Origin of the sequence: Flavobacterium sp. WG21, from assembly GCF_000335775.1 — a bacterium.
Classification (GTDB): domain Bacteria; phylum Bacteroidota; class Bacteroidia; order Flavobacteriales; family Flavobacteriaceae; genus Flavobacterium; species Flavobacterium tructae.
On sequence record NZ_AMYW01000037.1, the window covers coordinates 1 to 44,325 of the forward strand.

36 protein-coding genes are annotated in these 44,325 nt (G+C 35.5%); 22 read left to right on the forward strand and 14 right to left on the reverse strand.

The window, feature by feature from the left end:
• Positions 1–288: 288 nt before the first annotated feature.
• Positions 289–1,755 carry a M28 family metallopeptidase gene (locus C245_RS0119755; RefSeq protein ID WP_017498348.1) on the reverse strand — a complete coding sequence of 489 codons (1,467 nt, stop codon included), beginning with the start codon at positions 1,753–1,755 and terminating at the stop codon, positions 289–291.
• A 179-nt stretch (positions 1,756–1,934) separates the two neighbouring features.
• On the opposite strand from C245_RS0119755, the gene C245_RS0119760 reads away from it, so the two are divergent.
• The gene (locus C245_RS0119760; protein ID WP_017498349.1) at positions 1,935–3,701 is read left to right on the forward strand and encodes a DUF4153 domain-containing protein; all 1,767 of its coding nucleotides are present in this window, start codon (positions 1,935–1,937) and stop codon (positions 3,699–3,701) included.
• A 62-nt stretch (positions 3,702–3,763) separates the two neighbouring features.
• On the opposite strand, the gene C245_RS0119765 is transcribed toward C245_RS0119760, so the two are convergent.
• From C245_RS0119765 to C245_RS0119775, 3 genes are all read right to left on the reverse strand, one after another.
• A complete protein-coding gene (locus C245_RS0119765; protein WP_026110178.1) occupies positions 3,764–6,004 on the reverse strand; it encodes a hypothetical protein in 2,241 nt (746 codons plus the stop codon).
• A 91-nt stretch (positions 6,005–6,095) separates the two neighbouring features.
• The gene (locus tag C245_RS0119770; protein WP_051041453.1) at positions 6,096–8,783 is read right to left on the reverse strand and encodes a carboxypeptidase-like regulatory domain-containing protein; all 2,688 of its coding nucleotides are present in this window, start codon (positions 8,781–8,783) and stop codon (positions 6,096–6,098) included.
• 31 nt (positions 8,784–8,814) lie between these two features.
• A complete protein-coding gene (locus C245_RS0119775) occupies positions 8,815–9,714 on the reverse strand; it encodes a GLPGLI family protein (RefSeq protein ID WP_017498352.1) in 900 nt (299 codons plus the stop codon).
• A gap of 223 nt (positions 9,715–9,937) precedes the next feature.
• On the opposite strand from C245_RS0119775, the gene C245_RS0119780 reads away from it, so the two are divergent.
• Both C245_RS0119780 and C245_RS0119785 read left to right on the forward strand, forming a co-directional pair.
• A complete protein-coding gene (locus tag C245_RS0119780; protein ID WP_017498353.1) occupies positions 9,938–10,756 on the forward strand; it encodes a hypothetical protein in 819 nt (272 codons plus the stop codon).
• The gene (locus C245_RS0119785) at positions 10,756–11,370 is read left to right on the forward strand and encodes a deoxynucleoside kinase (protein ID WP_017498354.1); all 615 of its coding nucleotides are present in this window, start codon (positions 10,756–10,758) and stop codon (positions 11,368–11,370) included. The genes C245_RS0119780 and C245_RS0119785 overlap by 1 nt, the downstream gene beginning before the upstream one ends.
• A gap of 108 nt (positions 11,371–11,478) precedes the next feature.
• Here the strand turns inward: C245_RS0119785 and C245_RS0119790 are convergent, their stop codons facing one another.
• From C245_RS0119790 to C245_RS0119815, 6 genes are all read right to left on the reverse strand, one after another.
• Positions 11,479–14,031, reverse strand: coding sequence for a sodium-translocating pyrophosphatase (locus C245_RS0119790; RefSeq protein ID WP_017498355.1), 2,553 nt, complete (start codon positions 14,029–14,031; stop codon positions 11,479–11,481).
• A 122-nt stretch (positions 14,032–14,153) separates the two neighbouring features.
• Entirely contained in the window at positions 14,154–14,684 is a 531-nt protein-coding gene (locus tag C245_RS0119795; protein ID WP_017498356.1) for an inorganic diphosphatase, read from the reverse strand.
• Positions 14,685–14,794: 110 nt separating this feature from the next.
• Positions 14,795–15,394 carry a DNA-3-methyladenine glycosylase gene (locus C245_RS0119800; RefSeq protein ID WP_017498357.1) on the reverse strand — a complete coding sequence of 200 codons (600 nt, stop codon included), beginning with the start codon at positions 15,392–15,394 and terminating at the stop codon, positions 14,795–14,797.
• Positions 15,395–15,441: 47 nt separating this feature from the next.
• The gene (locus C245_RS0119805) at positions 15,442–16,494 is read right to left on the reverse strand and encodes an acyltransferase (protein WP_017498358.1); all 1,053 of its coding nucleotides are present in this window, start codon (positions 16,492–16,494) and stop codon (positions 15,442–15,444) included.
• A 34-nt stretch (positions 16,495–16,528) separates the two neighbouring features.
• Entirely contained in the window at positions 16,529–19,030 is a 2,502-nt protein-coding gene (locus tag C245_RS0119810; RefSeq protein ID WP_017498359.1) for a DUF5686 and carboxypeptidase-like regulatory domain-containing protein, read from the reverse strand.
• 67 nt (positions 19,031–19,097) lie between these two features.
• Positions 19,098–20,075 (reverse strand): pyruvate dehydrogenase complex E1 component subunit beta, encoded by a 978-nt coding sequence (locus C245_RS0119815; protein ID WP_017498360.1) that lies wholly within the window; start codon positions 20,073–20,075, stop codon positions 19,098–19,100.
• Between the two features lie 493 nt (positions 20,076–20,568).
• On the opposite strand from C245_RS0119815, the gene C245_RS0119820 reads away from it, so the two are divergent.
• The 4 genes from C245_RS0119820 to C245_RS0119835 all read left to right on the forward strand — a co-directional run bounded on the left by C245_RS0119820 (position 20,569) and on the right by C245_RS0119835 (position 24,114).
• Positions 20,569–21,315 (forward strand): electron transfer flavoprotein subunit beta/FixA family protein, encoded by a 747-nt coding sequence (locus C245_RS0119820; RefSeq protein WP_017498361.1) that lies wholly within the window; start codon positions 20,569–20,571, stop codon positions 21,313–21,315.
• A 75-nt stretch (positions 21,316–21,390) separates the two neighbouring features.
• Positions 21,391–22,359 (forward strand): electron transfer flavoprotein subunit alpha/FixB family protein, encoded by a 969-nt coding sequence (locus C245_RS0119825; protein WP_017498362.1) that lies wholly within the window; start codon positions 21,391–21,393, stop codon positions 22,357–22,359.
• A gap of 165 nt (positions 22,360–22,524) precedes the next feature.
• A complete protein-coding gene (locus C245_RS0119830; RefSeq protein ID WP_017498363.1) occupies positions 22,525–23,148 on the forward strand; it encodes a bifunctional nuclease family protein in 624 nt (207 codons plus the stop codon).
• Positions 23,149–23,262: 114 nt separating this feature from the next.
• On the forward strand, positions 23,263–24,114 hold the full coding sequence (locus C245_RS0119835; RefSeq protein WP_017498364.1) for a thymidylate synthase: 852 nt from the start codon (positions 23,263–23,265) through the stop codon (positions 24,112–24,114).
• Between the two features lie 37 nt (positions 24,115–24,151).
• On the opposite strand, the gene C245_RS0119840 is transcribed toward C245_RS0119835, so the two are convergent.
• Entirely contained in the window at positions 24,152–24,448 is a 297-nt protein-coding gene (locus tag C245_RS0119840) for an isoamylase early set domain-containing protein (RefSeq protein ID WP_017498365.1), read from the reverse strand.
• 236 nt (positions 24,449–24,684) lie between these two features.
• Here C245_RS0119840 and C245_RS0119845 point away from each other — a divergent pair, with 236 nt between their 5' ends.
• The 4 genes from C245_RS0119845 (at position 24,685) to C245_RS0119860 (ending at position 27,537) form a co-directional block, all read left to right on the forward strand.
• A complete protein-coding gene (locus C245_RS0119845; RefSeq protein ID WP_017498366.1) occupies positions 24,685–25,029 on the forward strand; it encodes a 2TM domain-containing protein in 345 nt (114 codons plus the stop codon).
• 11 nt (positions 25,030–25,040) lie between these two features.
• The gene (locus C245_RS0119850) at positions 25,041–25,523 is read left to right on the forward strand and encodes a dihydrofolate reductase (protein ID WP_026110180.1); all 483 of its coding nucleotides are present in this window, start codon (positions 25,041–25,043) and stop codon (positions 25,521–25,523) included.
• A 570-nt stretch (positions 25,524–26,093) separates the two neighbouring features.
• Positions 26,094–26,825, forward strand: a complete 732-nt coding sequence (gene ubiE / locus C245_RS0119855) for a bifunctional demethylmenaquinone methyltransferase/2-methoxy-6-polyprenyl-1,4-benzoquinol methylase UbiE (RefSeq protein ID WP_017498368.1) — start codon at positions 26,094–26,096, stop codon at positions 26,823–26,825.
• A gap of 1 nt (position 26,826) precedes the next feature.
• Positions 26,827–27,537, forward strand: a complete 711-nt coding sequence (locus tag C245_RS0119860) for a porin family protein (protein ID WP_026110181.1) — start codon at positions 26,827–26,829, stop codon at positions 27,535–27,537.
• 9 nt (positions 27,538–27,546) lie between these two features.
• On the opposite strand, the gene C245_RS0119865 is transcribed toward C245_RS0119860, so the two are convergent.
• Positions 27,547–28,275, reverse strand: a complete 729-nt coding sequence (locus C245_RS0119865) for an RNA methyltransferase (protein WP_017498370.1) — start codon at positions 28,273–28,275, stop codon at positions 27,547–27,549.
• Between the two features lie 37 nt (positions 28,276–28,312).
• Here C245_RS0119865 and C245_RS0119870 point away from each other — a divergent pair, with 37 nt between their 5' ends.
• The 5 genes from C245_RS0119870 (at position 28,313) to C245_RS0119890 (ending at position 34,181) form a co-directional block, all read left to right on the forward strand.
• The gene (locus C245_RS0119870; protein ID WP_017498371.1) at positions 28,313–30,874 is read left to right on the forward strand and encodes a BamA/TamA family outer membrane protein; all 2,562 of its coding nucleotides are present in this window, start codon (positions 28,313–28,315) and stop codon (positions 30,872–30,874) included.
• A 58-nt stretch (positions 30,875–30,932) separates the two neighbouring features.
• Positions 30,933–32,000 (forward strand): class II fructose-bisphosphate aldolase, encoded by a 1,068-nt coding sequence (fbaA, locus tag C245_RS0119875; protein ID WP_017498372.1) that lies wholly within the window; start codon positions 30,933–30,935, stop codon positions 31,998–32,000.
• 82 nt (positions 32,001–32,082) lie between these two features.
• The gene (accD, locus tag C245_RS0119880) at positions 32,083–32,937 is read left to right on the forward strand and encodes an acetyl-CoA carboxylase, carboxyltransferase subunit beta (protein WP_017498373.1); all 855 of its coding nucleotides are present in this window, start codon (positions 32,083–32,085) and stop codon (positions 32,935–32,937) included.
• A gap of 419 nt (positions 32,938–33,356) precedes the next feature.
• Positions 33,357–33,758 (forward strand): helix-turn-helix domain-containing protein, encoded by a 402-nt coding sequence (locus tag C245_RS0119885; RefSeq protein ID WP_017498374.1) that lies wholly within the window; start codon positions 33,357–33,359, stop codon positions 33,756–33,758.
• Between the two features lie 54 nt (positions 33,759–33,812).
• A complete protein-coding gene (locus C245_RS0119890) occupies positions 33,813–34,181 on the forward strand; it encodes a DUF5004 domain-containing protein (RefSeq protein ID WP_017498375.1) in 369 nt (122 codons plus the stop codon).
• Positions 34,182–34,350: 169 nt separating this feature from the next.
• Here C245_RS0119890 and C245_RS0119895 read toward each other — a convergent pair whose 3' ends face one another.
• Both C245_RS0119895 and C245_RS0119900 read right to left on the reverse strand, forming a co-directional pair.
• The gene (locus C245_RS0119895; RefSeq protein ID WP_017498376.1) at positions 34,351–35,397 is read right to left on the reverse strand and encodes an NAD(P)-dependent alcohol dehydrogenase; all 1,047 of its coding nucleotides are present in this window, start codon (positions 35,395–35,397) and stop codon (positions 34,351–34,353) included.
• Positions 35,398–35,493: 96 nt separating this feature from the next.
• Entirely contained in the window at positions 35,494–36,741 is a 1,248-nt protein-coding gene (locus tag C245_RS0119900; protein ID WP_017498377.1) for an ABC transporter permease, read from the reverse strand.
• A 166-nt stretch (positions 36,742–36,907) separates the two neighbouring features.
• Between C245_RS0119900 and purH the strand changes: the two genes are divergently transcribed.
• The 6 genes from purH (at position 36,908) to rodA (ending at position 44,160) form a co-directional block, all read left to right on the forward strand.
• Positions 36,908–38,434, forward strand: coding sequence for a bifunctional phosphoribosylaminoimidazolecarboxamide formyltransferase/IMP cyclohydrolase (purH, locus tag C245_RS0119905; protein WP_017498378.1), 1,527 nt, complete (start codon positions 36,908–36,910; stop codon positions 38,432–38,434).
• A 54-nt stretch (positions 38,435–38,488) separates the two neighbouring features.
• A complete protein-coding gene (locus C245_RS0119910; RefSeq protein ID WP_017498379.1) occupies positions 38,489–39,517 on the forward strand; it encodes a rod shape-determining protein in 1,029 nt (342 codons plus the stop codon).
• 107 nt (positions 39,518–39,624) lie between these two features.
• Positions 39,625–40,449, forward strand: a complete 825-nt coding sequence (mreC, locus tag C245_RS0119920; RefSeq protein ID WP_017498380.1) for a rod shape-determining protein MreC — start codon at positions 39,625–39,627, stop codon at positions 40,447–40,449.
• Positions 40,442–40,948, forward strand: a complete 507-nt coding sequence (locus tag C245_RS0119925) for a hypothetical protein (protein WP_026110182.1) — start codon at positions 40,442–40,444, stop codon at positions 40,946–40,948. Before mreC ends, C245_RS0119925 begins: the two co-directional genes overlap by 8 nt.
• Entirely contained in the window at positions 40,945–42,909 is a 1,965-nt protein-coding gene (gene mrdA, locus C245_RS0119930) for a penicillin-binding protein 2 (RefSeq protein WP_017498382.1), read from the forward strand. The genes C245_RS0119925 and mrdA overlap by 4 nt, the downstream gene beginning before the upstream one ends.
• A 15-nt stretch (positions 42,910–42,924) precedes the next feature.
• Positions 42,925–44,160, forward strand: coding sequence for a rod shape-determining protein RodA (gene rodA, locus C245_RS0119935; protein WP_017498383.1), 1,236 nt, complete (start codon positions 42,925–42,927; stop codon positions 44,158–44,160).
• Positions 44,161–44,325 lie beyond the last annotated feature (165 nt).

The window sequence follows — 44,325 nt, forward strand, 5'->3', positions numbered from 1 at the left end:
GTTTTTTATGTTTTAATAGCTGACAACCTGTATCATTCGACAAAATCAACATTTCATCTCAACACAGATGACGCAGATTTACTTCGTAAAAAACGCGGATAAAAACGGATTTAATATTTGAAAACTATCGAATTAGTTGATAATAAAAAAAGGCTTTCTGAAATTTCAGAAAGCCTTTTTTAAGTTCTTTTCTAGTTAAAAATCAAGAAAAAATCCGTTTTTATCCGCGTTTTCGCGATAGCGAATCTGCGTCATCCGCGTCTAAAATTCAACGCAAACCACTATTTCCTATCGTTCTAATTGTACGTTAGGTAATGTTTTCGGACGACCTGCATCATTCGATAAAATCCAGCCTGTACGATACATCCATTCGGTCATTTTGTGCAATTTTACAAAGTCAATGTTTTCAGACTCATCCATTGGTGTATGATATTGACTGTGCAAAACACTGGTATAAAAAACAGACGGAATTCCTCTTCTTGCATAAGGCAAATGGTCGGAACGGAAATAAAAATACTCCGGATGTTCCGGTCTGTCCCAAAGTTTATCCAGATCAAATTTAGGGCCTTCATCGTTTGCTTTTTTGGCAATTGCAACCAGGTCAGATGAGTTTTCATGAGGAGAACTGGAGCCCAAAAGCGCCGCCTGATTGACGTTGTTTCTTCCAATCATATCTCCGTTTAATACGGCAACAATATCTTTTTCAGGAACTGTAGTGTGCGAAGCATACCATCTTGAACCTAATAATCCTCTTTCTTCTGAACCATGAAACACAAATAAAGAAGTTCTTTTACCCGGTTGCTTTTTATAAGCTCTTGCAATGGCCAGCATAGCCACACAAGTACTGGCATTATCATCGGCTCCGTTGTAAATAGAGTCCTGTCCGTATTTTTGTCTTACCCCGTCGTGATCCTGATGTCCGCTAAAAAGAACATATTCGTTTTTCAGTTTAGGATCTGTTCCTTCAATTTTACCTACAACATTCACCGAAGGATATTTATAAGTTTCTGAAATCACTTCAGTTGATAAAAGATCTTTAGTGTTTTTTAGGTATTCTAACTGATCGTTGTGAACCCAAAAAACTGGCATTGTAGCACCAATTTTATCCCGAAAACCTTCAATTCCATAAATTCCTCTTGTCATTTGCGGTTCCACCTGAGACCAGCCCTGTTCTGCTAACTCATCAGCAACCATAATCAGAGCTGTTGCGCCCTTTTTTACCACAAGATCATAATATTTGTTTCGAACCAAACCCGGGTAACGTCTGTCGAATAACGAAATATCATCTGCTATTCCTTCTTTGGAAGCCAGTAATACAACTGCCTTTCCTTTGATATCGGCTTTTTCAATTGCTTCTTTTGTGGCTGCACCTAAATAAACCAATGGAGCATCTACTTTAATGTTGGTCGTTTCTGCTACCAGAACATCCTTCCACAGTTTATATTCTTTTTGACCAATTTTAAATTTTGTATTGGGTGTTACCTGATGCCTGTACAAATCAAAAAACTGAAAATAAGTTCCATCATCACCTGCCGGAGTCATTCCGGCTTCTTTAGCTTTATTGGCGAGCCACATCGATACTTTTAATTCATCTAAAGTTCCAGCTTCACGACCGTTAAAATGATCTCCTGCCATCTGGTACATATCGGTTTTTAAATCTTTATCTGTAATTGCTGAAACTAAAGGTTTCTTAACTGCCTGCGAAAAAACTACTCCTCCGTAAGCAATCAAAACGAGCATCATTTTATTTTTCATACGTTTAAATTTAGTATTCCAAACTTAGTGATTTAAAGAGAATAAAAAGCGGCTCAGGCTCTTAAACATTACCGAAATGCAAAATCGGCAAAATGGTAGTATTCTTTTTTTAGCATTACTATTTTTATTTGTTTATCTCTTACATTTTACCTTCCTTAGTACAAAATAACTGATAAAAAATGAGTAAACTCCCATCGTTACAGAACGTCCTGAACGCAACACTGAAAACCGTTATTCGGTTTCCTTTAGAAATACTAACCGCCATTCTAGGAACTGTCTTTGCTATAATTCTTAGCGAAGGAAATTACAACAGTCCCAACAAAGAATTCTATGAAAAAGCTTTAATGAGTTGCTCTTTGAGTCTCGTTTTATTTCTCTCTGTCAGTTTGTTTTTTTTGGCTTCGAAAAAAAGTAATCTCCTGCGTTTTGCCATTAGTATTGGCTTAGGAAGTCTTGTTTTTCTCTTTGTCAATACTTTTCACAAGTACACTACAGATGTCGAAATACAGCAGTTTATGGTTCTGAATATTGTATTTCATTTATTGGTTTCGTTTGCAGGGTTCCTGCCAAGAGCTTACAATCAGGATGAGTTTTGGGAATTCAACAAACAGCTTTTCCTGAGAATTTTAACGGCAGGTTTGTACAGTATTGTGCTTTATTCCGGTCTGGCATTGGCTATTTTAGCGATTGACAAGCTTTTTAATATTGACTTTTACGACCGCATTTACATGCATGTCTTTTTTGTGATTGCCGGGGTTTTTAATACCACTTTCTTTTTAAGCGGCGTTCCGGATACTAACAATAATCAGACGCCTCTGGTTCTGAATTACCCGAAAGGACTTAAAAACTTCACTCAATTTGTGTTGCTGCCCTTAATCAGTCTTTATTTGGTGATTTTAATCTGTTATGAAGCAAAAATTCTGCTGACACTTTCACTGCCCGTTGGCTGGGTTTCCTATCTCGTTTTAGTGTTTGCTATTTTCGGAATCCTGTCTTTTTTATTGGTTCACCCTATTGCTTCCGAAACGGGAAATCTTTGGATGCGAACTTTTAACCGATGGTTTTATTTTTTATTAATTCCATTATTAGTATTGCTTTTTTGGGCCATTTTATACCGAATCAATCTGTATGGTTTTACACATGAACGCTATTATGTACTGTTAATGTCGGTATGGTTATCCCTTGTTGTGGGATATTTTCTCATTCAAAAGCATCCTAAAATAAAGTTCATTCCGATAAGTTTATGTCTCGCAGGCTTGTTTTCTATAGCCGGACCACAAAGCGCCAATTCGATTTCGAAATACAGTCAGCTGGCCCGTTTTGAAAGTTATATGCAAAATAAAACCACTAAAAAACTGAGTTTTGACCAACAACAAGACCTTAGCAGTATTGTTTCTTTTTTAGAGCGCAATTATGGGGTTGAAATTATGGTTCCGTATGCCAAAACCAAGCTGGAAGCACTGCTTAAAAAAGAGAAAGATCCAAGCGATTATGAAATCATGGAAGCTTTAGGCTATGAATACCAGTCAGCATACGCCCGGGAAGAAAAAGTCAATGATTCGTTTTACTTTTATTACCAACAAAACGAGGTACTGAACATTCACGGATATGACTTTTCGGTTGACCTTTCCAGTGACAATCCTTATGAATGTCATGATTGTGTAAAAATTGAGAATAAAAGCTATTCTCTTACCTCTACGGTAGAAGATTACGGATTAAATTTAGAGATTAACAAGGAAAGCATTCCATTAAAAATTACTGATTTTATTAATGCAAGTCCTGATTTCAGACGAGATCACGATTATGATAAAAAAATAACTCAGGAGGTGCAAACTTCAAAATATAAAATTCTGATTACGTACCTCAGCGCCAATGGCAAAATTAAAGACAATAAAAAAACCGTAAATCGTTATATGATAAATGTACTTATACAAATTAAAAAATAAAAAAATACCCCCGACAGTTCCTGAAAACTGTCGGGGGTATTACTTTACGAAACACTTCTATTTTAATATGTTCCGTTTTGCATTTTTGTTAATGTCTCTCTGATTTCAGCTGCTGTCTGCTCTTCAACCTCACTGTTCAGATATTTAGCAGCCAAAATTTGCGTCTCAATTGCTTTGTTTTTTTGTCCGTCTTTATAATACAACTGCGCCAGGGTATCCAAATAATAAGGATTGTTCTTTGTAACGGCAAGGCTATACTCAGACCATCCTATTGCTGATTTTAAAAAATCGGTATTTCCTGGTTTTGATACTACTGTCCACGCTGCTGAATTACACAGGTTAGAATGGTATTCTTTAAACCAGTTCCAACCATTAAAACCATATTCAGAATCAGTTCCTAATGAACCAAACATCTGATCCAATCTTTCGATTACATTTCCTTTATCTCCCAGATTTGTATTAAAATAAGCATTGAATTCCTTCAAATAAGCTCCATTAGAGCCATCGTTTTCAGCTGTTTCTGCTAAATAAGCTAAATAATTCTGATAGGTCTCAAAGTTTCCTTTTCCGGCCGCAATTAGTTTTTTGTAGATCGAGATTGTTTTGTCTTGGTTACCTGCAGCGGAAGCTTCATTTGCCGTGATATTCTTGTTTTGCTGTAAAGCGCTCGAAATTTCCTGGTTTAGACTTCCTATACTGTGTTTCTCTCCTTCTTTTTCATTGTATACTAAACGCTCCGCATCAATAGCATCATAATGTTTGATTAAATAATCGATCGAAAGAAAATCAGTATCGTTTAAAACTTTATCTACTTTTGAAATTTGTCTCGAGAATCCCTGATTTTTGATTTCTTTCAAAATTGTCTCTACCAAATACAGATTAGGTTTTGTATCTTTTTGATGCAGTTCAATTAATTTTTTCCACGCTTGTGTTGCCTCTTTTATGTCCAGCTTGGTACTGGCATACTTAAAATCTCCCTCATTAGGCTCATTGGTTTGAGCATACGTTACATCATAACCCCCAAAATCATAAGACACTACTGATTTTCGGAATGCGGAAATTAAATCTCCATCCGTTGCCTTTTTATTTTTTAACGCTTTACCAAGTGAAGAGAAAGTATCCACGCTTCTTAATTCTCTCGCAAAATCCGAATAAACATCAAAAAGTGCTTCTTTTTCCGACAATGTAGATTTTGCACTTGCTAAAACGTCCCCATTCTCATTTAAGACAATCAAACTTTTATCATCTGTAATTTTAATTGACTTCAGCCATTTTTTATCATTGGCATTGGCCATATAAAAATTAAAAGAATCATTTTCTGCGTCATAAGCAGTAGCCATATGAACGCCCAAAAGGGATTCCTGTTTTTGAATAAAAGTATCAAAATCCTTTTTTGCAGAAGGGTTTTTAGTCTCAACTGCCACAACCAGGAATTTAGTTTTATCGGCTGCAGTTGCCGCAAGAGCACTTTTAAGATTGTCCTGAATTTTGAATTTAAAATCATAAATTTCGGGAACATATGCAGAATCAACAACTGCAGTAGCGGCAGAATCAACTGTCATTTCAAAATCTGCGTCCACCACAGGATCTTTCCCCGGATAAGTCCAGTTAGGAATGTTCAGACTCTCCATAGGGGTAACTTTTACTTCTTTGGCTTCCGGCTTCTGTTCTTTTTCATTTACAAAAGTTAGCGGGTTCTTTCCTCCCTTATCTGAAATTCGGAGTTGATTGCTCTTCTTATCCCAAAGACCGGAAATTTTTAAATCACCCTCAGTAAGCGAATTGTATTTAATGGTTACTTCGGCAACATCCTTTGGCAGAGCATACTTGTAAAGTTTGGTTTCGGTATCATAACCTTCTAAAGCTAAATATAAAAAATCACATCTATCAATATCAAATGCTGTATCTGCATCCTTCCATTCCGGATCTGTTTCAATCTTGATATCAGAAAGTTTTTTATACTGAATTGCTTCACTTCCTTTTTGTGTTCCTACATAAAAGGGATAAAAAGAAGGATCTACAAACTTTATTTTAATTTTTTTTGCCTTTTTATCCGTTATAAAGGAAAGATCAAAACCTTCTTCAACACTTTTATTTTGAGAGAATAGTAATGAATCTCCCTTTACACTGTAATCACCGAAATACAATATAAATTCGTACTTACCATTCTCTAATAAATTTAATTTGACTTTTTGCCCTCGGTTCGTCGAAAAATAAGTTCCTTTTTCAACAGTTTTTGTTTGAGAAAAAGAAGAAAAAACGAAACAAAAAAACATTAAGAAACTACATGTAAAATTGCGCATGTCTAAAATTTTGGTTGTTAATATCGCGCGCAAAGATACCGTATTGTAATTGAAATCGAGTACTAAAAATATAACATTTGTACTTAAAATACTATAAATTATATTTCATTGAAAAGATGATGTAACGAGGCTGTACCGTGTATTGTGAAACCCGGGTAGAGAACTGTGAGAAGCTGTCATCATTAAGATACTTTGTGTTTAAGAGGTTCGTCGCTGCGATTTTATACTCCCATTTGCTGTCCTTTTTTTGATAAATTAAGCTCGCACTCAAGAAATCATATTCGTTGTCCACTGTTTTGTCAGCGTTGTAATAATGGTAAAATTCATATTCCGAAACAAACGAGAAACTTTTCAGGAAGTAATAATCCAATCGGGCAAAAGGCTTATCGGTATAAAACGTTGAACCGCTGTATTTATTAATTAATGCATTGTATCCAAATTCAATGTTTGGAAAGTTTTTATAATTTGTTGAAGCTCTAACAGTATAACTTTGACTAAAACTCTCCGTTGTTGCCAGAATATTGTTCTGAATATTATTGAATTTTGACCAATTGAAAGTTGCATTGGCAGAAGCTTTATAATTTTTCAGGAAAGAACGTCCGTAATTCCCCATTCCGGTAAAAGTTTCATCGGCCAGGTTCGAGTTATAAGGCGATGAAGACTGGTTTATTCCTTCAAAATTTGCTTTTGTTTTGATCGCATCTACTTTTTTAGTGTAGGTTGCATTGGCAAAAATATTCTCGAAATTGAACATATTGTATTTGAAATAACGCAAAGAGTGTACCTGCGATGTTGCATTCTCCAAATAACGGTTTCCTCTGAACAAACTGCTGTAATCGGACAAAACGTAGCCCGAAGCCAACTGATTGATATCGGTGAAATCGTTAGATAACGAGAAATTATAGGTGAGCGTTTCTGATTTTTTAATTTGATACAAGGCAAAAAAATCAGGCAATACTTTCATAAAGTTTTGCGAATAATTGGTTCCTGATTGTGTGTTTTTCATGTTGTAAGTATGCACACTGACTCCAGGGGTCAATGTAAATTTACCTGCCAGGATTTTATAGTGAAATCCCACAAATGCATCATTAAAATTGTACTGTACCTGATTGTTATTCGTGGGATCATTCAGATCATTTTTAGTTCCATTGTCCAAAATCTGAAAAATATGAGAATTAAAATCCTGATACGAAAATGTATTTCCGAGCGTAATATTGATGTTGCTTTTTGGCGTGACCATATAATAGTAATCCAGTTTAGCATCGACTTTATTGGTTTTTACAAACCGCTCCTGGTTCAGATCGTTTCTGTTTTGTCCGGAAGTATAACCGGCCAGATCAAAGGGCTGCGTGCGTAAATTGGCATTGTAAAACGGATTTTCATCCTGATACAAATGCTGCATTTCGAAAGCAAAGATGTTTTTGTCGCTCTGAGTGTAATACAAACTCAAATCCTGATTTACCGAAGTTGGATCTTGTCTTTTATTGGTCAAAATAGTTTCCAAAGCCGAAATATTACTCACAACCGATTCACGCAGCAAATTACCATCTTCATTTTGTTTGGATAATTTGGTTAAGATATCGTAATCAAACTGGAATTTTTCGTTGGGTTTATAACTCGAACTGAGCTTAAAAAGTCCCAAATTATTTTTTTGATGCGTTAATTCGTCCCTTTTTTGTTCGTTTCCGGAATCTAAAATAGTTGTTTTCGATTTGGTTTCGAGATCAGTTTTCGAAGTAGATAATATCCCAAAACCGCTGATGTTCCACTTTTTTGTAATGGTATAAGCAAAGTTTGTTGCCCCAAATTTCGTTTCAATTTCTTTAGCGCGATTGTTTCTCAAAATCGAAATTCCCAAATCATTAGACGAAACATTAAAGTTGCTTCCTCCTTTTTTCATCATGTTTTTAAATCCTCCTGTGAACTTAAAATAATCCTGTGCCGTAAGTGGCAACTCCCCAATATTATTAAAATTGGTAATCAGATTAATGCTGTATTCCGGACTGTAATAAAACAATTTCGGGTTGATGATATAACGGCTGTCAAGTTCTGCAACGCCAATTCCGGCGGTCACATCGCCAAACCAAAAGTTCTTTTTACCTTCCTTAAGTTTGATATTCATCGCCACATTGTCCTGATCGTTTTCCAGACCTTTTAGTGCTTTGACTTCATTATAATTTCTCAGAACCTGAATTTTATCAATAGCATCCGCTGGAATATTTTTAACCCCAAGTTTCGTGTCCCCATCAAAAAAGTCTTTTCCTTCGACCATTAATTTACTGACTTTTTTGCCTTCGACTTCAATCTCTCCATCGGCATTTACCTCAACACCCGGCAATTTTTTCAATACATCTTCCAGCTTTTTTTCGGTTCCGGATTTAAAAGAATCGGCATTGTAAACGATCGTATCACCTTTAATCGACACCGGCATTTCACGAACAATCTCAACACCTTCTAATTCAATTCCGACATCGTCCATAACAATATTCTGTGCGATGTTAGCCGTTTGAGTTGAAATCGCAATTTCTTTTGATTTCATCCCGAGGTAACTTATTTTGATGGAATAGGAAGTGTTAGGCTTCAATGTCAGCTGAAACTTCCCTTTGTCATTGGTAATTCCGTACGAATCCATAGCTTTTGTAGCTGTGTTAACCGCCATCACATTGGCCATTTCCAATGGATTCTTTTTTCCGTCCTGAATAAAACCATCAAAACGTACGGTTTGGGCAACACAAAGAGACGTCATTAATAAAATAACGAAGACAAGTATATTTTTCATTGGAAAAAAACTAAAGGTGATGTGCTATAAATTAACGTCTTATCAATACAGGGCCGCCGCCAGGACCGCCTTCGCGACCACGGTTCATTTCTCTCAATTCTTCCATTTTCTTAATGACCGTTTCGTCATAGTCCTTCTGCGAAATCACTTTCCCTTTTTTGGAAGGTTTGATTTCAATTTTATCTTTTGCATTCAATACAATTTTAGAACATAGAATAGTAGTTCTTCCATCATTTACTTCAAGAATTAAACCCGGTAATCCCCAATAATTCTCAGGTCCCTGATTTACCGGAATCTCCGGCGAATACCAGGCAGTTATAATAATCTCTTTGGGCATTTCGAAATTATCTGCAAAATTGGTCTTCGTTTCTCCGGAAGCCTTCCCGCTATCGTCTTTTTTCTCTTCTTTGTTTTTAGGTCTGAGATTCCTAAAATCTGTTTTGCTGGCTTCTTTTACTGCTGTGGCTTTGTAGCAAGTGTACCCTCCAATTTGTTTCGTTTCAGATTCCATTTTCCAGTTTAGCTTCGGCAGGGAATCTATTACCAGAAATTCTTTACCCATAAATTCCTTATCTACCGTATAGGTTTTGGCTTTGACATCTTTGTAAAAAATTCCGCCGCCACCCATAAACGAATTTACCATCACGCGCATTCCTCCTCCTTGTTGCCCTGGAGTTTCGAGCTTTTCTTCTTCCTTATAAATAGAAGCCGATTTATCAAAATTCAGAACAAATGTTTTCTCGAGCATTTTCTTCATTCGTTCTTCCATGTTCTTTTGCATTTCGGGTGTAATTTCACGATTCGCACGTATTTCTCCCATTTTTGGAGCCTGTGTTTTCGATTCGTAAACGGCCATTCCCTGAAAATCTTTCTGAGCCTGCATCTGTGTGATTACAAGCATCAACGACATATAATAGAGTGCTTTTTTCATTGTGTTAGCTTTTAAAGTGAATTTGGTCTAATAAACTTATACTCAAATGTATTGTTTATTTTAAAATACAGAAAATTAAATAGATCAACTCCCTTAAGATATAGACAAAATCAATTATTTATCAGACCATTACAATTTCGAAAGTGGTAAAATCTAAATATCAGCGTTTTGCGCCATTTCTACTGTAGTTTTTTGTAATTTGGCTCTTAGAAACGTAAACATTATGAACAGAGCGACACATCCTTTTCTTTTATCCTTTCTTTTTGTGATCTGTTCTTTCCCTACTGTGTTTTCGCAAAGCCTAAAAATAAAAGCGGTCCAAGTCTCTCAGTTTGCTAATAAAGTTGACCAATTTTTAGGGTATGATTCGTTTGGATATTACTATCAAATTAAAAATAATGTCTTCTCCAAAATCAAAGAAAAAGAGGTTTTCGAATATAAAAATGTTTCTCTCGGAACGATCACGAAAGTCGATTTACAGAATCCGCTTAAAATAGTTTTGTTTTACGAAGACTTCAATACGGTGGTTTTACTCGACAATCAGCTGAATAAAATTACTGAAATTAATTTTTCTTTGAGCAACACCCCAATTATCGTTTCGGCAATTGGAATGTCAGCGCAAAATCAATTGTGGATTTACAATTCTTTAAATCAGCAAATTGGTCTTTTTGATTATCTGAATAATGAATATAAAACGGTTTCTACACCATTAACAGAACCTATAAAATATTACCTGACCGATTTCAATACTTTTTATTGGATTGACAAAAAAAACAATTGGTTCTCGTGTACCATTTTCGGAAAAATAAAGGCTTTGGGCAAAATCCCCGATTATGACGCTGTCGAAATTATGAACCATCATCAATATCTTTTCAGCAAGGCTAATTTGTTGTATTTTAAAGACATTACAAGTCCGGACTCCAATGCATTTTCTGAAATTGAGATTTTAGAAAAATCCTTCGACAAATTCTATTACAAAGACCAAATTTTATCTATTTTTACAGCTAAAGAAATCACAAATTATAAAATCGTAACACCGTAATGCACATAGCGATAGCAGGAAATATAGGAGCCGGAAAAACTACTTTAACTAAATTGTTGGCGAAACATTTTAAATGGGAGCCTCATTACGAAGATGTAGTTGACAATCCGTATTTAGATGATTTTTACCATCAAATGGAGCGTTGGTCGTTCAATCTTCAGATTTACTTTCTAAACAGTCGTTTCCGTCAGATATTACAAATTCGCGAAAGCGGAAAGAAAATTATTCAGGACAGAACCATTTATGAAGATGCTCATATTTTTGCTCCCAACCTATATTCTATGGGATTGATGACAAGTCGTGACTTCGAAAATTACACTTCTCTTTTTGAATTAATGGAGTCATTAGTAAAAGCTCCTGATTTGTTAATTTATCTGAGAAGTTCTATACCAAATCTGGTAGGACAGATTCACAAACGCGGACGTGATTACGAAAATTCTATTTCAATTGACTATTTAAGCCGTCTGAACGAAAGATACGAAGCATGGATTCAAACCTATACTAAAGGGAAATTATTGATTATTGATGTTGACAATATTAATTTTGTAGATAATCCGGAAGACTTAGGAAACATCATTAACAGAATTGATGCTGAATTAAACGGACTGTTCTAGATACACGAATTTCACAAATTTACACCAATGAAAATGCCTCTAAATGTTTAGAGGCATTTTTTGTTATTTTCCTAACAGGTTTTGAAAACCTGCCGACAAATTACTAAACTATTTCACAGCTTCAATTTTGGCTTTTACTTCGGCTTCTGTTCCTTCAAAAACTTCTGTAGTGGTTTTACCATTTTCGGTTTTGGTTACAGTTCCCACTGTGACCCCATTAACTGTAGACAGGTTTACTTCTACTCTTTTTTTACTGTATTTGGTAGTATCAAAACAATCTGTTTTTTGATGAACGTATTTTCCGTTAGCATCATAATGCGCCAGACATTTTGCTGTTTCTTCGGCAGAACATCCTTTTTCTTTGCACATTTTGGCACATTCTTCTTTAGTCATTTTCGAAAAATCTCCACATTTAGAATCTCCTCCAAGGTGGATTTCCATTTTTTTACAACAGGAACCTTTTTCCATCATTCCTGAAGACGAATGTCCTTCTCCTAAAATAGGTGCAATTACCAAACCAATCAAACAAGTTAGTTTAATCAGGATATTCATAGAAGGCCCTGAAGTATCTTTAAACGGATCTCCAACGGTATCTCCGGTTACTGCTGCTTTGTGTGCGTCAGAACCTTTATAAGTCATTTCACCGTTGATTAAAACTCCGGCTTCAAATGATTTTTTCGCATTGTCCCAGGCACCACCGGCATTATTTTGAAAAACTGCCCAAAGTACTCCGGAAACCGTTACTCCTGCCATATATCCTCCTAACATCTCAGCAATTAACTGATTGTTGTCTGCATAAACCAGTTTACCTAAAAGCACGATTGCAATTGGAAAACCAATCGTTAAAATCCCCGGCAGCATCATTTCGCGTAAAGCGGCTTTCGTTGAGATTTCAACGCATTTACCATATTCAGGTTTTCCGGTTCCTTCCATAATTCCCGGAATCTCTTTAAACTGTCGACGTACTTCATATACCATATCCATAGCTGCTTTTCCAACAGAATTCATCGCCAATGCTGAGAAAACAACAGGAATCATTCCCCCCACAAACAACATGGCTAAAACCGGTGCTTTAAAAATATTGATTCCGTCAATTCCGGTAAAAGTCACATAAGCTGCAAATAATGCCAAAGACGTTAAAGCCGCTGAGGCAATAGCAAATCCTTTTCCGGTTGCAGCAGTTGTATTTCCTACTGAATCTAAAATATCGGTTCTGGTTCGTACTTCTTTTGGTAATTCACTCATTTCGGCAATTCCTCCGGCATTATCTGAAATTGGCCCGAAAGCATCGATCGCCAATTGCATCGCTGTTGTAGCCATCATTGCAGAAGCCGCTAAAGCAACTCCGTAAAATCCTGCCAAAGCATAAGAAATCCAAATGGCTACTGCAAACAATAAAACGGTTGGAAAAGTCGAAATCATTCCGGTTGCCAAACCTGCAATTACATTTGTTCCGGCGCCTGTTGATGATTTTTGTACAATGGCTAAAACCGGTTTTGTACCTAATCCTGTATAATATTCCGTAACAGATGAAATTGCTCCACCCACTACTAAACCTACCAAAGTGGCATAGAAAACTCGCATAGAAGATATCTGCTGCGATCCTTCTCCGAAGAATTCCATTGTCATTACTTCCGGTAACATGTGCTGCACTAAAAAGAAACAGGCAATAGCTGTAAGAACAATAGAAACCCAGTTTCCTATATTTAATGCTTTTTGCACCTGCGCTTCTTTGGCATTATCATCTGTTATTTTTACCAGTGTAGTTCCTATAATCGAGAATAAAATTCCGAAACCGGCAATTGCCATTGGAAGCAAAATTGGTCCGATTCCGCCAAAAGCATCCTGAATATTGCCTCCCATGTCTTTAATCACGTAGTTTCCTAAAACCATTGCGGCCAGAACTGTCGCTACATACGAACCAAACAAATCGGCTCCCATACCGGCAACGTCTCCTACATTATCCCCAACATTATCAGCAATTGTAGCCGGATTACGAGGGTCATCTTCCGGAATTCCGGCTTCTACTTTACCTACTAAATCGGCACCAACATCGGCAGCTTTGGTGTAAATTCCACCACCTACTCTGGCAAATAAAGCAATAGATTCGGCACCAAGTGAAAACCCTGCCAGTGTTTCCAGAACAACCGTCATTGTTTCGGTATCTTTCCATACGCCTCCTGATAAAATATTAAAGAAGATAATAAAGAACCCTGTAAGTCCTAACACTGCCAAACCTGCAACACCAAGCCCCATTACGGTCCCTCCTCCAAACGAAACTTTCAAAGCCTGCGGTAAACTCGTACGGGCAGCCTGCGTGGTTCTAACATTCGTTTTTGTTGCTATTTTCATCCCGATATTACCGGCATAAGCTGAAAATAAGGCTCCAAATATAAAAGCAACTACTATTAATAAATGCGTTTTAACTCCCGGAATAAAAGTAATTCCGGCCAATGCAATACTGGCAATAATTACAAAAATGGTCAATAATTTATATTCTGCTTTTAAAAAGGCGAGGGCTCCCTCGTAAATGTGTTCTGAAATCTCTTTCATCTTTCCGTCGCCCGCATCTTGTTTTAAAACCCAAGCCCTTTTTATTCCCATGAAAAGTAATCCTAAAATTGCCATAACGATTGGCAAATAAATCATAAATGCATTCATAATCTAGTAATGGTTTTTTGGTTAATAGTTAAAAGTCAATAAACTAACTCAAACGAATTTAAACAAAAAAGCAATACTCCTGACGGTAGTATTGCTTTTTTTATAATTGGGCGGTTTATAAATTATTTAATGCTAAATAATCCTTCCGGTTTGTTTTCAATATCATCAAAACGTTTTGTACACTCTGCAATAATAGCATAAGCTTCGTTTACGTCTCCCCATCCTTCTACGTCTACTTTTTTGTTTTCAAGATCTTTGTATACCTGGAAGAAGTGCTCGATTTCTTTTACTAAGTGTCCGTTGATATCAGAAAGATCATTTAATGAATTCCAGATTGGGTCAGAAACTGGTACACAAATAATTTTTTCGTCTGGTCCTTTATCATCTGCCATGTGGAAAACACCAATTGGTTTTACTTCCATAACACATCCAGGGAAAGTTGGTTCGTTTACTAAAACCAATACATCAAGAGGGTCACCATCAAGAGCTAAAGTTTCCGGAATAAATCCGTAATCAGCCGGGTACATCATTGAAGAGAATAACATTCTGTCGAAACGCATTCTTTTAATTTCAAAATCGTACTCGTATTTATTTCTGCTTCCTCTTGGTATTTCGATCAACACATCGAAAGTTGTTAGTTTGTCTGCGGTCATTTTTGTTTTTTATTGTTTCTATAATTTCGACTGCAAAAGTAACTAAAGAATCCCTTTTTACAATAAAAAACTGCATTTATCTATGTACTTTTCTTTTAAAAAACAGGGAGTTAATACGTAATCTTTCTATTTCTTTTGTTTAGATAATAATGCCAAAGTAAATAGGTGGCATAAGACCGATACGGACTCCATTGTTCCGCGTGAATTTCCATTTCCTTTTTGTCGTGAATATCCAATAATTCTTTAATGGTGTTGACAACTGCAATATCTCCCAACGGAATCAAATCGGGTTCCTGAAGACAGAACATCAGATAAATATCAATCGTCCAGTTTCCAATTCCTTTCAGCTTAATAAGCTCTTCCCGAACTTCTTTTGCCGATTTTGTAGCCAGACTTTCGATGTCCAGTTCTTTACTCAAAACGGCTTCTGACAATATCTTAATGTATTTCGTCTTTTGACGGCTCACTCCCAAATTTCGAAACTCTTCATCCGATAACTCCACCATATTTTCAGGACTACAGGTCGTATAGGCTTTTATCTTTAAAAACGTTGCTTTCGCCGAATCTATCGAAACTTGCTGCTCTAAAATAAGCAATACCAAAGTCGCAAAACCTTGCGGGCGTTTTGGAATCGGCGGCAATCCGTATTTGTCTATAATATCCAGAAAAACAGGGTTTCTGGCAGATAGGAAATCAATGGCATCCTGCATAACTTTGTTTTAAGAATACTCAAAATTAAACAAAATTACTGCAATAATTATCCCGAAATGTATTGTCCATAAGGAAGTTTATTCACCGCATAAATAATAAAAGAAGAAAGAAACAAACACAATAGCGTTGTAATAGGAATAGCCAAAACCGGATTTATAAAATCATAATCGATTCCTGAAGACACCAGAAACCGTAAAACCAGAATATGAACCAGATAAATACCGTAGCTGTATTTATTGATGAAATTAATAATCCGAATGAGGGTTGGATTTGAAATTTTTGAATTTTTGAAGAAAATAAACAATCCAATAGAAACCAGCATCACATTAAAAGTCAGGTAACCATAAAAATATTCATTAAAACGATCTTCTGATATCGATAAAAAATAAGTTCCGAAAATTGTAATAATAGCTCCAAAAGAAAGCAAGAGTACAGAAATTCGTTTCAATCTTCGGGCATCATATTGAAATGACTTGACCGACAAATAATAACCTAAAACCAGATATCCTAAAAAGCCTGTAAAGTAGGTCAGATCAACATTGATTCTGAACTTAGAAAAAATGGGCTGATTGATCATTAAAGCAAAAATCCAAATGGCCAGAAAATACAATATCTCCTTTTCATTGGCATTCTGAATCCACTTGCTGAGAATCGGGATAAAAAGATAAATCCCAATTACCATATAAATGTACCATAAATGAAAGGAACTCCCTCCGATAATAAGTGTAATGGCACGCTTAAAAATATCGACAAATGCTTTTTCAGATTCTAACAAAAATTCGCTTCTAACGGTTAGCAGAACATAAAAAAGACTCCAGAATAAGAAAGGTAAAATAATTCTCGAGAACTTTTTTCTCAAAAAATCATTCAGTTCGTATTTTTTGTTCAGCATTAATGCTCCGGTAAGCATCAAAAAAATAGGTACACAAAAACGGACAAGACCGTCGTAAACATTACCCGTCCACCAGGTAAAATTGGATATATGACCGTACTGATACAGAATATCACAGGCTACATGCACTACGATTACGCTGATGGTGGCTAAAACTCTGAGATTATTTGTCCAATTTAGATTCTTACTTTCTATAGTTATACTCATAGAAACTAAATTAAGAAAAAATCTGACAATTTATCTAAAAATAAAAACCAAATGAACCTTTTATCGCAAATTTGCTTGCATCCGGCATATTGAGGTAATTCCCTCTCCATGAGAAGTCAAGACGGAATACTTTGAATATATTTCCAATTCCGGCATTGTATTCCCAATATACATTTTCGGGTGCATTATAAGGTAAGCCCGAAGCATTAATGGCACGATTAGCATCCGAAATAGTTCCGTGTACTGCTCTGATTCCTACAAATTCTCTCCAGTTTAATTTTCTCATGAAAGGAATCCTTGCAAACAGCCTTCCTCCAAAATCATGATTCCATTGTAAAGTGGTATACTGATCGGTCACAAACTCATAGAAATTTAAATTACTGAAGGTATTCTCGATAGTAAAATAGGTTTGGTTTCCAGGGATTACACTCATTAACCCCAGCGGAATTGTACCAAAGGTTTTTCCGGTTTCAATGATAATATTGGATCTTCCTAACGGGCCAATAATAATAGGTTGTTTATAAAACAATTGGACTTTTTGATAAGCAAAATCACTGTTTAAAACCCCTTTTAAACCATAGCTAAAGTTTACAAAGAAATGACTGAACGGACTGTCAACAATATTACGCTCTACTCCAAAACCGATAGTTTTACGATTCGGCATAAACTCAAACTGAATGTTCGCCTCTGACTGTGTTACTTTATTGGCTATTACACCAGCCGGATTCGCAGCAGTTGGTAAAGTAGTATAATAGTCTAAACTAAAAGTAGGGGAAGCCGATTCTAAAGTTCTATAGGAAACTCCGGCCTGAACAACAAAATTCTTAAGAGGCTCCATTTCAAGGGAAACATTGCTCAGATTTATGTTCGTCAGTTTTCCATTACTTCCGGTGGTAAATAAGGCGGAAGAAGCAAAACTTCGTCCTAAAATATCGTTCGTAGTCGTTAAACTAGCACCAATTTGTTCGATATCGCGCCTGTTTCCTCCGGAGATAATGACACGGTTTTTCTTGTCCACCATCCATTTTCCGGAAACTCCGTATTTGAATTTATTATCGTCAAAACCATATGCCGTATAGGCTTGTATACGCCAAGGGTCATTCGGACCAAAATAAGTCCTTCCTCCTGCACGCAATCGCAATCCTTCAACTTCATTATAGCCGAATGTTGAAAAGATAGGTCCAAAATCGAAATTCTTAAACTCGACATAACCACTTCCCAGAATAGAAACTAAACTATAGAGTTGCTTGAATCTTTTAACAGTTTGCAGCGTGTCGAGCATTTTATAAATACCCGCTTCATCTTTATTGAGTTTTTCAAAACGGTTTTCATTCCAAAACTCATCCGATTTCGTATAGACAGAATTATCAATAAAATTAACTTCCTGCTTATAAAAACTTTCCGGTTTCTGAAGATTGAATTTATGATCTTTATACAATGTGGTTCGCTTTCCGTAAACCCCTTTTGATTTTTCCTTTTTGTTCAAAGCAAAATCAGACATCATATAATCACGGGTCAGAAGAAATACAGAATCATTCTCTACCTCAAATTCCTGTTCGATATAAATGTCTTTTACCCAGTTAATATTGGCACTTTTAGTAACGGCCATATTAATTTTTTTAATCGCAAAAGTGGTATCGTTTACCCAAAAATCCCCTTTAAAAGTCAGTTCATTTTTACGTCTTGGATAAAAAACAATATTATAACACCATTTTTTGTCAACATAAGCACTGTCTTTTAAAACATAATTGTAGACGTCAATTCCGGTTCTGGAAAGCGGACTTGTAAAGCTCTTATCGAAAAATTTAAGGTGATTGTCGTAAATATTATAATCAGAGTACAGGTCTTTTACAAAAGACAAAATCTGCTGATTACCATTGAACCCTGAAGTTTTATTTCCGGTCAGATTCTCCTTTGTTTTCTTTAATTTATTATCTCCGTATACATCATAAAGAGATTCACTAATAAAAATCGGCAGATACGTTTTTCCGGTAACTTCGGATGTGTCAACATGCTGGAACACAAACTCCATTCCTTTGAAGAGTTTATTCTTCATAAAAGCACTATCAATCGTGTTCATGTCAAACTCGACTTTTTCATACTTCTGCATTTGATACTGACTGAATTGGTACAGTCCGTTCTTGCGTTTACGTTCCCAGATTTTTCTCAGAATATCCAGTGCAGGATTGTTTTTCTTAGAGGTTTTTCCGGTAAAGATAACCACTTCATTCAGTGCTTCAGCTTCACTTAAAACTATTTTGAAATCATAGTTTACCGCTTTTTCCAACGTAACTTCCCGATCAGAGAATCCCGCTGAACTCACCACTAAGGTAGTATACGTATTAGGCGATTCGAGATAAAAACGTCCGTCTTCATTCGAAACGATTCCCGTATTCGACCCTTTAAAAACAACATTTGCAAACGGAATCGGCTGATTCGATTTGTCTAAAACAATTCCACTCACTTTAGTTTGTGCAGCAACGCCACCCACTAGTGCGAGTACAAAAAATAAGCTGAGTAAAATTATTCTTTTCATAATCCTGCAAAAAAAAACTTCATCAATTAACATGACTGATGAAGTTTTATAAGTATCGTTTAATTTACTATTTGTACATTACTTTCTTTACTGCTTTTACTACATCACCTGCATTAGGCAACCAATCTTTTAGTAAAACAGGAGAGTATGGTGCAGGTGCATCGGCAGTCGTAATACGCTGAATTGGCGCATCAAGAAAATCGAATGCTTGTTCCTGAACGATATAAGTAATCTCAGATGAAATACTTGCAAATGGCCAAGCTTCTTCTAAAACTACTAAACGGTTTGTTTTTCTTACAGAAGCAAGAATAGTTTCTTTATCCATTGGACGAACTGTTCTTAAATCGATAATCTCACAAGAGATTCCTTCTTTAGCCAATTCATCAGCAGCGATAAAAGCTTCTTTGATAATTTTACCAAAAGAAACAATTGTAACATCTTTTCCTTCACGTTTAACATCGGCAACTCCTAATGGAATTGTATATTCTCCGTCCGGCACCTCACCTTTGTCACCATACATTTGCTCAGATTCCATAAAAATCACCGGATCATTATCACGAATAGCAGATTTCAAAAGTCCCTTTGCATCATAAGGAGTTGAAGGTACAACCACTTTAAGTCCCGGAGTATTAGCAAACCAGTTTTCTAAAGCTTGAGAGTGAGTTGCTCCTAATTGACCTGCAGAAGCAGTTGGTCCACGAAAAACGATAGGCACATTAAATTGTCCACCTGTCATTTGACGCATTTTAGCAGCATTATTTATAATTTGATCAATACCTACTAAACAAAAGTTGAAAGTCATATACTCAACAATAGGACGACAGCCATTCATTGCTGATCCTACTGCAATTCCTGTAAAACCAAGCTCAGCAATTGGAGTATCGATTACTCTTTTTTCACCAAACTCAGCAAGCATTCCTTTTGAAGCTTTGTAAGCTCCGTTGTATTCTGCAACTTCTTCGCCCATTAAATATATGGATTCATCGTGACGCATTTCTTCGCTCATCGCTTCACAAATGGCCTCTCTAAATTGTATTGTTCTCATATTTATATTGTATGTTGAATTTTCTGAAGAGCAAAAATAAATATTTTAAATCACTTAAAAGCAAAAATTGAATTTAAAATCACACGAACTTCCGACTCTCCTGCGCTTTTAACTTTTTAAAATTTGTTATGATAATTACGAAATCGATGTAATTAACGCTTTATCACTTAAAAACTTTTTTTCAGCCCAACTTCCCGCTTTAAAATTAGGCTTCACTTCAGTAAAATTCTTACTAACTAACGTAACAATCGAAATTATAGTATAAGTCGACAACAAATTTAACAGTGCGAGCAATCTCTGTTTTGCAAAATCCCTAAGAATCAGGAAACATCAATGCATTATCAATATCCAATAACGATTAACGGCTTTCCTTATTCCATAATCTGCGAAAACGTAATAGTTTTTAAAAAATATTATGCACGCATAGTATATTATTTCAATTTTAATTTCTAAATTTGTGGAAGCGTTTTATAATTTATCAAAATATATACTTATGAAAATATTAGTTTGCATCAGCCATGTGCCTGATACTACTTCAAAAATTAACTTCTCCAATGGTGACTCAGAATTCGATACCAATGGTGTTCAATATGTAATTAATCCTAATGATGAGTTTGGTCTTACACGTGCAATCTGGTTTCAGGAGCAACAAGGTGCAACAGTAACTGTTGTAAATGTTGGAGGACCTGATACTGAGCCTACTTTACGTAAAGCTTTGGCAATTGGTGCAAACGAAGCAATTCGTGTAAATGCTAACCCAACTGATGGTTTTTTTGTTGCAAAACAATTGGCTGAAGTAATTAAAAATGGTGGTTATGATCTGGTAATTGCCGGAAAAGAATCTTTAGATTATAATGGTGGAATGGTTCCTGGAATGATTGCAGGAATTTTAGGTTCTAACTTTTTAAATTCTTGTACTTCGATCACTGTTGAAGGCAGTAATGTAAAAGCAGTCCGTGAAATTGATGGTGGAAAAGAAACTGTAAGCACTACTTTACCTTTAATCATTGGTGGTCAAAAAGGTCTTGTTGAAGAAAAAGACTTACGTATTCCGAACATGAGAGGAATCATGACAGCAAGAACAAAAGCTTTAACTATTCTGGAACCAGTTGATGCTCCGGTAAATACAAAAGCGGTAAAATTTGAAAAACCAGCTCCTAAATCAGCAGTAAAACTAGTTTCTCCTGATAATTTAGATGAATTAATCAATTTATTACACAACGAGGCTAAAGTAATCTAGTAATCAGTATTCAGTTGCAGTTTTCATTTTACATCAACTTGAAACCTGAAACTTTAAACTTCTAAACAAAAAATTATGTCAATATTAATATATGCAGAATCTGCAGAAGGAAAATTTAAAAAAGTTGCTTTCGAACTAGCTTCTTACGCTAAAAAAGTAGCTGAAACTTTAGGAACAACTGTTACCGCTTTAACCGTAAACATTAGTGATGTTAGCGAATTATCAAAATACGGAGTTGATAAAGTATTAAAAATAAACAACGATAAATTAGCTGGTTTTACTGCTAAGGCTTATGCCGATGTGATCAAACAAGCCGCTGAAAAAGAAGCTACAAAAGTAGTTTTACTTTCTTCTACAACAGATAGTATTTACCTTTCTTCATTAGTAGCTGTAGCTTTAAACGCTGGTTTCGCTTCAAATGTAGTTGGATTACCAGTTAGCACTTCTCCTTTTCAGGTAAAAAGAAATGCTTTCTCTAACAAAGCTTTCAATATTACTGAAATCACTACAGATGTAAAAGTTCTTGGTCTTGCTAAAAACTCTTACGGAATTTTCGAAAGTGCTGGATCTGCAACTGAAGAAGATTTCAACCCAACAATTGGAGACAACGATTTTGGAGTAAAAGTAGAATCTGTAGAAAAAGTAACCGGAAAAGTTTCTATCGCTGATGCTGATATCGTAGTTTCAGGCGGACGCGGATTAAAAGGCCCTGAAAATTGGGGATTAGTTGAAGATCTTGCTTCTGTATTAGGCGCAGCAACAGCTTGTTCTAAACCAGTTTCAGACTTAGGATGGAGACCTCACAGCGAGCACGTTGGACAAACCGGAAAACCGGTTGCCACTAATTTATACATTGCAATAGGAATTTCAGGTGCTATTCAGCACATTGCAGGTATCAACTCATCAAAAGTAAAAGTTGTAATCAACAACGACCCTGAGGCTCCTTTCTTTAAAGTAGCTGATTACGGAGTAGTTGGAGATGCTTTTGAAATTGTTCCGCAATTAATTGAGAAATTAAAAGCTTTTAAAGCACAGCATTCTTAATTTAAAAATTCTCTTTAAAAATATAGCTACCTAAAAACAAGATAATCGTATCTTTGTTTTAGGTAGCTTTTTTGTTCCATATTTTTTGATTAAAATTGCACCTTTATTTTTCAATCAAAAAAAGTATCAAAATGAGGCAATAATTGCCCTTTTTTATCCATATATATGAGTCTAGTAAAATTATCCATAAAAGGAATTTCATACAGTCAAACTCAAAATGGCGCTTATGCCTTAATTTTGAATGAAGTTGATGGCGAAAGAAAATTGCCTATCGTTATTGGTGCTTTTGAAGCACAATCGATTGCTATTGCTCTGGAAAAAGAAATTAAACCTCCGCGTCCGTTAACGCACGATTTGTTCAGAAACTTTGCTGAGCGATTTGATATAGTCGTAAAACAAGTAATTATTCACAAACTTGTGGATGGTGTTTTTTATTCCAGTTTAATCTGCGAAAGAGACAAAATTGAAGAAATTATAGACGCCAGAACTTCTGATGCCATTGCATTGGCTTTGCGATTTAATGCTCCGATTTTTACTTACAAAAACATTCTGGACAAAGCGGGAATTTACTTAAAATCGAATACCGCAGAAACCGATCAGGGATCTCAGGAAATTGATGATGTACTTTCGAATCCCGAAACTTTTGGACGTGAAGAGGAAAGCAATCAATCCGGAGATGTTTATTCAAAACATAGTTTACAGGAACTAAACGAACTTTTAGACCAGGCTGTTTCTCAGGAAGATTACGAAAAAGCAGCTAAAATTCGAGACGAAATTTCGAAAAGATAACTTAAGAGCTGTAAGCCATAGGCTATAAGCAATAAGCTTAACTCAAAAACATAAAAAAAAGCTTTAAGCATTAGGAAAAAACCTAAAGCTTAGAGCCTAAAGCTTAAAGCAATTATGAAACAATACTTAGATTTGGTACGACACGTTTTAGACAACGGCTGCCAAAAAGGAGACAGAACAGGAACGGGAACCAAAAGTGTTTTTGGCTACCAAATGAGATTTGATTTAAGTGAAGGTTTCCCGATGGTTACCACCAAAAAGCTACACCTAAAATCAATTATATATGAATTGCTTTGGTTCTTAAAAGGAGACACCAACGTAAAATACCTTCAGGAAAACGGTGTAAAAATTTGGGATGCTTGGGCAGACTCTAATGGCGATTTAGGCCCTGTTTACGGACATCAATGGCGTAATTGGAACAGCGAAGAAATTGATCAAATCTCTGAATTAATTACTGAGCTAAAAACAAATCCAAACAGTCGAAGAATGCTGGTTTCAGCATGGAATCCTTCAGTTTTGCCGGATACTAAAAAATCATTTGAAGAGAATGTAGCCAACAACAAAGCAGCTTTACCTCCTTGCCACGCTTTCTTTCAATTTTATGTCACAAGTCCTGACACCGAAAAAGGAGAAACAAAAGGAAAACTTTCCTGCCAACTGTACCAGCGAAGTGCCGATATATTTTTAGGAGTTCCTTTTAACATCGCTTCTTACGCTTTATTAACCCTGATGATTGCACAGGTTTGCGACTTGGAACCGGGAGAATTCATTCACACATTTGGAGACGCACACATTTACAACAATCATTTTGAGCAATTAGAACTACAACTTACACGTGAACCAAAACCACTACCTAAGATGGTTTTAAATCCGGAGATTAAAAACATTTTCGACTTTGATTACAATGACTTCACGCTTTTAGATTATGAACCGCATGCCGGTATAAAAGGAAGTGTTGCTGTATAAAACATAAAAAATCCGCTTAAAATTTAAGCGGATTTTTTTATACTACCAGAACGCTGTTTTCGCTTCCAGCATAATCATTCCACTTATACGAATCCGCCTCAGGATCGTTTTCATACACTCCGTCGACTACATATTTAAATTCGTAAATCGCGTCTTTCACCAAATCATAAGTAGCTTTAAAAGTTCCATTTTTCAATTTACTTAAAATTCCTTCCTCGGGATTCCAATTGTTAAAATCCCCAACAACTGCCGCCGAATTTGCATCTTTTGCATCTATCGTAAAGGTGACTTTACACACCGGCCTTGTTTTTACAAACTGTTTCTTCAAAGACATAACTATTTAATTTTTAGATTCATAGACTAAATTACATAAATTCATTTGAACTCCCTGTACCCCTACAATCGTTTTGTGATTATATCAAAAACACTTAGTATTTTTTTTACTTTCCGTAAATAAAACCATGTAAAATTTTGAATTTCAAAGCATTAAATCACTTTAAGAGAAATATTCCCCGATCTAAATGGGTCATTACAAAATAAATTCTAACTTTATGACCTCATTTATATCTTATGGAAAAGGAAGTACACGAACAATACGAGTATGCCAGAAGAAGAATCAGACAAAAGAAGGTCCTTTATTTTCATTTTGTACTTTTTATTCTAGGAAGTTTATTTTTATTTATCGCCAATCGATTCTTTGGTCTCGGAGCCACCAGCGGACAAGATTGGTGTATTTGGGCCATAACAATCTGGCTTTTTATCTTTATTCTGCATTTTATAAAAGTATACATCACAGATCGGTTCATGAACAAAAAATGGGAAAGAGAACAAATTGATCGGCTTGTTGCTTTGCAACAAAAGAGAATTAGTCAGTTAGAATCGAAAGTAAGTGAAGATTCTGAAAATAAAATTTAGTTTAGAATGCCATGATTATAATGATAGCGGCTGTTGCCGAAAATAACGCACTGGGAAAGAACAATGATTTAGTTTGGCATTTACCAAATGATTTTAAAAGATTTAAATCGCTTACTACCAACCATCATATTATTATGGGAAGAAAAACCTTTGAAAGCTTCCCTAAACCTTTACCAAACAGAGTACACGTTGTAATAACACGTCAAAATGATTATCAACCGGAAGGCTGTATTGTTGTTGATTCTATCGAAAAAGCGATAGCCGTATGTCCTGAAAACGAAGACTCCTATATTATTGGAGGTGGTGAAATCTACAATCTTGGTTTGCCATATACCGATATTATTGAAGTTACCAAAGTACATCATACTTTTGAAGCAGATACTTTCTTTCCTGTAATCAATGAAACAGAATGGCAGCTTGTAGAATCAGAAGAAAACTTTAAAGACGAAAAACATCTTTACGATTATACTTACGAAACGTATATCAGAAAATAAAAAAACATCCTCTTTTGGAGGATGTTTTTCAAAAATGATTGATCTTCTAAATGGACTCACTCAGGAAATAGTTTTGATAAAATAACAAATATTAAGAATAACATTTGAAATAATTAAATAACACTGTTTGTTGAGATATAATCTCAAGGGACGCCTTTAACAACAAATACCACTAAGATATTAAAGGCAAATTTCCAAAAACAAATTTTAATCCTAAGAACGTATTTCACACTTTTAAAAAATAGAGTATTGACCCCAAAACAATACTTCTTTAACTTCTTTCCTGACAAACTTAAGCACAAGTGCAAAAATAATACTCAGTTACTTTAAGCCATTTGTAACGATCAATCTTTTAAACTTCATCATTATTACTATGACAAAAGTGCATATAAATCCATCGTTCCACAATACCCACTTTTAGTGATTTTTTCAAAGTAACCATTTTTGGTGATGCTAAAAAATTTGACATTCAACATCAATTAAACCCTTACTTTTAAAACATTTAAAGCACAAAATAAAAAACCCAATACAGTTAAGACAGATTGTATTATATTTGCGTAAATTAAAATAATGTCTGAAAAAATAACTCCATATAAAGACTCTTCTTTAGGTAAAAAAGAGCAAGTTGCCCAAATGTTTGACAACATCTCCGGTAACTATGATAATTTAAATCGTGTGATCTCATTTGGAATTGACACCAAGTGGCGAAAAAAAGTACTCAAAATTGTTTCGGATACAAAACCAAAAATCATTCTTGATATTGCAACCGGAACCGGTGATCTTGCCATATTAATGTCGCAGACCAATGCTGAAAAAATTATCGGTTTAGATATTTCGGCTGGTATGCTTGAAGTGGGAAAGAAAAAAGTTCAGGCAAAAGGATTATCCAATACTATAGATTTAGTTTTGGGAGATTCTGAGAAAATTCCTTTTGAAGACAATTATTTCGATGCTATAACGGTTGGATTTGGCGTTCGAAATTTCGAAAACCTGGAAAAAGGATTTGCGGAAATTCTAAGGGTTTTAAAACCAAATGGAGTTTTTGTAATTCTGGAAACCTCTGTTCCTGACAAAACACCATACAAACAAGGCTATAAATTTTACAGCAAAAATATCCTTCCCATTATTGGAAAACTCTTTTCTAAAGACAATTCAGCCTATGGTTATTTATCTGAATCTGCTGCAGTTTTTCCTTACGGAGAAGCTCTGAACAATATTTTAAGAAAAATTGGGTTTATAGATGTTGTAGCAATGCCTCAAACTTTTGGTGTTGCAACCATTTATTCTGCCTCTAAAAAATAGTATGAAAAAAATTGTAGTCTTACTTCTATTAGTCTTATCGACGCAAGGATATTCGCAATTTGCTAAAAGCATGTTCAGCAAAGATCCTATCATTAATCTTGAAAACTGGCAAAAACAACGCCTGTATTTCGGTTATTACCTTGGGTTTAACAGTTTTGACTTTAAGTTTGACTACAAATCTCCTGGTCCTGATGTTCAGACAAAAAAGACTACCGGTTTTAATGTTGGTGTTGTAGCCGATTTAAGATTACAGGAATACATTAATCTTCGTTTTGAACCGGGATTGTACTATACCAAACGTGACTTGTATTACCCCAATTTGCCTTTGCAAAAAGACTATCTTAGAGAAGTAAACAGTACGTATATCCACTTTCCTTTACTCTTAAAATTCTCGGCATTGCGTACCGGAAACATTCGTCCTTATTTAGTTGGCGGAATGTCTTCGACACTTAACCTATCCAGCAATGCTAAATCAAAAGACGATAACTTCGAAGGAAAATTCAGAGTAAAACAATGGACTGCCGCTTATGAGCTAGGTTTTGGAATAGACATTTTCTCTGAATATTTTATCTTCTCTCCTTCTATTCGAGGAATGTTTGGAATTTCAGACGAATTAATTCGTGATAATCCGGCAAACGGACCTAGCCCTTGGACTGACAATATTGATTCTATGAAATCAAGAGCTATTTTAATAAATTTTACTTTTCATTAAAACAAATACTTAACTATTTCGTTTAAATTCACTAAGAATAATTGCTGTTGCGGTAGCTACATTTAAACTTTCTGTTTTTTGCAGCTCTCCAAATCTTGGAATGGTAAGTCGGCTTGTAACCATTTTTTCAATTTCCGATGAAATCCCATTGGCTTCATTGCCCATGATAATGATTCCATCCTGAGGAAGATCGGTTTTATAGATATTTTCGCCGTCCATAAAAGTTCCAAATACAGCTAATTTTGTTTGAGCTATAAACGTTTCGAGATCAACATAATTAACGTTTACTCTGGTAATAGAACCCATGGTAGCCTGCACCACCTTTGGATTGTAAATATCGACGGTTTCTTTTGAACAAACAATTTGCTTGATCCCAAACCAGTCACAAAGGCGTAAAATGGTTCCTAAATTTCCGGGATCACGAATATCGTCCAAGGCCAAAATCAGACCTGAATCGATTATTTTATTTTCGGCAGGAATTTTAAAAACAGCCAAACAGGAATTAGGAGTAGATAAAGCACTTATTTTTTTAAGTTCCTGCTCATAAATTAAAGTTCGCTTTGAAGAATGAACCTCTTCAAAATCATTTAGAGTCGTGTATAAATGCTCTAGTTCAAAATTGGATTGCAACAATTCTTGAATTACTTTTACTCCCTCGGCGAAAAACAATTGATTTGCAAAACGTTGCTTTTTTTGATGTAACCCTGAGATAAGCTTTATTTGGTTTTTACTAACCATAAAATAATGTACTTTTGAATTAAATATTTAAGAACACTTGAAAAAGAATTCCACAAAAATAATAGCATTTATCCTAATAGCAATATTTATTTGCGCTTGTAATGCTGTAAAAAGAGTTCCTGATGGAAAAAACCTTCTTGTTAAAAATACTATCCTTGTAAATGGCAAGTCAACTAACGACGAAACTGCTTTCAATCAAATGTACCAAAAACCGAATGGTACCCTATTAGGATATCGTCTTCGTTTGAATTTATACAACCTTGCCAATTTAAATCCGGATTCAACCTATAAAGCTAAATTCAAAAACAATCCGGGTTTGTACGAACGCCAGTCGAAACTCTTATCTGCAAAACAAGTTGATCGTCTGGGACAATCCTTTATGTACAAAGGTATTCATGAATTTCTGAAAAGCACCGGTGAAGCTCCGGTAATTATTGATACTGCAAAAACAAAGAAAACACTCCTTCGTCTAAAATATTATTATTTCAACAGTGGTTATTTTAAAGTTGCAACAGATTATAATATTGACAGTGTTGGAAGAAAAAAAGCCAAGATAAACTACAATATTACAACCGGACCTGCTTATACTTTAGACACTATCAAAACGAAAATAATGACTCCTGCATTAGACTCGTTATACAAAGTTAACCCTGACCCTTCGGTTTTAAAATCAGGAAAACAATATAAAACCGTAGATTTTGAAGAAGAAAAAAATCGTCTTACGACCTACTTTAGAAACCACGGAGCCTATTATTTCCAGCCTACTTATGTGACTTTTGATATTGATACTATTGGCAAAAAAGACAAAGCCAATGTAACTTTGATTGTAAACAACAATAACATCCAGGGAAGAGATTCAAGCAGAACAGAACCTTTTAAACTGTACAAAATTAGTGATGTCAACATCTACACTGATTATTCTGCAACAAATGCAAAAAATAAAATCACAGACAGCACCACCTACAACAACTTTAATCTATACAGTTATAAAAAACTAAAATACAGACCACGAGCCATTACCGATGCAGTTTTTATCACTAAGGGAAGTACTTTTTCAGACACCAGAACTACTCTTTCCTCAAGATACCTGAACAATCTGAAAATTTTCAATTATCCGTCTATTCAGTATACAGTCGACAAACGCGACTCAACTGCGCAGTCCTTAATTGCTAATGTCTATCTTACTCCAAGAAAAAAATACAGCTTTGGAGCTACTTTTGACGTTACACATTCTAACATTCAGGATTTTGGTATTGGAGCAAGTATTTCCGAAACTATTCGTAACGTTTTTAACAGAGCCGAAACTTTGGAAATCTCTACTCGATTAAATTTAGGGTCATCCAGAGATATGGCGAACCCCAACAACAATTTCTTCAACGTTTCTGAATATGGTCTCGATTTGAAACTAAATTTCCCAAGAATCTTACTGCCTTTTGGAACAGAAAAAATTATTCCAAAAAGAATGATTCCTTCCACCAGCGTTGCTGCAGGTTTCTCTAAACAAAGAAATATTGGACTGGACAAAGAAAATTTCACAGGAGGAATCGCTTACAACTGGTCTCCTAAACGAGGGAATACGGCAAAACTTGAACTCCTTAATGCACAATTCGTACGAAATTTAAATCCGGATAACTACTTTAACGTTTATAGAACATCTTATAGAGAATTAAACAATATTGGTACGATATACAATAAAAATGAGGATTATTATAACAGTCCAGACGATCGAAACCTAAGCATTCCCAAAGGAACTACAGGGTTTACCAATGATGTATTGTCCCCCAACTCTACTTTAGTCCTTCCAGATCAGGACTATAAAGATGTAAAAAGCATTGAAGAAAGAAGAATTCGTCTAACCGAGAATGACTTTATTCTGGCCACAAGCTATACTTTTACCAAAACCACAAAAAAAGATCTTGCCGATAATACATTCTATCAGTTTAAAACCAAAATAGAATCAGCCGGTACTTTGCTATCAGCTATTTCAAACATTGGGAATTTTCAAAAAAATGACAAAGGCAATTATGAAATTTTTAATCTGGAATATTCAGAATACATCAAAACTGAATTTGATTATATCAAACACTGGGATTTTGGAAAAGAAAAAGTACTGGCCGTAAGAACCTTTTTCGGAATTGCGGTTCCATTTGGAAATTCAAATTATATCCCGTTTTCACGAAGTTATTATGCAGGAGGTTCAAACGACAACCGCGCATGGCAGCCCTATTCTTTGGGTCCCGGAAGCACAAATGCCGCAAATGATTTCAACGAGGCCAATATGAAAATAGCAATGAGTGCCGAACTTCGTTTTAAAATTTTTGGCGCTGTTAAAGGAGCCATCTTTGCAGACGCCGGAAATATCTGGAATGTGCTCGATAATGTGATTGATGAGAAAGCAAAATTCTCTGGCGTAAACGATTTAGCTGAAATTGCACTGGGTACAGGATTTGGTTTACGCTACGATTTAAGCTTTTTTGTTATCCGTTTAGATATGGGCTTTAAGACCTATAACCCAGCACATGAGAAGGGAGATCGCTGGTTTAAAGAATACAATTTTGGGCACTCGGTTTTAAATTTTGGAATAAATTATCCATTCTAATGCTAATTAATTCTTATTTTTGCAACCTAAAAACTAAAAACAACTAAAAAAAATTACAATGGCACACAATATTAAACCGGGAGTAGCTACGGGAGATCAGGTTCAGGAGATCTTTAATTATGCGAAAGAAAAAGGATTTGCATTACCTGCAGTAAATGTTACTGGTTCAAGCACAATCAATGGAGTTCTTGAAACTGCAGCAAAATTAAATGCACCGGTTATCATTCAATTTTCAAACGGAGGAGCACAGTTTAACGCTGGAAAAGGATTATCTAATGCAGGTGAAAAAGCAGCAATCGCTGGTGGAATCGCCGGAGCAAAACATATTCATACTTTGGCAGAAGCTTACGGAGCAACTGTAATTCTTCATACTGACCACTGTGCAAAAAAATTATTACCTTGGATTGATGGTTTATTAGATGCTTCTGAAAAACATTTTGCAGAAACAGGAAAACCATTATACAGTTCTCACATGATTGACTTATCTGAGGAGCCAATCGAAGAAAACATCGAAATCTGCAAAGAATATTTGGCAAGAATGAGTAAAATGGGAATGACATTGGAAATCGAACTTGGTATTACAGGTGGTGAAGAAGATGGTGTTGACAACTCTGACGTTGACAGTTCAAAATTATATACTCAGCCAGAAGAAGTTGCTTATGCTTATGAAGAATTATCTAAAATAAGCCCTAAATTTACAATTGCTGCTGCTTTTGGAAACGTTCACGGTGTTTACAAACCAGGAAACGTAAAATTGACTCCAAAAATCTTAAAAAATTCTCAGGATTTCGTTCAAAACAAATTCAACACGGGTCATAATCCGGTAGATTTTGTTTTCCACGGAGGTTCAGGTTCTACACTTGAAGAAATCAGAGAAGCAATTGGATACGGAGTAATCAAAATGAATATCGATACCGATTTACAATTTGCATATACAGAAGGAATTCGTGATTATATGGTTAAAAACATTGACTATCTAAAAACTCAAATTGGTAACCCGGAAGGTGCTGATGTTCCGAACAAAAAATATTATGACCCAAGAAAATGGGTACGTGAAAGCGAAGTAACGTTCAATACAAGACTTGAGCAAGCTTTTGCAGACTTAAATAACGTAAATACATTATAATAAAAAAGTTGAAAGTTTCAGGTTTCAAGTTTCAGGTTTCTCAACTTGAAACCTGAAACCTGAAACAAAAAAAATACTCAATATGGCTTGGTTTAAAAGACAGGAAAAAGGGATTACGACCGCTACAGAAGATAAGATGGACGTTCCGAAAGGATTGTGGTACAAATCTCCAACAGGAAAAATTATTGATGCTGACGAATTAGCCCGAAACTTATTTGTAAGCCCTGAAGATGATTTTCATGTTCGAATTGGAAGCGCAACCTATTTTGAAATTTTATTTGACAATAATGAGTTTGTTGAATTAGATAAAAACATGACTTCTAAAGATCCTCTGCATTTTGTGGATACAAAAAAATATGCGGAACGACTGAAAGACGTTATGGAAAAAACCCATCTGAAAGACGCTGTGCGTACCGGAGTGGGAAAATCTAAAGGAAAAGAGCTTGTAATTTGCTGTATGGATTTCGCTTTTATCGGTGGATCTATGGGAGCTGTTGTAGGTGAAAAAATTGCCAGAGGTATTGATCACGCTATCAAAAACAAACTGCCTTTTGTAATGATTTCTAAATCTGGTGGAGCTCGTATGATGGAAGCTGCTTATTCTTTAATGCAATTAGCAAAAACATCTGTGAAATTAGCACAATTAGCAGAAGCTAAATTACCTTACATCTCTCTTTGTACAGATCCAACAACCGGAGGAACAACTGCATCATACGCTATGTTAGGAGATATCAACATTTCTGAGCCAGGCGCATTGATTGGTTTCGCTGGTCCGCGTGTAGTTCGTGACACCACCGGAAAAGATTTACCGGAAGGTTTCCAAACTGCTGAGTTCTTATTAGAGCACGGTTTCCTTGACTTTATCACGCCAAGAAAAGAATTGAAAGACAAAATCAACTTGTACATCGATTTGATTCAGAATAACGATATTAGATAGTTTTTAAACTTCTAAATCATACCAAATCCCAAGAAATTGCTTCTTGGGATTTTTTTATTTTTATAACCAACAAAATATACCGTTCCTCCGGAACTCACCGATGTATAATTGACCATATTCAACGGAATGAATTCCGTTGCTACCGATATTTCATTCCTACGGAATTTTTATCAGTGTGTAACTTCAACATGATAAATCATATTCTTTATCAATATTTCATTCCTACGGAATTTTCTTAACTAACAATTTTAATAGCAACTAATTAATACTTGTCTGAAAAATTGTATTTTTGCTCTACATACATCAATCTATTATAATAGCTTTAACCCAAACGAACTATTAAAAATGTATCTCACAATAATTGATGTGTTTTTTACCAAATGCCATTTTTATTAAAGCTTTATAAATATCTTTGAATTATGAGTACAGCAACAAAACCAAATCACATAGGACGAAAAATTAGTCGTATTCGTGAACTTAAAGACATGAAGCAGGAAGCTTTGGCTCAGGCTTTAGGAACCTCCCAGCAAACCGTATCCACAATAGAGAATAGCGAAACCATAGATGATGCAAAACTTGCAGAAGTAGCCAAAGCTCTTGGCGTAAGTGTTGAGGCTATAAAAAACTTTAACGAAGAAAACATGATCAGTTATTTTAATAATTTTTATGATAATAGCACTAGCAATGGCGTAAATGGAATATTCAGTCCAAGCCATTGTTCCTTTAATCCAATAGACAAAGTAGTGGAACTTTTTGAGCGTTTAGTCCAAGCTGAAAAAGAAAAAGTTGAGTATTTAGAAAAATTACTGAAAGAAAAATAAGTTCGTTCAGAAACATATTAGTTCCTCAAAATCTAACTTTAAAACCATATTCTTATGAAAAAGATTGTTTTTCTAGCACTAATTACGTTAGCTTCACTTTCCATTCAGGCACAAACGTCAAAAGAACTTATTGGAAAATGGCAACTGATAAGACTTACCAAAAACGGGAAAGAAAAAGATATAAAAGAAAAATTCAAGAGTGATCAGGTATTTCAGGTTTTCCAGGAAGATCAAAAATTCACAGGAATTGTGGGAGACAAAAACACCAACGGCAAATGGAAACTTTCAAAAAAGAACGATGTTTTAACCGTTACTGTTAATTTAATTCCTGTAAAATTCCAGATTGATTACTTCGATAGCAAAAAGCGAGTTATTACTAACGATCAGATAGGAACGCTAGAATACAAAAAAGTAGACAACTAATATCTTAAAAACTGAAAGTCTTTAGACATTAAGGAATACTAAAATTTATACCAAATCTTCAAAATAAAAAACTCTTCGAGCCTTGCGTTTAAATCTTAACCGCAAGGCTCGCAAAGTTTACAGAAAGAAAAAAACCTTTGAACCTTTGCCTCTCTGAACCTTAAAAAAACTACTTCAAAGAAGCCATATCAATTACAAAACGATACTTCACATCGCTTTTATTCATTCGGTCGTAAGCTTCATTAATATACCCCATATCGATAATCTCAACATCTGAAGTAATATTATGCTCGGCGCAGTAATCCAGCATTTCCTGAGTTTCTCTGATTCCTCCAATCAAGCTTCCAATAATACTTCTTCTTTTCATGATTAAAGTAAAAACAGGAATTTCGGCAGGTGCAGGCGGAGCACCTACTACAATCATGGTTCCGTTTGTCGTTAACAAATTCAGATAGGCATTATGATCGTGTTTGGCAGAAACTGTATTCAGAATAAAATCGAAACTATTGGCAAGCGATTCCATTGTTTCCGGATTTGAGGTTAAAGCAAAATGATGCGCGCCTAACTTTTTAGCATCGGCTTCTTTTGAAGGAGAGTGGCTTAACATTGTAACTTCGGCACCAAAAGAAACTGCAAATTTCACAGCCATATGACCTAATCCCCCAAGCCCTAAAACTCCAACTTTATGCCCTTTACCTACTTTTAAATAACGCAAAGGCGAATAAGTTGTAATTCCGGCGCATAATAACGGAGCAACTCCTTTGATATCGAGTTTTTCAGAAACGTGAAGCGTATAACTTTCATCTACAATAATACTGGTTGAATATCCTCCCTTGGTTGGAATATCCGTTCCTCTCTCTACACCATTGTAAGTTCCGGTCATTCCTTCATCACAAAATTGCTCTTCGCCGGATTGACAGCTTGGACAGACTCTGCAGGAATCTACAAAGCACCCCACTCCTGCCAGCTCTCCAATTTTAAACTTAGAAACTTCGCTTCCAACAGCAACAATTCGGCCTACAATTTCGTGACCGGGAACTAAAGGGTAATTTACGGGCCCCCAATCCCCTTTTGCGGTATGAATATCTGAATGGCATACACCACTGTACAGAATTTCTATCTGAACCTGATGGGCACCTACTTCTTTTCTTTCAAACGTGTAGGGTTTTAACGGATTAACAGCATCATAGGCTGCATAAGCTTTAACTGGTATCATCGTATCGCTTTTTAAGTTAGGGTATTAAAATTACGATAAAATTCAACAGCTGAGCTAAAATAATAACGGTTAAAAATTGATTTTTTAGCAGAATGCCTACATCCCGGTTCGAATGGCTTCAACCGGATCCAGATTTGCAGCGGAGATTGCCGGCAATATTCCCGAAATTAGACCGATAAATGCGGCGAGAGTGGTTCCTAAAATTATATTCCCGAAACTAAGAACAAATTCAAAATCAAGCATTTTTGTTAAGACCAGTGCAATTCCCCAAACCATCACCAAACCTATTATTCCACCAATAACAGAAAGAATTACTGCTTCAAACAAAAATTGAAATAAAATAAATCGGTTTTTAGCGCCCAGTGATTTCTGAATTCCGATTAAATTGGTTCTTTCTTTTACAGATACAAACATAATATTGGCAATTCCAAAACCACCTACCAGAAGAGAAAATCCACTGATAATCCATCCCACAACATTCATCTGTCCTAAAATTCCATCTATAAAATCGGTAAATCCGGAAAGTACATTAATAAAGAAATTATCTATTTCTCCGGCTTTCATACCACGAATAGCTCTTATTTTTTGTGCCACCTGTGCTTTATAAGCATCCATATCGATCCCTTTTACAGGCTTCACAACAATTACGGGTGTCATGGCATCACTATCACCATACATTCGGCGTAAAAAATTAGCCGGCAAATAAACCGATGTATCATTACTGTCTCCAAAAAAACCTGCTCCTTGTTTTGCAATTACACCAATTACATTAAAGCGTTGTCCGTACAAACGGATACTTTTCCCAATAGGATCACTTGTGCCGAAAAGCCCTTCAGCAATTTCGTAACCCAAAACAATAACAGCCGCACCGGAATTCGACTCAGATTCGGTATAAAATCTCCCTTTATCAAAACTTAACCCTTCAATATTTACAATTTCATTCGACGACGGGATAATATTTACATCACTTACGGTTTTTGAATCGTATTTTAAACTTTCGTGTTTCACAAAAAGCTGATACGCCACCTGATCCGTATTGGTCAATGAATTTTTCAGCCCTACATACTCATCATATTTCACATTTGGAAACTGATCTCTTTTCCATTGTGGAATTTCAGAAGGTCCAAAACTAAACTTCATTAAATAAATTGTATTTTTATCTAAGCTACTCAAATCTTTAGAAATTTTACGATCTAAAGAATCGACCGCTGCCAAAACAGCAATAATCGAAAAAATTCCGATCGTAACCCCTAATAACGACAACAACGTTCGCAGTTTATTATTTCGCAGCGCATTTACGGCAAAACCCAAACTTTCTTTTAATAATCTTAGATAAACAAGCATATAGTCGTATTTTTCAATAAAGTAAAATTCAATAATTTAAAATCAAAAACCTAATAAAAGTTAACTTACTCATCAGTAGATTTTTTTAGCATAATGTTACATTAATTTTCTTTAAAATAATATATAAAAAAACTACTTTTGCAGTCTCAAAAATCATAACTACACGATGAGCACAACTAAAACAATACAATCGGCATTAATCTCTGTTTTTTCAAAAGACGGTTTAGAGCCAATCGTTAGAAAATTACACGAACAAAATGTAACACTTTACTCGACCGGAGGAACCGAAGATTTCATAAAAAACCTTGGTATTCCTGTTGTTCCTGTTGAAGACATTACTTCTTTCCCTGAAATTCTTGGAGGAAGAGTAAAAACACTTCACCCGAAAATCTTTGGTGGAATTTTGAACCGTCAGGATAACGAAAGTGACGTTCAGCAGATGAAAGAATTTGATATTCCTCAGATTGATTTAGTAATCGTTGATTTGTACCCGTTCGAAAAAACAGTTGCCTCAGGTGCAAGTGAGCAAGATATTATTGAAAAAATTGACATTGGCGGAATTTCTTTGATCCGTGCCGGTGCAAAAAATTTCAAAGACACTGTAATTGTTGCTTCGGTAAACGAATACAGCCTGCTTTTAGATTTGATTACAGCGCAAAATGGAGCAACTACTCTTGAAAACAGAAGATTATTGGCTACCAAAGCATTCCACGTCTCCTCTCACTACGACGGAGCTATTTTTAACTATTTCAACACTGACGAAACCATTTACAAAGAAAGTATTGCAGATGGTCAGGTTTTAAGATACGGTGAAAACCCTCATCAAAAAGGATTCTTCTTTGGCAATTTTGATGCTATGTTCAAAAAAGTTCACGGAAAAGAATTATCATACAACAACTTGTTAGATGTTGATGCTGCAGTAAACTTAATTAATGAGTTCAAAACTGACGGCCCAACATTTGCCATTTTAAAACACAATAACGCTTGTGGTTTAGCTTCAAGAAAAACAATTAGTGAGGCTTATTTAGCAGCACTGGCTTGTGATCCAACATCTGCTTTTGGTGGAGTTTTGATTGCAAATACTAAAATTGATGTTGCAACAGCAGAAGAAATCAATAAATTGTTCTGTGAAGTAGTAATCGCTCCAAGTTATGACGAAGAGGCAATTACAATACTACAAGAAAAGAAAAACAGAATTATTTTAATTCAAAATGAAGTTGAATTACCAACAAGACAAGTAAGAACATGTCTTAACGGATTGTTAATTCAGGACAGAAATAATATTACAGATACTAAAGAGCATTTAAAAACCGTTACTATTACTGAGCCTACAGCTGAAGAAATAGAAGATTTGATATTTGCTTCAAAAATTTGTAAAAACACCAAATCAAATACAATCGTATTTGCTAAAAACGGAACATTAATTTCGTCAGGAACAGGTCAGACTTCAAGAGTTGACGCTTTAGTTCAGGCAGTTGACAAAGCAAAAGCTTTTGGATTTGATTTAACCGGTGCTTCGATGGCAAGTGATGCATTTTTTCCATTTCCGGATTGTGTAGAATTAGCCAAAAAAGCAGGAATAACTGCTGTTATTCAGCCAGGAGGCTCAATAAAAGACGAATTAAGCATAAATTATTGCAATGAAAACAATCTTGCAATGGTATTTACGGGAACACGTCATTTTAAACATTAATTTGTTTAACTTTGTTCAAAATAATTTATAACATTTTAAACCCCTAAAAAACTTATGGGATTTTTTGATTTCATGACCGAGGATATTGCGATAGACCTTGGTACCGCAAACACTTTAATCATACATAATGATAAAGTTGTTATTGATAGTCCATCGATCGTTGCACGTGATAGAATATCAGGCAAAATCATTGCTGTTGGTAAGGAAGCCAATATGATGCAAGGTAAAACGCATGAAAACATCAAGACCATAAGGCCTTTGAAAGACGGTGTAATTGCTGATTTTGATGCTTCGGAAAAGATGATCAACATGTTCATCAAAAGCATTCCGGCATTAAAAAAACGCATGTTCACTCCGGCTTTAAGAATGGTGGTTTGTATTCCATCCGGTATTACCGAAGTGGAGATGAGAGCGGTAAAAGAATCTTGTGAGAGAGTAAACGGAAAAGAAGTTTACTTAATTCACGAACCAATGGCAGCAGCAATTGGTATTGGTATCGATATCATGCAGCCAAAAGGAAACATGATTGTTGATATTGGAGGTGGTACTACAGAAATTGCCGTTATCGCACTAGGTGGAATTGTGTGTGACAAATCTGTAAAAATTGCAGGTGACGTTTTCACAAATGATATTGTTTATTACATGCGTACGCAACACAACCTTTTTGTTGGAGAAAGTACTGCAGAGAAAATAAAAATTCAAATTGGTGCCGCAATCGAAGATTTAGACGGACCACCGGAAGATATGTCTGTTCAGGGTAGAGACTTACTTACAGGGAAACCAAAACAAGTAGATGTTTCTTACCGTGAAATTGCAAAAGCACTTGACAAATCGATTCAGCGTATTGAAGATGCGGTAATGGAAACATTATCTCAGACTCCGCCGGAATTAGCAGCCGATATCTACAACACAGGTATTTATTTAGCTGGTGGTGGATCGATGTTAAGAGGTCTTGACAAACGTATTTCGCAAAAAACAGATTTACCTGTTTATATTGCTGAAGACCCGTTAAGAGCTGTTGTTCGTGGAACCGGAATGGCACTTAAAAACATTACAAAGTTCAAAAGTATCTTAATCAAATAAGATCCATAATAACAATCAATATATTTTCTCGGAGCCAAATTAAACATTTGGCTCTGATTAAATTTGAAACCAAAAGCATATCCTGAAACAAAATAACCACACAAGAAATGCAGCAAATTTTTAATTTCATTATAAGAAACAGTAATCGATTGCTGTTTTTGCTGCTTTTAGGTATTTCGTTGGCACTCACAGTTCAGTCTCATTCTTACCACAGAAGCAAAATAATCAGTTCGGCCAATTTTCTAAGCGGAGGTGTTTATGAAAGAATCAATCGCGTAAATGAATATTTGAATTTAAGAACTGAAAATGACGAACTTGTACTTGAAAACGCAAGATTAAAAAGTCTATTATTCAACAAACAAGACACCACAAAACTACCTTTGGCAGACAGTGTAAAAGGAGTTAAACCTGCGGATATTATTGTTTCAAAAGTAATTCACAACTCCTATAACACACATGAAAATTTCATCACGCTTAACTCAGGGGCAAACGATGGCGTTAAACCAGATATGGGGGTAATCAATAGCTTAGGAATTATTGGTATTATTGATGACACATCACCAAGATATGCGACTGTCGTAAGTATTTTGAATACAAAATCTCAAATCAATGCCAAGATTAAAAAGTCAAATCATTTTGGATCATTGACCTGGGACGGTAAAAGTACCGGATTTGCACAGTTAAAAGATGTTCCGAGATTAGCTTCCATCAGAAAAGGTGACACCATCGTAACCGGAGGACAATCGGTAATTTTCCCTGAAGGAATCAACATTGGAACGGTTGACAAGATCTATATTGAGAAAAACACAAGTTACTACGTTATAAATGTTAAACTGTTTAACGATATGACCAACTTGGGGCACGTATACATCATCAAGAGCAAGGACAGAGAAGAACTTATTAATTTAGAAAACAAGGAGAAAAATGAATAGCGCTTTGTTACTCAATATTTTTCGATTTATTATGTTACTAGCAATTCAGGTTGTTATTTTCAATAATATGAATTTTTTAGGGTACATAAGTCCCTTCCCATATATCTTGTACATTATTTTGTATCCGGTAAACAGCAACCGAACGGGTTTGATCGTTTCGAGTTTTTTACTTGGAATTATCATGGATATGTTTTGTAATTCGGGAGGAATTCATGCAGCAGCCTGTCTTGTACTGGCTTATTACAGGCCTTATATTTTTAAATTCTCGTTTGGACTTAGTTATGAATATCAAACTATTAAACTGAATGATTCCTTAACTCCCGAACGATTTTCATTTATTTTAGTTTCTGTTGTATTACACCACATCGTGTTATTTATTCTCGAAGCTTTTCAGTTCAAATTTATTCTGGATGTTTTGCTCCGAACTTTATTTAGTTCGATCTTTACCATAATCACCTCAATTATCATAATTTACCTTATTAAGCCTAATAAACGATGAGAAAAGTTTTGCTGCCCTCTTTAATTATTATTGCAGCATCCTTGCTAGTGATCAGGATCTTTTATTTGCAGATTATCGATGATTCGTTTAAGTTAAAATCCGAAAATAATGCCATAAAGAAAAAGTATGACTATCCGGAAAGAGGTTATATTTATGATCGACATGGAAAATTATTGGTTGCCAATCAGGCTTCTTATGACATCATGGTGATTCCGAGAGAAATCAAAGAAGACCTTAATATTCCTGAATTCTGTGCTTTATTAAACATTACCAGAGAAGAGTACGATAAAAGAATTGCCAAGGCCAAGGTATACAGTCCAAGACTGCCTTCGGTATTTTTAGCACAGCTGAACAAAAATGAATTCGCCGCTTTTCAGGAAAAAATTCGAAAATATGAAGGCTTTTATTTTCAAAAGCGTTCTCTTCGTGACTATGAAGTAGATTACGGTGCCAACATCTTTGGCTTTATCACACAGGTAAACGAACGACAAATTGCCAAAAACCCTTACTACAATAGTGGAGATTTAATTGGAAAGCAAGGTGTTGAAGAAAGCTACGAAGACATCCTTAGAGGTATTAAAGGTGTAAAATATATTCAGAAAGACAAATACAATAGAGAAATTGGCTCTTACAAAGAGGGTAGATACGATACTATCGCCGTAGCAGGAGAAGACATCAACTTAACAATTGATGCCGAGCTTCAAAAATACGGAGAAGAGTTAATGATCAATAAAAGAGGAGGAATTGTCGCTATCGAACCTAAAAGTGGGGAGATTTTGGCATTAGTAACCGCTCCTTCTTATGATCCCGGAATTTTAGTTGGAAGACAACGATCTAAAAATTACACCCTTTTATATCACGATTCGATTGCAAAACCATTATACGACAGAGGCCTTTTAGCAGAGTACCCTCCCGGTTCTCCGTTTAAAATTCTTACCGGTCTGGTTGCTTTACAGGAAGGTGTTATCAACGAGCAGACCACTTTTATGTGCCACCATGGATTTAGCTATGGTAGAGGTCGTTTTATGAAATGCCACGGTTTTGGCCCTCATCAATTACACAATGGGATTTACAATTCCTGTAACACCTATTTTGCACAATCTTACATGCTAACCATTAACAAATATAACAATCCTGCTAAGGCGGTAGATGTATGGAGCGATCACATTAAAAGTTTCGGCTTGGGACAATTTATGGGCTATGACCTGCCAACAGGTAAAAGAGGAAATATCCCAACATCAAAAACATATAAAAGAATTTATCCTAACGGAGGCTGGAGAAGTACAACCATCGTATCAAATGCTATTGGTCAGGGAGAAGTTTTAATGACTCCAATCCAACTAGCCAATATGATGGCAACTGTCGCCAATCAGGGATACTATTATACCCCTCACATCATTAAAAAGATTGAAGGAAAGAAAATTGATGCAAAATTCACCACTAAACATGTTACCACAATTGACCAAAAATATTTTCCGCCAGTCATAAGCGGTTTGTTTGATGTGTATAACAAAGGAACAGCTTACGCCCTTAGGGTAGAAGGCATTGATATTTGTGGAAAAACAGGTACTGCAGAAAATTTTGCAAAAATTAACGGCAAAAGAACACAGCTTAAAGATCACTCTATATTTGTGGCTTTTGCACCAAAGGATAATCCAAAAATTGCAATTGCAATTATGATTGAAAATGGAGGGTTCGGAGCAACAGTTGCGGGGCCGATTGCCAGTTTAATGATCGAAAAATATCTGAGACATAAAATCACCAGGACCGATTTAGAAACAAGGGTTTTAAACAAAAGCTTAGCCAGCGAATATGCAAAACTGGGCGGTATGAACGAAGCCAGTGCCATTGAATCTACACCAAAAGATTCTACTTTAAAAGCTAAAATTGTTCCCGTTAAACCGGTGACACCTAAAGCAGAAGTTAAAAAAACAGTATCAGACACCACTAAAAAGAACTAACAAAGATTATTTCAAATGAAAAATCAAAGTGTAAAAAATAACATTGACTGGATAAGCGTTTTTATCTACATTTCGTTGGTGATATTAGGGTGGCTGAACATCTATTCTTCCTCTTTATTATCAACCGAAGGAACTTACCAAAAGCAATTAATCTTTATCGGATGTACCATTCCTCTGATTTTTGTGGTGCTTTTTGTAGATGGAAAGTTCTACGAGAAATATGCGACTATTATTTTTGGCGTTTCACTGTTGTCCTTAGCCGGTTTGTTCTTATTCGGAAAAACTATTGCCGGACAAAGATGTTGGTACGCTATTGGCAGCTTCACTTTGCAGCCATCTGAGTTTGCCAAGGCAGCCACTTCATTGGCATTGGCCAAATATTTAAGTGACACACAAATCAACCTGAAAGACACTAACAGACAGCTTCAGGCTTTGGCTATTGTATTTTCACCTGTATTATTGATTTTACCTCAACCCGATCCAGGAAGTGCTTTAATTTATAGTATTTTCATTATTGTTTTGTATAGAGAAGGGCTACCATCCTGGTACGTATGGACTGGATTCATTACTATTCTATTATTTGTATTAACACTCGTTCTGGAACCTTATGTAGTTATTTTAATTGCCTTAGGAGTTTTAACGATCATACATTTCAAAGGCAGGGTGGTTGATAGAAATATTATCTTAAGCGGTATTCTTTTAGCTGTTATGTCTGCTTTTGTTTTCTCTGTAGATTATGTTTTCGATAATGTTTTTAAACAGCACCACCGTGACCGTTTTAATATCTTATTAGGAAAAAGTGTTGACATGAAAGGTATTGGATACAACACCAATCAATCTGAAATTGCTATTGGATCCGGGGGATGGATTGGAAAAGGTTTCCTTGAAGGAACTCAAACCAAAGGAGGATTCGTTCCTGAACAACACACCGATTACATCTTCACAACTGTTGGTGAAGAATGGGGTTTTGTAGGATCTCTAGTGGTAATCTTGCTTTTTGCCGGTTTATTTCTGAGAGTTATTTATCTGGCTGAAAGACAAAAAACAAAATTCAGCAGGGTATACGGGTATTGTGTTGCCGGAATTTTGTTTATACACTTCTTTGTTAACATTGCCATGGTTATTGGAATTTTCCCAACAATTGGGGTTCCTTTGCCTTTCTTTTCTTATGGAGGTTCCGGACTCTGGGGATTCACAATTTTACTGTTTATCTTCTTAAAAATGGATGCCAATAAGGTAAATGAATGGTAGTTTTCTTAAAGGTGCTAAGCTTCTGAGGCGCTAAGATGCTAAGTTTTTTATTCAGAGCCTCAATGATTTCTGGAGTTGATATTTAAGTAGCATTTCATTTCTCACATCTTATTACGACTCGCATTTTACATTTCACAAAAGAAAAACATATAACATAAAAAAGTC

Bases quoted from the DNA above. Each gene is read 5' to 3' on its own strand.
- C245_RS0119785 (WP_017498354.1), top strand. From the start codon at position 10,756: ATGCACATAGCGATAGCAGGAAATATAGGAGCCGGAAAAACTACTTTA.
- C245_RS0119895 (WP_017498376.1), bottom strand. From the start codon at position 35,397: ATGATACCAGTTAAAGCTTATGCAGCCTATGATGCTGTTAATCCGTTA.
- C245_RS0119830 (WP_017498363.1), top strand. From the start codon at position 22,525: ATGAGTCTAGTAAAATTATCCATAAAAGGAATTTCATACAGTCAAACT.
- C245_RS0119800 (WP_017498357.1), bottom strand. From the start codon at position 15,394: ATGCAGGATGCCATTGATTTCCTATCTGCCAGAAACCCTGTTTTTCTG.
- C245_RS0119765 (WP_026110178.1), bottom strand. From the start codon at position 6,004: ATGCGCAATTTTACATGTAGTTTCTTAATGTTTTTTTGTTTCGTTTTT.
- C245_RS0119850 (WP_026110180.1), top strand. From the start codon at position 25,041: ATGATTATAATGATAGCGGCTGTTGCCGAAAATAACGCACTGGGAAAG.
- C245_RS0119820 (WP_017498361.1), top strand. From the start codon at position 20,569: ATGAAAATATTAGTTTGCATCAGCCATGTGCCTGATACTACTTCAAAA.
- C245_RS0119925 (WP_026110182.1), top strand. From the start codon at position 40,442: ATGAATAGCGCTTTGTTACTCAATATTTTTCGATTTATTATGTTACTA.
- C245_RS0119890 (WP_017498375.1), top strand. From the start codon at position 33,813: ATGAAAAAGATTGTTTTTCTAGCACTAATTACGTTAGCTTCACTTTCC.
- C245_RS0119860 (WP_026110181.1), top strand. From the start codon at position 26,827: ATGAAAAAAATTGTAGTCTTACTTCTATTAGTCTTATCGACGCAAGGA.
- rodA (WP_017498383.1), top strand. From the start codon at position 42,925: ATGAAAAATCAAAGTGTAAAAAATAACATTGACTGGATAAGCGTTTTT.
- ubiE (WP_017498368.1), top strand. From the start codon at position 26,094: ATGTCTGAAAAAATAACTCCATATAAAGACTCTTCTTTAGGTAAAAAA.
- C245_RS0119810 (WP_017498359.1), bottom strand. From the start codon at position 19,030: ATGAAAAGAATAATTTTACTCAGCTTATTTTTTGTACTCGCACTAGTG.
- C245_RS0119825 (WP_017498362.1), top strand. From the start codon at position 21,391: ATGTCAATATTAATATATGCAGAATCTGCAGAAGGAAAATTTAAAAAA.
- C245_RS0119795 (WP_017498356.1), bottom strand. From the start codon at position 14,684: ATGACCGCAGACAAACTAACAACTTTCGATGTGTTGATCGAAATACCA.
- C245_RS0119790 (WP_017498355.1), bottom strand. From the start codon at position 14,031: ATGAATGCATTTATGATTTATTTGCCAATCGTTATGGCAATTTTAGGA.
- C245_RS0119845 (WP_017498366.1), top strand. From the start codon at position 24,685: ATGGAAAAGGAAGTACACGAACAATACGAGTATGCCAGAAGAAGAATC.
- fbaA (WP_017498372.1), top strand. From the start codon at position 30,933: ATGGCACACAATATTAAACCGGGAGTAGCTACGGGAGATCAGGTTCAG.
- C245_RS0119835 (WP_017498364.1), top strand. From the start codon at position 23,263: ATGAAACAATACTTAGATTTGGTACGACACGTTTTAGACAACGGCTGC.
- C245_RS0119775 (WP_017498352.1), bottom strand. From the start codon at position 9,714: ATGAAAAAAGCACTCTATTATATGTCGTTGATGCTTGTAATCACACAG.
- mrdA (WP_017498382.1), top strand. From the start codon at position 40,945: ATGAGAAAAGTTTTGCTGCCCTCTTTAATTATTATTGCAGCATCCTTG.
- C245_RS0119840 (WP_017498365.1), bottom strand. From the start codon at position 24,448: ATGTCTTTGAAGAAACAGTTTGTAAAAACAAGGCCGGTGTGTAAAGTC.
- mreC (WP_017498380.1), top strand. From the start codon at position 39,625: ATGCAGCAAATTTTTAATTTCATTATAAGAAACAGTAATCGATTGCTG.
- C245_RS0119815 (WP_017498360.1), bottom strand. From the start codon at position 20,075: ATGAGAACAATACAATTTAGAGAGGCCATTTGTGAAGCGATGAGCGAA.
- purH (WP_017498378.1), top strand. From the start codon at position 36,908: ATGAGCACAACTAAAACAATACAATCGGCATTAATCTCTGTTTTTTCA.
- C245_RS0119770 (WP_051041453.1), bottom strand. From the start codon at position 8,783: ATGAAAAATATACTTGTCTTCGTTATTTTATTAATGACGTCTCTTTGT.
- C245_RS0119805 (WP_017498358.1), bottom strand. From the start codon at position 16,494: ATGAGTATAACTATAGAAAGTAAGAATCTAAATTGGACAAATAATCTC.
- C245_RS0119755 (WP_017498348.1), bottom strand. From the start codon at position 1,755: ATGAAAAATAAAATGATGCTCGTTTTGATTGCTTACGGAGGAGTAGTT.
- C245_RS0119865 (WP_017498370.1), bottom strand. From the start codon at position 28,275: ATGGTTAGTAAAAACCAAATAAAGCTTATCTCAGGGTTACATCAAAAA.
- C245_RS0119780 (WP_017498353.1), top strand. From the start codon at position 9,938: ATGAACAGAGCGACACATCCTTTTCTTTTATCCTTTCTTTTTGTGATC.
- C245_RS0119910 (WP_017498379.1), top strand. From the start codon at position 38,489: ATGGGATTTTTTGATTTCATGACCGAGGATATTGCGATAGACCTTGGT.
- C245_RS0119885 (WP_017498374.1), top strand. From the start codon at position 33,357: ATGAGTACAGCAACAAAACCAAATCACATAGGACGAAAAATTAGTCGT.
- accD (WP_017498373.1), top strand. From the start codon at position 32,083: ATGGCTTGGTTTAAAAGACAGGAAAAAGGGATTACGACCGCTACAGAA.
- C245_RS0119760 (WP_017498349.1), top strand. From the start codon at position 1,935: ATGAGTAAACTCCCATCGTTACAGAACGTCCTGAACGCAACACTGAAA.
- C245_RS0119900 (WP_017498377.1), bottom strand. From the start codon at position 36,741: ATGCTTGTTTATCTAAGATTATTAAAAGAAAGTTTGGGTTTTGCCGTA.